The organism is Streptomyces sp. NPDC040545, from assembly GCF_055595065.1.
Genome location: NZ_JBVIWA010000008.1, coordinates 1 through 54,725, shown reverse-complemented (window position 1 = coordinate 54,725; position 54,725 = coordinate 1). Strand labels below are relative to the sequence as shown.

The following is a 54,725-nucleotide window of genomic DNA, read 5'->3' as shown; positions in this document are numbered from 1 at the left end:
AAGACCACGGTCGGTACGCCGGGCGCGCGGGCAGCGCGCGGGGCCGCGGGGGACAGGGGTGCGCGCATCGGGTCCTACGGCCCGTAATACCCTCGCTGCATGCTCGACGCCCTGACGGTCGCCATCGGCGTGCCCGCACTCGCCCTCGCCGCCTGGTGCGGCCACGCCGCATGGCGGGACCAGCCGACCAAGGACTGGCACTTCATCGGAATGGCCGTCGTGACCGTGCTGGTCCTGGCGCAGCTGGTGATCGGCGTGGTCAAGCTGGCCCAGGGCGAGAAGCCCGACGAGGGCACGGTGATCTTCGTGGCCTACCTGGTGGGCGCGTTCGCCGCGGTACCGGCGGCCGGGATGCTCTCGCTCACCGAGCGGACCAAATGGGGATCGATCACGGTGGCCGCCGGCGCCGTCGTGCTCGCCGTCCTCGAAGTACGGCTCTACGACATCTGGGGAACCACCGGTGCCTGACTCCGACACGACGAACGCCACCGGCGCGGCCCCCGCCACCGCCACTGCCGCCGCCGGGCACAAGCGGCTGGTCTCCGGGCCCGGTCTGCTGCTGGTGTGGCTGTACGGGGTGATGGTGGTGGGCGCGGTCTCCCGCTCGGCCTTCCAGATCTCCACCGAGTTCGACCGGGCGCCGCTGGCGTACTCGCTGTCCGCCGTGGCCGCGCTGGCCTACGCGTTCATCACGTACTCACTGGTGCGCGGCGGCGAGACGGCCCGCAAGGCGGCGCTGATCTGCTGCGCCGCCGAGCTGGCCGGTGTGCTGGCCGTGGGGACCTGGACGCTGGTGCGGCCCGAGTCCTTCCCCGACACGACCGTGTGGTCCCAGTTCGGGATGGGCTACCTGTTCATCCCGGTGATCCTGCCGATCACCGGGATGCTCTGGCTGCGCAGGAGCCGAGAGGCCGCTACGCGCTGACCGTGAAGTCGGTCGGGTCCTTGGCTTCCTTCTCCAGGATCACCAGCTGGATGCCGTCGGACGCGGTGCGGCCGCCGACCTTGACGTAGCCGGCCTTGCGGTAGAGGCGCAGGTTCGCCTCGCTCTTGTGCCCGGTGTGCAGGCGGAAGCGGGTGGTGCGGCCGGGGCTCGCCAGGGCCTCCTCGACCGCGCGCAGCAGGCGCGCCCCGAGACCGTGGCCCTGCAGGCGCGGGTGCACGCAGAGCTTGGCGATCTTGCCGGTGCCGTCCTCGTCGACGTTGCCGCGCACGGTCCCGACGATCTCGTCGCCGAGCCGGGCCACCAGGACGGTGTCCGTCGCCAGCTCCCCCTTGAGGGAGTCCAGGGACTGGGTGAGCGGCTGGATGAGGTAGTTGCCGTAGAGCTCGGCCTCCCGCTGGAAGGCCAGGTACTGCAGTTTGAAGATCTGCTCAGCGTCCTCGGCAGCCGCCGCCGAAATGGTCACGCTCATGCCCATGTGCGCATGCCTCCAGCTCACCTGGTAGCCCGTTGGTCTACCGCTCCTTTCCCCGCAGGCCAGGAGCCGCAACCTCTGCAGCCAGCATTCTGCGCAGACATCCCAGGCAACGGGAACGCACGGGCCCCAAACTTCCTTGTGAGATACCCAACTCTCCTGCGATTTCACGGTAAGTGAGGTCTCTGGGCGAAAGAAGTGCCTTCATCAGCTCGGGACAGCGTCCGGGCAACCGGGCGACCGCCGATCGGAGTGCGCGGTTCTCCTCGCCGTGCAGGAGAGCGTCTTCCGGCTCTGCCCCGGCGGCGGCGCCGGCCGGTGCGCTCCCGTCCACCGAGTGCTGGCGGTGGCCGTACGGGATCTCCCGGCGGGCCCGGCGCCGGGCGAGGCGGGCCTCCGCCCGGACCGCCCGGCGCAGCCACCGCGCCGGCTCCGCGGGTTCGGCGGGATCGGGGGCGTGGCGGCCGCCCTCCAGCAGCCTGACCCAGACGGCTTGTTCCAGGTCGGCCGCGTCCACTCCGGTGCCCGGGGCCTCCGCGGCCGCCTCGGCGGAGAGCAGCGGGCCCAGCTTGTCGAAGTAATCAGCCTTCAGCAGGTCCATGCCGGGCGGGACGAGCGGGCCGGGCCGGACGGTTTCCCCGCCGGGCCCGGCCCACTCGTACGGGAAGCGGCGCTCAGCGGTTGACGGGGCGTCGGCCCGGGCGGAAGGCCTCCGCCGCGAGCAGTCCGGTGTCCGGGTTGTCGGTGAAGATCCCGTCGATGCCCTGTTCGAAGTAGGTGCGGAAGGCACCGAGGGCGTCCCCGTACGCGGTGGGGTCGGTCCCCTTGCGGTACCCCGCGGGCAGGAAGGTGTTCTCGTTGCGTGCGGTGTAGGGGTGCAGCAGCAGCCCGCGGGCGTGGGCGTCCTTCACCAGGGTGGTCGGGGTGCCGAGCCCGCCGGCCGCGTCGCGCGGGAGGATCAGGTCCATGGTCGGGCCGATGCCCTGGGCGAAGCCGGCGATCCACTTCAGCCCCTCGGGCCTCACCAGGTCCGCGACCGTGCGCGGGTCCTTGGCCACCTCGAAGTCCCAGGGGCGGGTGCCCGCCGCGGAGAGCAGGACCACGCGGGGCGCGGAGACCAGCCGGGAGAGCCGCTGGATGCTGGAGGGCTCGAAGGACTGGAGGAAGACGGCGGCGCCCCGCCCGTCGCGCCCGTAGCGGCGCAGGAGCTTGGCGAGGGGCTCCTCCAGGCCGAGGCCCAGGCCCCGGAAGTAGGTGGGGTGCTTGGTCTCGACGTGCAGCCACACCCGCCTGCCGCGCCGCTTGCCCTCGCGGTCGGCCCAGCGGAGCACCTCTTCGAAGGTGGGTACGGCCCACTGGCCGTCGTAGAGCGTGTTGCGCTGGCGGACGGCGGGGATACGTTCCTTCGCGCGCAGGGTCCTCAGCTCGGCCAGGGTGAAGTCCTCGGTGAACCAGCCGGTGACCGCGACGCCGTCGACGGTCTTGGTGGTGCGCCGGGAGGCGAACTCGGGGTGATCGGCGACGTCGGTGGTCCCGCCGATCTCGTTCTCGTGGCGGCACACCAGATGGCCGTCCCGGGTCGGGACCAGGTCCTGCTCGATCACGTCGGCGCCCAGGTCCAGGGCGAGCTGGTAGGAGCCGATCGTGTGCTCCGGCCGGTAGCCGCTGGCTCCGCGATGGCCGATGACCGTCGGGTACGGAAGGTCCCGGAAGCCTCCGTCGCCGCGGCCGTCTGCGTACGCCTCGTCCTCGTCCGCGGCCGCGGCGGAACCCGCCGTGAGTCCGGTGATCCCGGTCCCCGCCGCCAGGACGGCCGCCCCCAGGACCGTGCGCCGCGCTGCCCCACCCTGTGTCATCAGTGCCACTCCTCGTCGTGAACGCCGTGTCGCGGCCCGCGATCGGCGTGCCGATGGTAGGCAAAGGGGGTGGCCGAGGAGGGTGCGGCCACGGCACATCCGGGGAACTTGGCGCGAACACGCGTCAACACTGCGTATCCGACACGTGAACCCGATGTGCGCGAGAAGCTGACCCGCGAGTATCGTCCTCACCTGCGCTACCGCCGTGTGGTGGGTGCGCGAACCGCTTTTCGATGCCGGAGGGCCCACGTTGTTCCGTACGAAGCTCATCAAAGCCACTGTCGGACCGGTCATGCGCATGATGTTCCGCACCCGCGTGGAGGGCATCGAGAACATCCCCGGCTCCGGGCCGGTGATTCTGGCGGGCAACCACCTCACCTTCATCGACTCCATGATCCTGCCACTGGTGTGCGACCGTACGGTCCACTTCATCGGCAAGGACGAGTACGTGACCGGCAAGGGGATCAAGGGCCGCGCCATGGCCTGGTTCTTCACCGGCTCCGGCATGATCCCCGTCGACCGTGACGGCGCCAACGGCGGCGTCGCGGCCCTGATGACCGGTCGCCGGATCCTCGAAGAGGGCAAGATCTTCGGCATCTACCCCGAGGGCACGCGCTCCCCCGACGGCCGCCTCTACCGCGGCCGCACCGGCATCGCCCGCCTGACCCTGATGACCGGCGCCCCCGTGGTGCCGTTCGCGGTGATCGGCACCGACAAGCTCCAGCCGGGCGGCGCCGGCATGCCGCGCCCGGGCCGGGTCACCGTCCGCTTCGGCGAGCCGATGGAGTTCTCCCGCTACGAGGGAATGGACCGCGACCGCTACGTGCTGCGCGCCGTCACCGACTCGGTGATGGCCGAGGTCATGCGGCTTTCGGGCCAGGAGTACGTCGACATGTACGCCACCAAGGCGAAGGCCGCGTAGGCTGCCTGTTTTCACTGCCGCTGGAGTGACCGGCTGACGCCCGCCGCCGTGGTGGTGGCGAGGATCCAGCCGGTCACGATCAGCAGGTACGACAGCCATTGGTGCCAGCCGCCCGGCGCGAAGGCCACCTCCTGGCCGAAACTGACGATCGGCACCATCAGGTCGATCGTGTAGAAGACCGCGTTGAAGTCCGGCGCCTCCCCCGCCTTCAGGGCGCGCGGCGGGTCGATCCCGTACGCGATCGACCCGGTCATCAGCAGGGCCACCAGCCAGCCCGCCGCACGCAGCGGCCGGAAGCCGTAGCCGACGGTGACGTCTTGGAGCAGGCCCCACGCCCGGGCGGCCCGGGGCAGGGTGTGGCGGTGCCTGCGCAGCTTCGCGAGCTGGACGGTCCGGGCGCCCGCCTCGTCGCCCGCCGTGCGGTAGGCCGCCGCGAGCTGTTCGTAGGCGTACGTGAGGTAGCCGGACTCCTCCCGCTCCAGGGCGGGCAGCCGCTGCTCGGCGGGGAGGTGCGGGGCCAGGGTGCGGTAGGTCAGGCCGTCGATGGCGATCCGCTCGGGCCAGGCCTCGGGGTCGATGTGGAGCAGGTCGACGGTGGACCGGCGCAGGTTCACATCGCCCCGGACCGTCTCGCAGCGGCGCAGCCACAGCTCGCCTATGGCGCAGCTGGAGGCGCGCAGGGCGGTCCCGTCCGGGTTGGCGAGGTCGGCACGGGTGAGGTTGGCCTGGCCGGGTATCCGGGAGCCGGTGAGGTTGACCATGCCGCGGGCCTGCATCCGGTGCGCGCGCAGGTCGGTGCCGACGGTCAGGTTCTCGGCGTGCAGGGCGATCCCGCCGGGGGCGAGCAGCCGGGCGCGGTCGAGCTGGATCTGGCCGCCGACGGTGGCCCCGTTGAGGCGGAGCTGGCCGTGCACGGTCAGGTCGTTCGCGATGATGTCGGTGTCGACCTCGATGTGGTTGAGCTGGAGCGGGGGCTCGTCCGCCTCCTCGCCCGCGGTGGGGCCGATCACGGCGCCCTGGAGGAAGAGGCCCCCGGAGATCTTGGAGCCCTGCAGCCGCACGGGCCCGGCGATCCGGCAGTGGGACAGGCGCAGGACCACGTCGACGCGCAGCGTGGAAGCGGTCAGGCCGGGCAGCGTGGAGTAGCCGAGGACCAGGGCGCGCAGCTGGGCCCCGTACAGCAGGGGCTTGCGCTCGAACCAGCAGTCGCGCAGCCGGATGGGGTGGTCGATGACGGCGTAGCGCATGTCGAGCTTGCCCACGATCTTCGCGCCCTTGACCTTGAGGCCGGGGACCCGGCCCTGCACGGCCGGGCAGGCGCCCAGCAGGATGGCCCGCAGCACCTCGGCGCGCAGGGTGCGGTCGGGGCCCCAGTCGGCTCCGTCGACGGAGCTGTCCTCGGGGGCGGCGCGGAAGTCGACGCCGTCGCCGCGCGGGAAGGCTTCCCAGACGCGGCGTTCCGCCGGGGTCAGATCGTTGATCTCCATCGCCGGGATGGTGTCCCGCAGTTCTACGACCTGTCAACTCCGGCCGGAACACCACCCCTTCGGCACATCGTCAGTGCTCGGCGCCCTCCTGGAGGCGCTGACCCTTCAGCAGGAACCAGGCCGCCACGGCGGTGGCCAGCAGCACGCCCGCACCGACGCCGGAGGCGAGCCGCAGACCGTCCACGAAGGCGTCCTGGGCGGCGCCCACCATCACCTGGGCGGTGTGCGGGTCGAGCGCCTTGGCGGCTTCGACGGCCCCGCCGAGGGATTCGTGCGCGGCGTCGGCGACCGGGCCCGCGACCGAGGCCGGGGCGGTGAAGCTCTGGTAGACGCCGGTGACGATGGAGCCGAGCAGGGCGATGCCGAGGGCGGCGCCGAGTTCGTACGCCGTCTCGGAGACGGCGGAGGCCGAACCGGCCTGCTCCTTGGGCACGCTGGAGAGGATCACGTCGGCGGTGACGGTGAAGGAGAAACCGGCACCGAGGCCGACGACGAGCAGAGCCGCGCCGAGCAGCGGGTAGCCGCTCTCCTTGTGGATCAGGGTGAGCACGGCGAGGGCCAGGCCGATGGCGCCGAGGCCGCCGGCCACGATGGTCCGTACCGAGTACCGGCGGGCGTACCGGCCCGCGATCAGGCCGGTGACCACCGCGCCGATGGCGGCGGGCAGTTCGGCGAGGCCGGCCTCCAGCGGGTCGCGGCCCTGGACGAGCTGCAGGAACTGGGAGAGGAAGAAGACCAGGCCGGAGAGGCCGAAGACGGTCAGCAGGTCGGCGAGGACCGCGCCGGAGAAGCCGCGGTGCTTGAAGAGCCGCATGTCGAGCAGCGGGGAGGGCAGGGCGAACTGGCGGCGTACGAAGGCGTACAGGGCGCCCGCGCCGAGTGCCGCGGTGCCCGCGACCTCCCAGGTCACGCCGTGGGTGGCGACTTCCTTGACGGCGTAGACCACGCTGATCACGCCGACGAGGGAGAGACCGACGCTGATGAGGTCCCAGGGGCCGGCGACCGGGTTCTTCGATTCGGGAAGCAGCTTGATTCCGACGACGACCAGGGCGATCATCACGGGGAGGTTGATCAGGAACACCGATCCCCACCAGAAGTGCTGGAGCAGGGCTCCGCCGACGACCGGGCCGACGGCCGCGCCGGCCGAGGCTGTGGCGCCCCAGATGCCGATCGCGAGGCTGCGCTCCTTGGGGTCGTGGAAGATGTTGCGGATCAGCGCGAGGGTGGACGGCATCAGGGTCGCACCGGCCACGCCCAGCAGGGCCCGGGCGGCGATCATCATCTCGGGGCTGGTCGCGTAGGCGTTGAGCACGGACACGGCACCGAACGCGGCCGCGCCGGTGAGCAGCAGCTTCTTGCGGCCGATGCGGTCGCCGAGGCTGCCCATGGAGACCAGGAGTCCGGCGATGACGAAGGAGTAGATGTCGCCGATCCACAGCAGCTGGGTGCCGGACGGCTTGAGGTCCTCGGAGAGTGCGGGCGTGGCGAGGCCGAGCACGGTCGCGTCGACGGCGACCAGCAGCACGGCGAGCACCAGCACGCCCAGGGCGAGCCAGCGGCCGCGGCTCCTGGTCTCCGTCCCGGTCGGGCTGGTCAGCTGCTGGATGCTGCTCATTTCTCCACGCTCCGTCTGGCGCCACCGAGCAACAGCTCGATGATCATGTACTGGAAGTCCTTGGCGGCGACCCGGCCGTCCATCACGGCCCAGGCGCAGGCGCCCACGAGGGCGTAGAGCGCCTCGGTGAGCCAGGCGGGGCTCAGGTCGATCCGGATGTCGCCCTCTTCCTGGCCGCGCCGGAAGAGGGCGCTGACGCGGGCGTCGAGCCGGGCCCATCCCGCGTTGACCTCGTCGCCCTCGAACAGCTGGTTCTCGGTGACGAGGAAGGCCAGCAGCTGGGCGTTGGGCTCGGCCTCGGCGACGAGGCGCCTGATCGCCTCCACCGCGGTGCCCTCGTCGAGGCGGGCGTTGTCGAACGCCACTTCGAACTCCCGGATGCCGAGATCTTCGAGGGCGCGTACGAGGGCGTCGCGTCCGGCGAAGTGCCGGTGGAGGGTCGCGCGCCCGATACCGGCGGCGCGGGCGACCTCGTCCATCGTGGCGGTCGACTTGCGGGAAAGCAGGGCGGCCGCGTCGCGGAGCACCTGGTCACGATCCATGGCCATGAGACAAGCATACCCCGAATGAGACGTCACTGTCTCATTCGGCCGAAAAATGAGCGGCCTGCGGCCCTTCGCCTGGATCGACGACGACATCACCGCGATGGACCGCGAGTACGTCGGCCAGCACCACCGGCGCGGGCTCTGCTGATGCGCATCCACGAGCGGGTCGGACCGGTCCGTGCGGACTTCGACACCCTGGCCGCGTGGGCCGCACCGCGATCGACTACTCCAGGCGGTCATCACCACCCGCGCTCACCGGAGCGATGCGGAATGTGATCATTTGGAGTGACCGCGCCCCCGGATCCTTCCCCCGCCGACCCCTGACCCGGAAGTCTGCTCACCAGTGAGCCCTTACCCGGGGCGGGTTCACCTGCACAGATTCCGTCTTCGGCAGGGAGAGAACCATGAACGCATCACGGAAGCTGGTCATCGGGGCCGCCGCACTGGCACTGACGGTCGGCGGCGTCGTCGCCGTGTCCTCGGCGTCGGCCGAGCCGAGGGAGGCCCGACAGGCCGCGGCGGTCACCACGGCCTGGGCCAAGGTCTCCGCGAACGGGCAGTTCCTGGGCGCGCAGGGCATCACCGGGACCGTCAACCACTTCGGCAACGGCCGCTACAACATCACCACGACGTCCAACCTCAACGGGTGCGCCCTCCTGGGCACCATCAACACCAACGGCGGCAGCGACCCCGGACCGGGCAGCTCGTCCATCCTGGTCGGCCAGGTGAACGCGAACACCCTCTTCGTCCGCACCGCGACCCCGTCCTCGGGCGGCAACGCCGCCGTCGACAGCGACCGGCCGTTCTCGATCAGCGTCATCTGCCTGTAACGCCGAAAGGGCGGGGGAGCCCATCCGCTCCCCCGCCCCCGGCCACGCTCGGGACTACTGCTTGTGGGTCGCCCAGGCGTGCTGGATGACCAGGTCGGCCTTCAGCTCGGTGAGCTGGGTGGCGACCGCCGACGGGGCGGTGCCGCCGCGGCCGTTACGCGAAGCCAGGGCGCCCTTGACGTTCAGGACGGTCCGGACCTCGGGGGTCAGGTGCTCCGAGATCTTCGCGAACTGGTCGTCCGTCAGCTGGTCGAGCTCGATGCCCTCGCCCTCGCAGACCTTGACGCACTCGCCGGCCACCTCGTGGGCCACCCGGAACGGCACGCCCTGCTTGACCAGCCACTCGGCGATGTCGGTGGCGAGCGAGAAGCCCGCCGGGGCCAGCTCCTCCATCCGCTCCCGGTTGACCGTGAGGGTCGCCATCATGCCGGTGAAGGCCGGCAGCAGGACCTCGAGGGTGTCGCAGGAGTCGAAGACGGGCTCCTTGTCCTCCTGGAGGTCCCGGTTGTACGCCAGGGGCAGCGCCTTGAGCGTGGCGAGCAGGCCCGTCAGATTGCCGATGAGGCGGCCCGACTTGCCGCGCGCCAGCTCCGCGATGTCCGGGTTCTTCTTCTGCGGCATGATCGACGACCCGGTCGAGAAGGCGTCGTGCAGCGTCACGAAGGAGAACTCCTTCGTGTTCCAGATGATGATCTCCTCCGCGATCCGGGAGAGGTTGATCCCGATCATCGCGGTGATGAAGGCGAACTCGGCGACGAAGTCGCGCGAGGCCGTGCCGTCGATCGAATTGCCGACCGAACCCCGCTCGAAACCCAGGTCGGCGGCGACCTGCTCCGGATCCAGCCCCAGCGAGGAGCCGGCCAGGGCGCCCGAGCCGTACGGGGAGACCGCGGTCCGGGTGTCCCACTGGCGCAGCCGCTCCGCGTCCCGGGACAGGGACTGCACGTGGGCCAGGACGTGGTGGGCGAAGAGCACCGGCTGTGCGTGCTGGAGGTGCGTCCGGCCCGGCATGGCCACGTCGTGATGCGTCTCGGCGAGGCCGACCAGCGCGTCCTGGAGGTCCGCGATCAGACCGCCGATGATCCGGCCGTGGTCGCGCAGGTACATCCGGAAGAGGGTGGCCACCTGGTCGTTGCGGGACCGGCCGGCGCGCAGCTTGCCGCCGAGCTCGGCGCCGAGGCGCTCCAGCAGGCCGCGCTCCAGCGCGGTGTGCACGTCCTCGTCGGCGATGGTGCCGGTGAAGGAACCGTCGGCCACGTCGGCTTCGAGCTGGTCGAGTCCGGCGATCATGCGGTCGAGCTCTTCGGCCGTGAGCAGGCCGGCCTTGTGGAGCACGCGGGCGTGGGCGCGGGAGCCCGCGATGTCGTACGGCGCGAGGCGCCAGTCGAAGTGGACCGACGCCGACAGCAGGGCCAGCGCCTCCGAAGGACCGTCGGCGAACCGGCCGCCCCAGAGCCGGACGTCACCCTTGTTGCTGCTCACAGCTACTGCTCCTCAAGACTGCATGGCTTTGACTGCTGGTAAGGCTCCGAGGGCCCGTAGGGCTCCGGATGTGCAACCGCCTCCCCGCCGCGGAGGTAACGGGGAGGCGGTCCGGACTGCTGGTCGGTCAGGCGAGGTCGCGGCGGGCCGCGATCTTCGAGGAGAGACCGAAGATCTCGATGAAGCCCTGGGCCTTGGACTGGTCGAAGGTGTCGCCCGAGTCGTAGGTCGCGAGGTTGAAGTCGTACAGCGACTCGTCCGACTTCCGGCCGGTGACGACGGCGCGGCCGCCGTGCAGCGTCATCCGGATGTCACCAGTGACGTGCTGGTTGGCCTCGTTGATGAAGCCGTCCAGCGCCCGCTTGAGCGGGGAGAACCACAGGCCGTCGTAGACCATCTCGCCCCAGCGCTGCTCGACCTGCCGCTTGTAGCGGGCCAGCTCGCGCTCGACGGTGACGTTCTCCAGCTCCTGGTGGGCCGTGATCAGCGCGATCGCACCCGGGGCCTCGTACACCTCACGGGACTTGATGCCCACGAGGCGGTCCTCGACGATGTCGATCCGGCCGACGCCCTGGGCTCCGGCCCGGTCGTTGAGCTGCTGGATGGCCTGCAGCACGGTGACGGGCTTGCCGTCGATGGCGACCGGGACGCCCTCCTTGAAGGAGATGACGACCTCGTCGGGCTCGCGCGGCAGGGCCGGGTTCGAGGTGTACTCGTAGATGTCCTCGATCGGGGCGTTCCAGATGTCCTCCAGGAAGCCCGTCTCGACGGCGCGCCCGAAGACGTTCTGGTCGATGGAGTACGGGGACTTCTTGGTGGTCGCGATCGGGAGCTGCTTCTCCTCGCAGAAGGCGATCGCCTTGTCCCGGGTCATCGCGTAGTCACGGACCGGGGCGATGCACTTGAGGTCCGGAGCGAGGGCGACGATGCCCGCCTCGAAGCGGACCTGGTCGTTGCCCTTGCCGGTGCAGCCGTGGGCGACGGTCGTGGCGCCGTGCTTCTTGGCGGCGGCGACCAGGTGCTTGACGATGGCCGGCCGGGAGAGCGCCGAGACCAGCGGGTACCGGTCCATGTAGAGGGCGTTCGCCTTGATCGCCGGGAGGCAGTACTCATTGGCGAACTCGTCGGAGGCGTCGGCGACCTCGGCCTCGACCGCACCGCAGTCGAGCGCGCGCTTGCGGATGACGTCCAGGTCCTCGCCGCCCTGGCCGACGTCCACGGCAACGGCGATGACCTCGGCGCCCGTCTCCTCGGCGATCCAGCCGATGGCGACGGAGGTGTCCAGGCCGCCCGAGTAGGCGAGTACGACGCGCTCGGTCACGGGTTTCTCCTTACGGTGCATTCAACGACAGGCATAACTATGCACTACTCCGTATGTTTCGTCAATCGACCCGTGCGGGGATCCCCGCACACGCCCCATCGGCCCGGCCTGACCTGCGGATATATGGGAGGCGCGGCGGCCGCGCCGTTGCCTACGATCAGCCCGAACAACCCCAGGGGAGGGCGTATGGACACGGACACGCAGGAACGGCTCCCGCCGCCGGGGAGCCCGGCGGCCGAGTGGATCGCCTTCGACCACACGGTCCGGCGGACCTCCTCCTGGTCGTACACGAGCCCCGTCGAAACACCGGACGCCGTGAAGCTGTGCCACCCGAACGGCCGGATCCGCGAAGCGGCGCTCCGGGCTGTGTCGCCGCTGCTCGTGGAGCTCGTCGCGATCCGGTGCGCGGACTGGGTGCCGGCCGTCCGGGAACAGGCCCGGCGGGCCCTGGCCGCGGCCCTCGCGGAGGACGCCACGGGCACCCTGCGCCGGCTGACCCCGATCGTCGTGCGGCTGGGCCGGCGCGAGCAGGGCGCGTGGGCGCTGGAACGCTTCGAGGCCGTGCTGGACGGCGACACCCACCTCCTCGGCGAGCTGCGCGGGAGCGCGGACCCGCAGACCCGCCGGTTCGCCGCCCGGCTGACCCTCCGTGCCGGGCTGCTGGACGTCCGGGAACGGGCCCGGCTGGCGGCCGGCGAGCCGGACCCGGTGACGGGCGGGCTGTGGACGGACGGGGCGCTGGCCGCCCTGGCCGCCGACGGGCCGGACGACGAGGCGGTCGACGCCCTGCTCGGCGCGCACCGCCCGATGGTCCGCTCCGCGCTTCGGCCGGCCTGCTGCCCGTCGACTGGCTGATGGCCCGTATCGCGCCCGGGCGGCCGCCGCACACCTGCCGGGCCGCCTACCGGCTGCTGTTCGCCCGGGGCGGGGTGGCCGGACTGCGGGCTTCCGTCGAGCTGCTGACGGACCGTGACCCGGCCCTGCGGACGATCGCCGGGCCTCGCGTGCAGAGCATGTGGTCCCCCTACCGGGCTCCGGACCTGCCGGCGCGGGACCCGGAGGCCGGCGCCCTCCTGGACCGGTGCACCCACCTGTTCAGCGGCCACGTCATGCGGCAGATGCGCGCGCAGCTCGGGCTTCCGGCCCGGCCGAACCCGTAGGACGGATACTGAGCCCATGGGAAAACTTCACGATCGAATAGACGGCCGGCTGCGCACGTTCATCGAGGAGCAGCCGATCTTCTTCACCGCGACCGCCCCGCTCACGGGTGACGGTCACGTCAACCTCTCCCCCAAGGGCCGCGCCGGAACGCTCGTCGTCATCGACGAGCAGACCCTGGCCTACCTGGACTTCGGGGGCAGCGGCGCCGAGACCATCGCCCACATCCGGGAGAACGGCCGGATCACCTTGATGTGGTGCGCGTTCTCCGGGCCGCCCAACATCGTGCGCATCCACGGCGAGGGCGAGGCGGTCTTCCGCGACGATCCGCGCTGGGGTGAACTGATCGCCCTGTTCGGCGCGGCCGACGGGCCGGCGGCGCGGGCGGTCGTCCTGGTGCACGCCCGCCGGATCGCCGATGTCTGCGGGTACGCCGTCCCCCTGATGGAGTACCAGGGCGAGCGGACCCTGCACGCCGAGTACTTCGGGCGCAAGACGGACGAGGAGTTCGCCGCGTACTGCGAGAAGAAGGAGTTCATCGGATCGAGCCTCGACGGCCTGCCTGCGCTGCCGCTGCCCCTTCCGCCCCGTACCGTCTGACATGTGCTGCGTACCGCTGTAGTCACCGTCTCACTGATCGTCACGACCCTGCTCCCGCAGGGCCCCGCGCCTCTGCCCGACCGTCTCGCCGACACCGGCGGCGGCAGTCAGCTGATCACTGCCGTCGCGCCCGCGCCCGGATCCACGACCGGCCAGGTGATCTGGTGGCAGCGGTGGGCGGGGCGCTGGCACCGCTCCGGGAGCGCGCCCGCCCGCTTCGGCGCGAACGGCCTCACCGAGGGGGCGACCCGGACCCAGGGCACCGACACGACGCCCACGGGCCTCTTCGAACTCCCTTACGCCTTCGGGATCCGGCGGGCACCGGCCGGCACGGACCACGTCTACCGGCGGGTGAGCCACGACTCCTGGTGGTGCCAGGACAACGCGTCCGCCCACTACAACCGCTGGGTCGAGCCGCTGCCCGCGGACTGCGCGCCGGGCGAGGCCGAGCACCTGGTGACGTACGAGAAGCAGTACGCGCACGCGCTGGTGATCGCCTTCAACTACGACCGGCCCGTACGCGGCCGGGGTGCCGGAATCTTCCTGCACGTCAACGGCAAGGGCGCGACGGCCGGTTGTGTGTCCGTGCCCGAGCGGGCCATGCGGGCGATCCTGCGCTGGGCGGACCCGCGCCGCCGTCCGCACATCGCGATCGGCACGGAGGAGGGGCCGCTCGCCGTCACCCGCTACTAGAACGTCCAGGGGCCCCGGGCTCATCCTCGTCGGCGGCCCGGTACTCGTACGCGTCCTCCCACCAGACCTTGTCGTCCAGCCACTCGTCGTCCTCGTCGGCGTCCTCGTCCTCGTCCTCGTCCTCGTCCTCGTCGACGATCCGGTCGGCGCCGCGCCACCTGTCGCGGTCTTCGATGCTCCGCAGGACGTGGGACCGCTGCTGTTCGTCCAGCGCCGCGAAGGCCGGGTGCGGCTCGGCGCGGATCAGGTCGCCGAGCGGGTCGCCGCACTCCGTACGCTCCCGGACCACCCTGCCGGCCTTCTCGGCCAGCAGCAGCGCCGAGAGACCGAGAGCGGCCACCATGGCGCAGGCCCATTCCCGCAGACCATGCGGGCGACCGGTCACCAGCAGCGCGCTCGCGAGGAGCCAGAACAACATCACCAGGGCGATGCCCACACACGTGCAGCAGGTCAGGAACATGTTCCCCCGGCCGTCGGGCATCCGCGGGAGCTCGGGCAGCAGGGCCTCCCGTTCGCTCCGGTACGCGCTGCGGCGCTGCAGGTACTCCTCGTCGCTCCAGTCGATCCAGCCGGCCGACACGGGCTCGGGGTCGTGCCGGCGTACGGCATCCAACAGGGCGGCGGGCAGCGGGTGGGCGGGGGCCCGGGACGGGTCGCGGCCCTGCTCGGTCAGGAACGCGGCGCCTTCTTCGTCGATCCGGAGGTACCCGGCGAGGACGAGTTCGGCGGCGGCCGCCTCGGTCGTCTCCTGCCGCAACAGGGCCATGTGGTACGGCTCCAGCTCGACGGCGGCGACGAGCCGGAGCGTCCGGCTGCGGACCCGCGCGCGGCGCCACCACAGCAGGGCGATGGGCCCGTAGACGGCGGCGGTCACGGCGGACACCAGTATGGCGAGGGCGAGTTGGCGCACGCCTGAGGCTATGTCGGCGAACGCCGACGCGGCACCGGGATTTCCGGCGCCCCGGACCTTCCCCGCCGACCCGTCCCGCTCAGCTCTCCTTCTGCGCCAGCCGCAGCAGGTGGTCGGCCAGGGCCTGGCCGCCCGCCGGGTCCCGGCTGATCAGCATCAGGGTGTCGTCGCCCGCGATCGTGCCGAGGATCGCGCGGAGTTCGGCCTGGTCGATCGCCGATGCGAGGAACTGCGCGGCACCCGGCGGGGTGCGCAGGACCACGAGGTTCGCGGAGGCCTCCGCCGAGATCAGCAGTTCCCCGGAGAGGCGCCGCATGCGCTCCTCCTTCGCGGACTCGCCGAGCGGGGCCTGCGGGGTGCGGAAGCCGCCCTCGCTGGGTACCGCGTAGATCAGCTCGCCGCCGGTGTTGCGGATCTTCACCGCGCCCAGCTCGTCGAGGTCGCGCGAGAGCGTCGCCTGGGTGACGCTCAGCCCGTCGTCGGCGAGCAGCTTGGCCAGCTGGCTCTGGGAGCGGACCGGCTGCCGGTTGAGGATGTCCACGATCCGGCGGTGACGCGCGGTGCGGGTCTGCGGGACGGCCTGGCCGCCTTGCTCGTTGTCCTGCGCCTGACTCATCGTCGTCTCATTCTCCGGATCCGTCCCCGTCGGCTGCGTCGAGGATGCCGGGCAGGGCCCGGACGAACGCGTCCGCCTCGGCCTCGGTGAGTACGTACGGGGGCATGAGCCGTACGACGTCGGGGGCGGGCGCGTTGACCAGGAAGCCGGCATCCTGAGCCGCCTGCTGCACCCGGGCGGCGAGCGGCTCGGTCAGCACGATACCCAGCAGCAGACCGGAGCCGCGGACGTGGGAGACCAGGGCGTGGCCCGTGCCCTCGATCCCCGAGCGCAGCCGCTCGCCCCGGGCCTTGACCTGGTCGAGCAGCCCGCCCGTGGCGATCGTGTCGATGACGGCGAGGCCGGCCGCGCAGGCGACCGGGTTCCCGCCGAATGTGGTGCCGTGCTGGCCCGGCTGGAGCAGATCGGCGACGGGGCCGAAGGCGACCACCGCGCCGATGGGCAGACCGCCGCCCAGCCCCTTGGCGAGCGTGACGATGTCGGGCTCGACGTCCTCGTGGGCCTGGTGCTCGAACCACTGGCCGCACCGGCCGATGCCGGTCTGGACCTCGTCGAGGACGAGCAGGGTGCCGGTGGCGCGGGTGATCTCGCGGGCGGCCGTCAGGTATCCGGCGGGGGGTACGACGACGCCGTTCTCGCCCTGGATGGGCTCGATGACGACGAGCGCGGTCTCCTCGGTGACGGCGGCCCGCAGGGCCTCGACGTCACCGAACGGGACGTGCGTGACATCGCCCGGCAGGGGCCGGAAGGGCTCCTGCTTCTTCGGCTGGCCGGTGAGCGCGAGGGCGCCCATGGTGCGGCCGTGGAAGCCGCCGTCGGTGGCGACCATGTGGGTCCGCCCGGTCAGCCGGCCGATCTTGAAGGCGGCCTCGATGGACTCGGCGCCCGAGTTGCAGAAGAAGACCTTGCCGGGGCGGCCGAAGAGCTGCAGCAGCCGCTCGCCGAGAGCGACGACCGGCTCGGAGATGAAGAGGTTGGAGACGTGGCCGAGCGTGGAGATCTGCCCGGTCACGGCGGCCACGATCGCCGGGTGGGCATGCCCGAGGGCGTTGACCGCGATACCGCCGACGAAGTCGGTGTACTGCTTTCCGTCGGCGTCCCAGACCTGGGCGCCCTCGCCGCGTACGAGCGCGACCGCGGGGGTGCCGTAATTGTTGGCCAGCGCTCCCCGCCAGCGAGCGCCGTACTCCTGGTTGCCGGTGCCCTTCGTCATTCCGTTCCCCCTGACTGGTGGTCGGGCACGACCATCGTGCCGATGCCGGAGTCCGTGAAGATCTCCAGCAGGATCGAGTGCTGGACCCGCCCGTCGAGCACGCGGGCGGTGTTCACGCCGTTGCGCACGGCGTGCAGGCAGCCCTCCATCTTGGGCACCATGCCGCTGGACAGCTCGGGCAGCAGCTTCTCCAGCTCGCTGACGGTGAGCTTGCTGATGACCTCGTCGCTGTGCGGCCAGTCCGCGTAGAGGCCTTCCACGTCGGTGAGGACCATCAGCGTCTCGGCGCCCAGGGCGGCGGCGAGCGCCGCGGCCGCCGTGTCGGCGTTGACGTTGTAGACGTGGTGGTCGTCGGCGCTGCCCGCGATGGAGGAGATGACCGGGATCCGGCCGTCCGCCAGCAGGGCCTCGATGGCACCGGTGTCGATGGAGGTGATCTCCCCGACCCGGCCGATGTCGATGACCTCGCCGCCGATCTCCGGGCTGTGCTTGGTCGCGGTGATCGTGCGGGCGTCCTCACCGGTCATGCCGACGGCGAGCGGCCCGTGCTGGTTGAGCAGTCCGACCAGCTCGCGCTGGACCTGGCCCGCGAGGACCATCCGTACGACGTCCATGGCCTCCGGGGTCGTGACGCGAAGCCCCGCCTTGAACTCGCTGACCAGGCCCTGCTTGTCGAGCTGGGCGTTGATCTGGGGGCCGCCGCCGTGCACGACGACCGGCTTCAGGCCGGCCTGGCGCAGGAAGACCACGTCCTGGGCGAAGGCGGCCTTGAGGTCCTCGTCGATCATGGCGTTGCCGCCGAACTTGATGACGACGACCTTGCCGTTGTGGCGGGTGAGCCATGGCAGGGCCTCGATGAGGATCTGCGCCTTGGGCAGGGCGGTGTGCTTGCGGGCGGTGCCGCCGGAGGTGCCGGGCTGGCCGGCCTTCTCGTCGCTCATGAGGAGTAGGCGCTGTTCTCGTGGACGTACTCGGCGGTCAGGTCGTTGCCCCAGATCACGGCGGACTCGCTGCCGTTCGCCAGGTCGGCGGTGATGCGGACCTCGCGGCCCTTCATGGAGACCAGGTCCCGGTCGTCGCCGACCGATCCGTTCCGGCATACCCAGACGTCGTTGATGGCGACATTGAGGCGGTCCGGGTCGAAGGCGGCCTTGGTGGTGCCGATCGCGGAGAGCACCCGGCCCCAGTTCGGGTCCTCGCCGTGGATGGCGCACTTGAGCAGGTTGTTCCGGGCGATGGACCGGCCGACCTCGACCGCGTCGTCCTCGGTGAGCGCACCGATGACCTCGATGCGGATGTCCTTGCTGGCGCCCTCGGCGTCGCCGATGAGCTGGCGGGCCAGGTCGTCGCAGACCTTGCGCACGGCCTCCGCGAACTCCTCGTACGCCGGCACCTGGCCGGAGGCGCCGGAGGCGAGCAGCAGCACCGTGTCGTTGGTGGACATGCAGCCGTCGGAGTCGACCCGGTCGAAGGTGGTGCGGGTGGCGGCGCGCAGCGCCTTGTCGAGGGTGGCGCTGTCCAGGTCGGCGTCGGTGGTGAGGACGACGAGCATGGTGGCCAGGCCCGGGGCGAGCATGCCCGCGCCCTTGGCCATGCCTCCGACGGTCCAGCCGCCCTGCGAGACGGTGGCCGTCTTGTGCACGGTGTCGGTGGTCTTGATGGCGATGGCGGCGGCCTCGCCGCCGTCCTCGGACAGGGCCGCGGCCGCCGTCTCGATGCCGGGGAGCAGCTTGTCCATGGGGAGCAGGACGCCGATCAGGCCGGTGGAGGCCACCGCGATCTCGCCGGCGTTGAAGTCCCCGCCGAGCACCTGCGCGACCTTCTCCGCGGTGGCGTGGGTGTCCTGGAAGCCCTTGGGACCGGTGCAGGCGTTGGCGCCGCCGGAGTTCAGGACGACCGCGCTGACGGCGGCGCCCCGCAGGACCTGCTCGGACCAGTGCACCGGCGCGGCCTTGACGCGGTTGGAGGTGAAGACGCCCGCGGCGGCCAGACTCGGCCCGTTGTTGACCACGAGGGCCAGGTCGGGGTTGCCGTTGGCCTTGATCCCGGCGGCGATGCCCGCTGCCGTGAATCCCTGTGCTGCCGTGACGCTCACGGTGCGACTCCGATCGTCGAAAGGCCCAGGCTCTCGTGAAGCCCCAGGGCGATGTTCATGCTCTGCACCGCGCCGCCGGCGGTGCCCTTGGTCAGGTTGTCGATGGCGCTGACGGCGATGATCCGCTGAGCGGACTCGTCGTAGGCGACCTGGACGTGGACGGCGTTGGAACCGTGGACGGATTTGGTGGACGGCATCCGGCCCTCGGGCAGCAGGTGGACGAAGGGCTCGTCGGCGTACGCCTTCTCGTACGCGGCGCGCAGCGATTCGGCGGTGGTGCCGGGGAGTGCCTTGGCCGAGCACGTGGCGAGGATGCCGCGCGCCATGGGCACGAGGGTCGGCGTGAAGGAGACGGAGACCCGCTGACCCGCGAGCGGGCTCAGGTTCTGCACCATCTCGGGCGTGTGGCGGTGTCCGCCGCCCACGCCGTACGGGGTCACCGAGCCCATCACCTCGGCGCCGAGCAGGTGCGGCTTGAGGGCCTTGCCCGCGCCGGAGGTTCCGGTGGCGGCGACGATCACGGCCTCCGGCTCGGCGAACTTCCCCTGGTAGGCGGGGAAGAGCGCGAGGGAGACGGCGGTGGGGAAGCAGCCGGGGACCGCGATGCGCCTGGTCCCCGCCAGCGCCTCGCGGGCGCCGGGCAGTTCGGGGAGTCCGTAGGGCCAGGTACCGGCGTGCGGGGCGCCGTAGAAGGCGTCCCAGTCGGCGGAGTCCTTGAGCCGGTGGTCGGCGCCCATGTCGACGACGAGGACGTCCTCGCCGAGCTGGGCGGCGACGGCGGCGGACTGGCCGTGCGGGAGGGCGAGGAAGACGACATCGTGGTCGGCGAGGACCTCGGAGGTGGTCGCCTCCAGGGTGCGTCCCGCGAGCGGCACGAGGTGCGGTTGCAGGGAGCCGAGGAGCTGTCCGGCGTTGGAGTTGCCGGTGAGGGCACCGATCTCCACCTCGGGGTGCGAGAGCAGGAGGCGCAGGACTTCTCCGCCCGCGTACCCGCTCGCTCCGGCCACCGCTACACGTACCACCATCGGACCCTCCTCATCGATGGCATGACTATACGTACTTCTGCACGTTTATGCAATGCCTTCGATCTCGGAGGGAGGGCCGCTCCACAGGCTCCGGCACACGGCGCCTCCAGGATGATGTCTAGCAGGAAAGGCCCGGCCGCGGCGGTGATTCCGCCGGTCGCGTCGGGCGCGAGCCCGGCCCGATCGGCAGGACACCCCTAAGGCCTGGCGGATGCCGTCCCGTCGGCGAGACGGTGCCTGACCCATACGTTCGGCTCCACATAGACCGCATAGCCCTGCTCCGGCTCGCACCGCACGGGCGTCAGGGCACCCGGTACGCGCACGGGTCCGGCGACGTCGAAGGGCAGCCCGGTCCACTCCCGCCACTGGGCCAGCGAGCCGGTGATCGTCATCGACAGCGGCGCCACCGAGTCGATGACCCCGCCCGCGCGGACGTGGACGCGCAGCCACGGGTCGTACGGGAGGCCGTCTTCGCGGGTCCGGTACGCGTACTCGTGGATCGGGGTGTCCGGCTCGGCCGGTTTTCCGCTGGGCCGGACCGGCGCCACGACCTCGGCGAAGCCGCGGGCCCGGGCGTTGTCCCGCATCGCGGCCAGCATGAGCCCGGAGAGCCCCTCGCCCTGCCGGTCGCCGGCCACGGTGATCTCGATGGCGCTCACCGTGTCGGGCCGCACCCCGCGGCGCAGGTCGGAGAAGGCCCACATGAGCACGCGGTCCCAGCCCTGCGCGGGCAGCACCCCGTCGCGGCCGGCCTCGTGCAGGGCGAAGGGCACGCTGTACCCGCGGGCGACCACCGCGTCCCCGTCCGTGGCGACCAGGACGTAGTCCGCCAGCTCGGCCGTCATCCGCGGGTACAGCAGCCAGGCGAGGGAGTCGTGGGTGGCGAACTCGGGCCACGGGTCGTCCATGTCTGCGAGCCGGTCCGCCAGTTCGGGGCGCTCGGCGAGCGTGGTGATGCGTATCGCGGTCATTCCCGCAGGCTAAGGGCTCTCCACGCACCCCTCAACCGATCTACGCCGGGGCCTGCAGACACAGGTGCCACTGGCCGGACCAGCCCGTGAGGGTCATCGTGGACAGCGGCCGGACGTCCACGTTCCAGTAGGTCAGCGGGGGCGCCTTCAGCGCGTACACCAGGGCCGCCCGGACCACCGAGGGCTCGGCCACCGCCACGATCGCGCCCCCGTCGTCGGCCGGCCGGGTGTCGAGCCAGCCGCCGATGCGGGAGATGAAGGCGAGCAGGGACTCGCCCCCGTGCGGGGCGGCCCGCGGATCGCTGAGCCACAGTTCCACCGCCCCGGGCTCGTGGGCCGCCACCTCGGCCAGGGTCAGCCCCCGCCAGCGGCCCATGTCGCACTCGCGCAGCGCGGGCTGGGCGAGGGGGGCGTACCCGAGGGCCTCGCCCGTGGCGCGGCTGCGCGGGGTCGGCGAGCAGTAGCGCAGCTCGGCCGAGCCCAGGGGTACGAGGCCCTGCGCGGCGGACTCCACCGACCGCCAGCCGGGTCCGTCCAGCGGGCGGTCGTCGTCGAAGCGCTCGGCGAGCAGCGAGGAACTGCGGGCTGCGGCGACAAGCGAAACCCGAACATGCATGCGGTGATGGTGGGCCGCATACCGCAGCGGGTCAAGCGTCCGGACCGAGGCCGTCCGCCAGGCCGCTGCGCAGCCGCTGGACCGCCTCGACCAGTTCGCCGGGGCCCGAGACCCCGGCGAAGCTCAGCCGGACGTGCGGGCCCGGCGGCTCCGCGCAGAAGTACGGGCGGCCCGGAGCCACCGCCACCCCGGCGCGCAGCGCGGCCGCGGCGAAGGCCGCGTCGTCGCCGTATCCGGCCGGTCGGACCCACAACTGGTATCCGCCGTACGGCAGATGCGGCAGCTCCAGCGCGGGCAGCTCCCGGCGCAGGGCACCCGCGAGCACATCCCGCCGGTGGCGCAGCTCGGCGGCCACCGTCCGCAGGTGACGCGGCCAGGCGGGTGTGCCGACCAGTTCCAGGGCGGCCTCCTGGAGCGGCCGTGGCACGAAGAAGGAGTCCACGATCTGGATGGCGCGCAGCCGGTCGACCACCGGCCCCCGGGCGGCCAGTGCGCCGACCCGCAGGCTGGGCGAGGTGACCTTGGTCAGCGACCGGACGTGCACCACGACCCCGTCCGCGTCCTCGGCGGCCAGGGTCGGGGGCAGCGGTCCCGCGCCCTCGTGGGCCAGGGCCCGGGCGTAGTCGTCCTCGACCACGAAGGCCCCGGCGGCCCGCGCGATGCGCAGCACCTCGGCCCGCCGCCCCGGAGCCAGTACCGCTCCGGTCGGGTTCTGGAACAGCGGCTGGCATACGAACACCCGCGCGCCGGTCGCTTCGAAGGCGGCGGCCAGCAGCTCCGGCCGGACCCCGTCGGCATCCACCGGGACGGGCACCGGCCGGCACCCGGAGGCCCGGGCGATGGCCAGCAGGCCGGGGTAGGTCGGGGATTCGACCAGGATCGGCGCCCCGGGCGGGGCGAGCGCTCGCAGGGCGGTGGCCAGCGCGCTCTGGCCGCCCGCGGTGACCAGTACATCGGCGGCGGCGACCGCGCCCCCGATCTCCCGGGCGAACCAGTCGCGCAGCTCGGGCAGCCCCTCCAGGGGCGGCCGCCCCCAGGCTCCGGGCCGCCGCCCGGCGCGGGCCAGAGCGGCCGCCATGGCCCGCTCGGGCTGGAGGGAGCGGTGCAGGTAGCCGCTGTTGAGCTCGATCACCCCGGACGGCGGCGCGGCCAGCGAGCCCAGTACTCCGGTGGCGTCGACGGAGCGCGGGACGATCTCCCCGCCCCCCTCGGCGCTGAGGGCGACCTCCTGCCAGGAGGTGTCCCCGGGCGCGCGGGCCTCCGTACGCGGTGCGGCGCGGAAGACCCCCGCACCGGGCCGGGTGACGACCAGGCCCTCGGCGGCGAGCTGCGCGAGGGCCCGGGAGACGGTGACCGGGCTGACCCGGTAGCGCTCGACCAAGGCCCGGCTCGGCGGGAGCTTTCCACCCACCGAGTAGCGGTTGAGTTCGGACCGCAGGGATTCGGTCAGTTCCGCCACACTGCTACGCTCGTACATGACAGCACAGAATAGCGCTACTCTCCCGGCCACGGTAGCGGTCAAGAACCCGGTACGCCGGGGTACCGCCCTCGCCCTGCTCGGCGTCGTCGCCTTCTCCCTGACCTTCCCCGCCACCGCCTGGGGACTGGAGAGCTTCGGCCCGTGGTCGCTGGTCGCGCTGCGCAGTGTCCTCGCCGCCGCGATCGCCGGGGCCTTCCTGCTGGCCCGGCGGGTCCCGCTGCCCGCTCGTGAGCACTGGGCCGGGCTCGCCGTCGTCGCCGGCGGAGTGGTCGTCGGCTTCCCGATGCTCACCACCCTCGCGCTGACGACCTCCACGACCTCGCACGCCGCAGTGGTCGTCGGCCTCCTGCCGCTCACCACCGCCGCGCTGTCCGCGCTGCGCACCGGCACCCGCCCCTCGCGCGCCTTCTGGGCCGCTGCCCTCGCGGGGGCGGCGGTCGTGATCGCATTCGTTGTATGTGACGGCACGCTCGCGCAGAGCGGCGGCGCCCTCTCGGCGGGCGACGCGTACCTGTTCGGCGCCCTGCTGGTGTGCGCCGCCGGGTACACCGAGGGCGGCCGCCTCGCCCGGATGCTGCCCGGCTGGCAGGTGATCGGCTGGGCGCTGGTCCTGTGCCTGCCGCTCAGCCTGGCGGGCTCCGCGGCCGGGCTCGCGTACGAGCCGGTGCACCTCAGCGGCCACGGGCTCGCCGGACTGGTCTGGGTGGCGGCCGGCTCCACGTTCCTCGGCCTCTACGTCTGGTACCGGGGCATGGCGGAGATCGGCGCGCCGCGGGCCAGCCAGCTCCAGCTCGCCCAGCCGCTGCTGACCCTCGTCTGGTCGGTGGCCCTGCTCGGCGAGCACCTCTCCCCCGCCGCACCGGCCGCCGCCTGCGCGGTCCTCGTCTGCATCGCGGTCACCCAACGGGTCAAATAGCCGCATGACGACCTAAACTGCAATCACCGGATCGGACCGCCACCGAGGAGGTCAGTTATGCGCGCGACCGAGGGCGACCAGCTGGTGCAGCACGGCAGGATCGTCGGACAGCACGACAAGGTGGGCGAGATCACCCAGGTCCTGGGCGAGAACGGAACCCCCCCGTACCGGGTCCGCTTCCAGGACGGACACGAGGCCCTGATGGCTCCCGGACCCGACTGCACGGTCCGCCACCCCGAAGACCACGCTCACTGAATCAGCGCCGGGACTCCGCCGGGCCGTAGTGGTCGGCGACCACCCGGGCCATCGCTCCGTTGGGGTCCGCGGCCACCTGCTTCGCCGAGAAGTAGACGTGGCCGCGGACCTCCGGGAAGCCGCCGGCGAACGTCAGGTGCTTCGACAGCTCCGCGGGGTCGCGCCAGGCCTCGGTGGGGCTGTCCGCGTCGCAGCGGTACAGGGCCTCCCCCACGTACAGGTCCACCTTCGTGCCGGCGACGGCCCGCGCCCACCAGGGCACGAGGTCGGCGTAGTCGGCGGTCGGGTGCCCGATGTGCCAGTAGGCCTGCGGCACGATGTAGTCGATCCAGCCCTCCCTGACCCACTTGCGGGTGTCCGCGTAGAGGTCGTCGTACGTCCCGAGGCCCGCGCGGGTCGGTGAACCGGCCGGGTCCCGGTCGGAGTTGCGCCAGACGCCGAACGGGCTGATCCCGAACCGCGGCGCCGGCCGCAGCGCCCGCAGCCGCGCGGACATCTCGCGGACCAGGGTGTCGGTGTTGGCGCGGCGCCAGGCGGCGCGCGAGCCGAAGCCCGCTCCGTACTCCTCGAAGGCCTCGTCGTCGTCGAAGTACTCCCCCTCCACCGGATAGGGGTAGAAGTAGTCGTCCCAGTGCACGGCGTCGACGGGGTAGCGGGAGACGGCGTCGAACATGGCGTCCTGGACGAAGCGCCGCACCTCGGGCAGACCGGGGTTGTAGTAGAGCTTGCCGCCGTACTCCACCGTCCAGCCGGGATTGCCCCGCGCCGGATGCGTGGACGCCAGCCGGTCGAGGTCGGTGTGGTTCGCCACCCGGTACGGGTTGAACCACGCGTGCAGCTCCAGCCCCCGGGCGTGCGCCTCCTCGACGGCCGTGCCCAGCGGGTCCCAGCCCGGATCCACCCCCTGCTCCCCGGTCAGCCACTGCGACCAGGGCTCCAGCTTCGAGGGCCAGAACGCGTCCGCCGCCGGCCGGACCTGGAGGACCACCGCGCCCAGGCGCCGTTCGACCGCGGTGTCGAGGAGGTCGAGCAGCTCCGCGCGCTGCCGGGCCGCGGAGAGGCCGCTCTCGGAGGGCCAGTCCACGTTCGCCACGGAGGCGATCCACATGCCCCGGAAGCCGGCGGCGCCGGCCCGCCCCCCGGAAACCTTCGCGGAAGGCCGCGGCGCCGCGGCCGCCGGCCCGGACGTGGCGGCGGCGATCACCCCCACGGCTCCGGCCAGCAGTGCCCGTCGGCCGATGTACGTCATGTGACATCTCCGTTTCGCTGAGTGACATTGCACGGTGCCCGCTCAGCATGCCCGCCCCGGCCCGCCGCCCGGCGCAAGGTCCGGAGTAACGTCGGGGGGCGTGGCGGGCGCCGGAATCGTACGGGGGACCCGCCGACGGATGAGCTGCGAAAGGCACGAAGTGACTGACCTCCCTTCCGACATCACACGGGTCGGCGTAGTGGGCTGCGGCCAGATGGGTGCGGGTATCGCCGAGGTGTGCGCCCGCAGTGGCCTTGAGGTCAAGGTCGCCGAGACCACCGGCGAAGCCCTGGAGATCGGCCGGACCCGGCTGCACAACTCGCTGACCAAGGCCGCCGAACGCGGCAAGATCAGCGAGGAGGAGCGGGACGCCACCCTGGCCCGCCTCACCTTCACCACCGACCTCGGCGAGTTCGCCGACCGCGACCTCGTCATCGAGGCCGTCGTCGAGAACGAGCAGGTCAAGACGGAGATCTTCCAGATCCTCGACCAGGTGATCACCCGCCCGGACGCGATCCTGGCCTCCAACACCTCCTCGATCCCGCTGGTCAAGCTGGCCGTCGCGACCTCGCGGCCGGACCAGGTCATCGGCATCCACTTCTTCAACCCGGCCCCGGTGCAGAAGCTCGTCGAGCTGATCCCGGCGCTGACCACGGGCGAGGAGACGGTCAAGCGGGCCGAGGCCCTGGTGCGGGACGTGCTGGGCAAGCACGCGGTCCGCGCCCAGGACCGGTCCGGGTTCGTCGTCAACGCGCTCCTCGTCCCGTACCTGCTGTCCGCGATCCGGATGTTCGAGTCGGGCATCGCCAGCCGCGAGGACATCGACAACGGCATGGAGCTGGGCTGCGCCCACCCGATGGGCCCGCTCAAGCTGTCCGACCTGATCGGCCTGGACACCATCGCGTCGATCGCCGACTCGATGTACGCGGAGTACAAGGAGCCGCTCTACGCCGCTCCCCCGCTGCTCCAGCGCATGGTCGACGCCGGCCGCCTGGGCCGCAAGACGGGCGCGGGCTTCTACCCGTACGGCTGATCCGTCCGGCCGGCCCTACGGCCGGCCGCCGAGCCGCAGGTGATGCAGCAGGAGCAGCCCGGCCGCCATGTTGGCGGCCGGGATCTCCCCGCGGGCGATCATGTCCGGCACGAGCTTGAGCGGGACCCACTCCCGGCGCGAGGACTCGAAATCGTCCTCGGGATGCCCGATGTGGGTGGCCCCGTCCGCCCAGTAGAGGTGGTGCCGGGCATCGGTCAGTCCGTTGGACGGCTCGACGGTCATCAGGTGGTGGAGCGGGCCGGGACGCCAGCCCGACTCCTCCTCCATCTCGCGGGCCGCCGCGGCCGCGATGTCCTCGCCGTCCTCGACCACCCCGGCGGGCAGTTCCCAGCCCCAGCTGTCGGTGATGAAACGGTGCCGCCAGAGCAGCAGCACCTCGTCTGCCTCGTTGACGGCCGTGGCGACGGCGACCGGACGCAGCCGGATCACGAAGTGGTCCAGGTGCCGGCCGTCGGGAAGTTCCACATCGGCGAGATTCACGTCGAACCAACGGTTCTTGTACACGGTCCGCTCGCTCAGGTTCGTCCACTGCACGGTTGTGCCACCTTCCGTTCGAGTAGGTGGCAACATGGCAGCACCTCGGCCCGTCACAACGGAACGCGCAGCGCCCCGTCGATGAGCCGCGCGGTCTCCTCCGCGCCCGTACAACCGCTGGTCAGAAGCTGTTCGCGGACCGCCCGCAGCCGGTCGCGCAGCCGCAGCGACTCCATGCCCTTGGCCCGCTCGGCCATCTCGGCCGCGGACGCCGCGGCCCGGTCCGCCTCCCCCTGGCGCAGCTGGATCTCGCACAGCATCGCCAGCCGGTGCACCCGGCCGCGGTCGTGCGCCGGGGTGCCGACGGCGGCGGTCGCCTGGACCCGCGCGGCCTCCAGATCACCCAGGCTGAGCAGCGCCTCGGCGACCTGGACGTTGACGAGCCCCGGCTGTACGTAACCGGTCTCGTCCGGTTCACTGCCCGGGCGGATCCGCTCGGCGGCCGCCTCCGCCTTGCGGATGCAGGCCAGTGCGGCCCCGGTGTCGCCGAGTTGGGCGTACGCCTTGGCCTGCATCGCGTACAGGTCGGCGGCCAGCGCCGGGGTGGTGTGCCGCCCGGCGGCCCGCAGCGCGGCCTCGGCGAAGGCGACGGCCTGCCGGTACTCCCGCAGGTGCAGGGACTGGTTGACGATCAGCGCGATGACGTACGCGCCGAGCCCCCGGTCCCCGCTCGCCTTGGCCAGGCGCAGGGCCTGGTGGAAGTAGCGCTGGGCCAGGCCGTGGGCGTCGGAGTCGTACGCGCAGATCCCCGCCACCGCCACCAGGGACCCCGTGGCCCGGTGGAGCCGGCGGCCGAGGTCGTCGGAGTAGCTCCCGCGCAGCATCGGCGCGGTCTCATTACCCAGGAAGCGGACGATCCGGTCCCGTGTGGCGAGCCCGCCGGCCCGGCGGTACATCAGCTCGTAGTGGGCGCGGGCGGACTTCAGGATCTCGATGTGCTCGGGACCGATCGGATGCGCGCCCTCACGGGAGACGTCGGCGTCCTCGGGCGGATTCTCCCATTCCCACACCGGGATGACGGCGGGCGTCCCGGTGACCGCCTCGGCGGCCAGCAGCTGGGGCCGGGCCTGGACGTCGGAGCGCCACAGGGCGGCGGCCCGGTCCACGAACCCGCTGAGCGGCGAGGCGTGCAGCGGAACGGGCTGGTCGGCGGCGCCGAGCCCGATGTCGTCCAGCCCGAGGGGACGCCGCAGCCGCCCGCCGAGCACCTCGCAGATCAGGTCGGGGACCTGGCCCCGGGGCCGCTGACCCTTCAACCACCGTGTCACGGCGGTGTGTTCGTAGCGCAGGGCGAGTCCGCGGGTGCGGCCTGCCTGGTTCACGTACGCGGCGAGTCCGGCGTGGGACATGCCCGCCTCGGCGAGGAGGGCGTCGAGCAGGACATTGGGCTGCATGGGCCGCTCCAAGGGCTCGTCGGTCTCAGGCTAGTGGGTGCGCGGTTCACACGGGGTGTGAACCGTGTACGCGCATAAATGCGATGCGCACTCTGCCGCACGGACCCCTGGAGGCGCTTCACTGAAGAGCCTCGCCAAGAGGTAGCCCGGGTCGTCGGCTCCCCCTCGTACAGTGCGACGACCCGTCACCGCGCCGCCCGTTCTGCTGTCTGCCCGACACTCCATGGCAGGCGGGCGGCGCGTTCCGGCCCCGCCGGCGCCCGGTTGGTCGCCGCGCCCCGGCAGGGGCCGGGTCGAGAGCGCGCGCCGGGCTCATCCACCGGGCCCGGCGCGCGTGTCCCGGGCCGGTGGTCAGGACCGGTCGTTGCGGAGCACCAGCAGGGCGACGTCGTCGGCGAGCCGCCCGCCGGTGTGCCGCAGCAGGGCGGCGTGCACGCCCGCCACCAGCCGCGTGGGCGTGGCCGCCGCCTCCTGTGCGAGGACGCCCGCCAGATCGAAGAACCGGCCGGCCCGGTCGCGGGCGTCCTCGGCCCCGTCGGTGTACAGGAACAGCGTCTCCCCGGGCCCGAGTTCCCCGCAGGCGCGCGGCCACACGTCCGCGGGCACGGGCACCACCCCGAGCGGCGGTAAGGTCTCACCCCCGGCCAGCGGCAGTACCTGCGTGGCCCGTTGCGCTCGATGATCCAGCCCCGCCCGGGGGCCCCTCCCAGCGGTGGCCGGGGGAGTTCGAGGCGCGGGGTCCGGGGCGGAGCCCCGGCTGCGCGCAGCGCAGTGTTCCGGAACCGGAGCCGGACGGAGCAGGTAGGGCCAGGGATGGCCGCAGTTCAGGGCCAGCAAGGTGCCGTCCCCAGCGATCTGGAGGAGCAGGACCGTCACGAACTCCTCCGCCGCCGCGGAATCCGGCTCGGCCCGCGCCCGGTCACGGACATGGCGGCCCAGCGCCCGCTCCATCCGCCGCAGCACACCGTCCAGCGAGGGCTCGTCGTACGCCCCCTCGCGGAAGGCCCCGCGCTCGGGACCAGCCGCCCCGGCGTGGTCAGCTCCCAGGACACCGCGGCGCCGGCCCAGGCCAGGACGCACACCCGGCGCACCAGGGGCGTCTCCCCGCCCGTGATCATCCGTAGGACTCCCCCTCCGGCCGGATCGATTGTGTCGACCGACCGGCACCCCGGACACGGGCCACCGGGGTTCTCACCCGAACGAGTGAGGGGCACGTCCGGTGGTCCGGACGTGCCCCTCACGCGTGTACGAAGCGGCTACGCGCCCCGGAGCACCGCCCCGGTCCGCTCGCCCGCCAGGGCCACCGCCGCGTCGCGCGCGGCCGTGGACTCCTCGGCGGTCAGCGTCCGGTCGGCCGCGCGGAAGCGCAGCGCGTAGGCCAGGGACTTCTTGCCCTCGCCGACCTGCTCACCGGTGAACACGTCGAACAGCCGCAGCGATTCGAGGAGTTCGCCCGCGCCCTTGCGCAGCGCGGCCTCCACCGAGGACGCCGGGACCGACGCGTCGACGATCAGCGCCACGTCCTGGGTCGCCACCGGGAAGGAGGAGATCCGCGGGGCCCGGAGGGCCTCGCCGCCGGCCGCCGCGAGGCGGTCCAGGTCGAGCTCCATGGCGCTGGTGCGGGCCGGCAGGCCCATCGCCTTGACCACGCGCGGGTGCAGCTCACCGGCGTGGCCGATGACCTGCTCGACCCCGCCGAGGGTGACGACCAGCTCGGCGCAGCGGCCCGGGTGCCAGGGGCCGTACTGGCCCTGGCGGACCACCAGCTCGGCGCCGGCCTCGACGGCCAGCGCGCGGGCGGCCTGGACCGCGTCCGCCCAGTCGGCCGGACGGCCCTTGCCCCACCAGCCGGCCTGCTCGCGCGCACCGGCCAGCACGACCGCGGCGTACCGCGGCTGCGCCGGCAGGGCCGCGTTCAGGGTGGCGATCTCCTCGTCCGTGGGACGCCGGTCGACGGGCAGCCGTACGGCGACACCCGGCTGGGCGGCGGCCCGGAAGACCGAACCGGTCTCGAAGAGCGCGAGGTCGTGGCTGCCCCGGCTGTCGTTGCGGCGCAGCGCGCCGAGCAGACCCGGCAGCAGCGTGGTGCGCAGCGCCGGCTCCTCGTCGGAGATCGGGTTGACCAGCTTGACGACCTGGCGGGCGACGTCGTGCGCGGGGAGCTGGAGCTGGTCGAAGACGCCCTCACCGATGAACGGGTAGCTGAGCGCCTCGACGTAGCCCGCGCCGGCCAGCGCGCGGCCGACCCGGCGGTGCAGCTGCTGCCGGGCGGTCAGACCGCGGCCGGAGGGCACCTGCGGGAGGGTCGACGGGAGGTTCCCGTAGCCCTCCAGCCGGATGACCTCTTCGGCGAGGTCGTTGGGCGCGGCGAGGTCGGGCCGCCACGAGGGGACGGTGACGACGAGCTCGTCCTGGCCGTAGACGTCGCAGCCGATCTCCTGGAGGCGGCGCACGACGGTCTCGCGGCCGTACTCCATGCCCGCCACCCGGTCCGGGTGGTCCGCGGGCATGGCGATGGTGCGCGGCGCGCCCGGGGCGACGACCTCGGTGACGCCCGCCTCGGCGGTGCCGCCCGCGAGGAGCACGAGCAGGTCGACGGTCCGCTGTGCGGCCGCGGCGGCGGCCTGCGGGTCGACGCCCCGCTCGAAGCGCTTGGAGGCCTCGGAGGACAGCTTCAGACGGCGGGCGGTGCGCGAGATCGACACGGAGTCGAAGTGCGCGGCCTCGATGACGACGTCCGTGGTCCCCGTGACCTGGCCGGTCGAGCCAGAGGGATCAAAAGGTGTGGTGACGGAGTCGGCGATCTCGGTGTTGGCACCGCCCATGACGCCGGCGAGGCCGATCGGCCCGCTGTTGTCGGTGATCACCAGGTCCTCGGCGTCAAGCTTGCGCTTGACCCCGTCGAGGGTGATCAGCTCTTCACCCTGCTCAGCCCGACGCACACCGATCGGCCCCTCGACGGACGAGCGGTCGTAGGCGTGCAGCGGCTGACCGAGCTCCAGCATCACGTAGTTGGTGATGTCCACGGCGAGCGAGATCGGGCGCATGCCCGCCTTCTGCAGGCGGCGGGTCAGCCAGATCGGGGAACGCGCGTCGGGGTCGAGACCGGTCACCGTGCGGGCGGTGAAGCGGTCGCAGCCGGCCGGGTCGTCGACCTTGACCGGGTAGCCGTACGAGTTCGGCGCGGGCACGTCGAGCAGCGCCGGGTCGCGCAGCGGCAGGCCGTAGGCGGTGGCCGCCTCACGGGCGACACCGCGCATGGACATGCAGTAGCCGCGGTCCGGGGTGATGTCGATGTCGAGGACCTCGTCGACGAGCTGGAGCAGCTCGATCGCGTCGGTGCCGACCTCGTGCTCGGGCGGCAGCACGATGATGCCGTGCGTGCCGTCGTCGCCCATGCCCAGCTCGTCGCCGGAGCAGATCATGCCGTGCGAGGTGCGGCCGTAGGTCTTGCGCGAGGCGATCGCGAAGTCCCCGGGCAGGACCGCGCCGGGCAGCACCACGACGACCTTGTCGCCGACGGCGAAGTTCCGGGCGCCGCAGACGATCTCCTGCGGCTCGCCGGTGCCGTTGGCCTGACCGACGTCGACCGTGCAGAAGCGGATCGGCTTGCGGAAGCCCTCCAGCTCCTCGATGGTCAGCACCTGACCGACGACGAGCGGGCCCTTGAGGCCGCCGCCGAGCTGCTCGACTGTCTCGACCTCGAGGCCGGCGTCGACCAGCTTGGCCGCCACGTCACGGCCGGTTTCACCCGCGGGGAGATCGACGTACTCCCGCAGCCAGGAAAGCGGGACGCGCATCAGATCTCACTCCCGAACGGCCGGGTGAAGCGAACGTCACCCTCGACCATGTCTCGCATGTCTTCGACGTTGTGGCGGAACATCAGCATCCGTTCGATGCCGAACCCGAAGGCGAACCCGCTGTACTTCTCGGGGTCCACACCGCAGGCGACGAGCACCTTGGGGTTGACCATGCCGCAGCCGCCGAGCTCGATCCAGCCCTCGCTGGAGCAGGTACGGCACGGGCGGTCGGGGTTGCCCACCGACTCACCGCGGCACACGTAGCACTGCATGTCCATCTCGGCGGACGGCTCGGTGAAGGGGAAGAAGTGCGGGCGCAGGCGCGTGGTGGTGCCCTCCCCGAAGAGCTCCTGGACCATGTGGTCCATGGTGCCCTTGAGGTCCGCCATGGTCAGGCCCTCGTCCACGGCGAGCAGCTCGACCTGGTGGAAGACCGGGGTGTGCGTCGCGTCGAGCTCGTCGGTGCGGTACACCCGGCCCGGGCAGACGATGTAGACGGGGGGCTTGCGCTCCAGCAGCGAGCGCGCCTGCACCGGGGAGGTGTGGGTGCGCAGCACGACGCCGGACTCGTCGCCCTGGGTGCCCTCGGGCCCCTGGACGAAGAAGGTGTCCTGCATCTGGCGCGCCGGGTGGTCGGGCGTGAAGTTGAGGGCGTCGAAGTTGAACCACTCGGCCTCCACCTCCGGCCCCTCGGCGACCTCGTACCCCATGGCCACGAAGATGTCCGCGATGCGGTCCATCAGCGTGGTCAGGGGGTGCCGGGCGCCGGCGGGGACGCGGTCGTAGGGCAGCGTGACGTCCACGGCCTCCTCGACCAGCACCCGCTCGTCGCGCTCCGCCTCGAGCGCGACCGTGCGGGCCCCGAAGGCCTTGTTCACGGCGCCGCGGGCCTGGCCCACGCGCTTGCCCGCCTCGGCCTTGGCCTGCGGGGGCAGCGCGCCGATCTCGCGGTTGGCGAGCGCCAGGGGCGAGCGGTCGCCCATGTGCGCGGTCTTCGCCTCACGCAGCGCGTCGAGGTCGCCGGCGGACGCGAAGGCGGCGAGCGCCTCGTCCCGCATGCGCTCGATCTCTTCCGGTTTCAGTGCCTCGACCTCGACAGGGTCGTACGACTTGTTCGGTGCCGACATCTCTTCCCGTACTTCCGATGGCTGGCTGGATGGGTCCCCCGCGCGACGCGCAGGACGCGCTCGGCACAAGGACACAAAGGTGCCAAAGGACGAGTCTAAAGGCCGCTGGGGGTGGAGGAGCCCGTGGGCCGCCTGCCGAGACTCTCCGCAGGGCTACTGCGTGAGGTACGCGGGCGCGCTCACGGGCAGGATAAATCGGAACTCGGCGCCGCCGCCGGGGCCGCGGCCGACCGTGATGGTCCCGCCGTGGGCCTCCACGATGCCCTTGACGATGTACAGGCCCAGGCCGGTGCCGCCGCGCTTGCTCCCCCGCCAGAAGCGGGTGAAGACGCGGCCCATCGACTCCTCGGGGATCCCGGGGCCTTCGTCGGTCACGGTGACGGCGGTTCCCTTCTCATGCGGCGATACACCGATGGTGACCGTTCCCTCTCCGTGGCGCACCGCATTTTCCAGGAGGTTGCCGAGGATCTGGTCGATCTTGTCCGGATCGGCCCACAGATCGGGGAGCGGGCGGCTGACGCTCACGAGGAACCGCTCGGGGTCCTGCCCGTTCGCGGTGAGCGCCTGCACGTGGCGGCCGACGGCGGTGGCGATGTCCACCGGCTGGCGGCGCACCTCCAGTCGGCCGGAGTCGATGCGGGAGATGTCGAGCAGCTCGGCGATGAGGCGGGTGACCCGGTTGGCGTCGGCGTCGACCGTCTCCAGCATCAGCCGCTTCTGGTCGTCGGTGAACCGTTCCCACTTGGCGAGCAGGGTGGCCGTGAACCCCTTGACCGAGGTCAGCGGGGAGCGCAGCTCGTGGGCGACGGTGGCGATGAGCTCGGCGTGGCTGCGCTCGGTGCGCCGGCGGGCCTCGGTACCGCGCAGGGTGACCACCAGGCGGCGCAGCGGGCCGGTGGGGTGCGTACGGACGTAGCTGGCGGAGACCAGCACCTCGCGCCCGCCCGGGAGCAGCAGGTTCCGCTCGGGCTGCCCGCGGCGGGTGGCGAGGCCCCCGTACGGGTCGGTCAGCGCCCACCAGCGGCGGCCTTCGAGGTCCTCGAGCGGGAGCGCCCGCTCGATGCGCGTGCCGAGCGCCTGGGCGGGGTCGGTCGCGGTCATCCGGGCCGCGGCCCGGTTGAAGCAGATCACGTGCCCGGTGGCGTCGGCGACGACGAGCCCGTCGGGCAGGCAGTCGGGGTCGATCCCGAAGGCGAGCCCCTCACCGGGGGCCCCGCCGCCCAGGACCGCCCCGCGGGCCGCGCCCTGCGGCGGTACGCCGCGCAGCGCGTCGGAGGCGCGTGCGGGGGGCACGGCATCGACGGGCCCGCCCGTACGGGCGCAGAGGCCGGCCGGCAACGGCGGACCGGCCGACGTGTCGGCCTCCGGCGAGCTGTTCGTACCGACGATCATGTCCCCGTACCCCACATCTCCGAGTAGCGCAGTGGGCCCCCCGGGCCGCCACATTACTAGCTGGGGGTCACAGAGCGGCACCCTCCGGGCGCCCGCTGTGCACGCGCGGACGCGTAGAGGCACACGGCGGCGGCCGTCGCCAGGTTCAGGCTCTCCGCCTTCCCGTGGATCGGGACCCGTACGACGGCGTCCGCCAGGGCCCTGGTCTCCTCCGGCAGACCCCAGGCCTCGTTGCCGAAGACCCAGGCGGAGGGCCCGCCCATGGTGCCCGCGTCCAGCTCGGCGTCGAGGTCGTCGTCACCGGCGCCGTCGGCCGCCAGGATGCGTACCCCGGCCGCCCGGAGCCCCTCTACGGCCTGCTCGACCGGAACGCCGACCGCGACCGGAAGGTGGAAGAGGGAGCCCACGGAGGCCCGTACCGACTTGGGGTTGTAGAGGTCCACGGAGGCGTCGGTCAGCACCACCGCGTCGGCGCCCGCGGCGTCCGCGCAGCGCAGCACCGTACCGGCGTTGCCGGGGTCGCGGACGTGCGCGAGGACGGCGACGAGCTTGGGCCGGGCCTTCAGGATCTCCTCGAACGGGGAGTCCAGGAAGTGGCAGACACCGACCAGGCCCTGCGGGGTGACGGTCTGGGAGACCTCGGCGAGCACCTCGTCGGAGGCGTAGTGCACGCGGGCACCCGCGTCCAGGGCGGCCTCGATGATCCCGGAGTAGCGCTCGGCGGCCTCGACGGTGGCGAACAGCTCGATCAGGGTCGACGCGCCCGTGGGACCGCGGTGCTCGACGGCCTCGCGGACGGCCTGCGGGCCCTCGGCGATGAAGCGGCGCTCCTTGGTGCGGAAGTTGCGCCGCGCCAGGCGCCTGGCGGCGGCCACCCGCGGGGACCGGGGGGAGATCAGCTCGTCGGGGTGACCCATGGTGTGTGCGGTTCTCTTTCGGGGTTCCGGGCGGGACGGGGGCTGGACGGGGCGGCGCGGGGCCGCGCGGCGCGGAAAGCACACGGACCCGCAGGCGAATGCCTGCGGGTCCGTGGGGGCCGGCCCTGGGTGAGCTGGGCCGGCTAGCCCTTAGGCAGCGGCCTTGGGGGCGTTGACGTCGGCCGGAAGCGCCTTCTGCGCGACCTCGACGAGCGCGGCGAACGCGTTGGCGTCGTTGACGGCCAGCTCCGCGAGGATCTTGCGGTCCACCTCGATGTTGGCGGCCTTCAGACCCTGGATGAGGCGGTTGTACGTCATGCCGTTCTGGCGGGCAGCGGCGTTGATGCGCTGGATCCACAGCTGACGGAAGTCGCCCTTGCGCTTCTTGCGGTCGTTGAAGTTGTAGACCAGCGAGTGGGTGACCTGCTCCTTGGCCTTGCGGTACAGGCGCGAACGCTGACCGCGGTAGCCGGAGGCCGCCTCGAGGATCGCCCGGCGCTTCTTGTGGGCGTTTACTGCCCGCTTGACGCGTGCCACTTTTTAACTCCTTGTAGCGGGGCCGTGGGTGTCTTCACACGGCCCGAAATTCGATGGGGTCCCGGTCTCGACGTGCGTCCGCTCCCGGCAGGGGGAGCGGAGACGTCAGATGCCGAGAAGCTTCTTGATCTTCGCGGCGTCGCCGGGGGCCATCTCCGCGGTGCCGGTGAGGCGGCGGGTGACACGGGACGACTTGTGCTCGAGCAGGTGGCGCTTGCCGGCGCGCTCGCGGAGCACCTTGCCGGAGCCGGTGACCTTGAAGCGCTTCTTGGTACCGCTGTGCGTCTTGTTCTTCGGCATGGCGCCGTTATCTCCTCGTCGGTGGCGCTCCCACCGGTCCGGTACGGGACCGGCTTACGGGAGCGTCATGTTGTGTCGGGTGATCCCGGGACGGGCTGTCCAGGAATCAGGCCTCGGCGTTCGCCTCGTCGGCCGGAGCCTCTTCGGCAGCGGCCTCGGTGGCCTCGGCGGAGGCGACCTCGGTGGTGTCATCGACCTCGACGGCGGCGTCCTCGGAAGGAGCCTCGTCATCGGTGTGGGCGACACCCTGGCGCTCCGCCTTGCGGGCGGCCTGCGCCTCGCGGGCTTCGGCCATCGCCTCGGTCTTCTTCTTGTGCGGACCGAGGACCATGATCATGTTTCGGCCGTCCTGCTTCGGGTTCGACTCGATGAACCCGAGGTCCTCGACGTCCGAGGCGAGACGCTGCAGCAGTCGGTAACCGAGTTCCGGCCGGGACTGCTCGCGACCACGGAACATGATCGTGATCTTGACCTTGTCGCCCTGCTTGAGGAACCGAACGACGTGACCCTTCTTGGTGTCATAGTCGTGCGGGTCGATCTTCGGCCGGAGCTTCATTTCCTTGATGACCGTGTGCGCCTGGTTCTTGCGCGCCTCACGGGCCTTCATGGCCGACTCGTACTTGAACTTGCCGTAGTCCATGAGCTTGCAGACCGGCGGGCGTGCGGACGCCGCGACCTCGACCAGGTCGAGGTCGTACTCCTGCGCGAGCTCAAGCGCCTTGGCAAGCGGCACGATGCCGACCTGCTCGCCGCTGGGACCGACAAGCCGTACCTCGGGAACGCGAATCCGGTCGTTGATGCGGGGCTCGGTGCTGATGGATCCTCCTCGGTAGCACCACACGGCTGCCTGGCAGACAGCCGCTGACGTGTATTTCCGTCAGACCGACCGCAGCGGGGAGAATGAAAAAAGCCCCGCCGGGCACAGGCAGGGGCTCCAAAACAACCGGAACACCGTCGCGTGCGAACCGCGGGGCGTAAACTCGGGCAGCTTTCCATCGTCCGTACGGAACGATGGATGCCGCCTGACCGGTGACCCGCCGCCCCGGAGGGCAGTCAGGTGGGAGAACGGAGCCTCCACTTGTGGGCCGGGCACAGAAGTGTCCGGCCGGTCGAAGTACATACTAGCACCCGCGCCGCAAGCCCGCCGCACGGCATATCGTGGGGCGCATGACTGACGCGACACCCCCCACCGAACCCGCTGCCGACGGCGCCCCCGACTACGACACCATGACCCGCGACATCGCGGACGTGCCCGCCGTCGAGGTGATCACCACGGTGGCCGTGCACCTGCTGAGCGCCGCGGCGGTCAACCTGGGCCTGGACAAGCCGGACTCCGAGCACAAGGACCTCGACGAGGCCCGCAAGCTGATCACGGCCCTGGCCGGCCTGGTCACCGCGAGCGCCACCGAGATCAGCTCCTTCCACGCCGCCCCGCTGCGCGACGGCCTGAAGTCGCTCCAGCTGGCCTTCCGCGAGGCCTCGATCGTGCCGGACGAGCCGGGCCAGGGGCCGGGCGAGAAGTTCACGGGTCCCGTCTTCGGCTGAGCCCGTACCGGAAGGACACCATGACGACGGCCGGTGCACCCCGCGTGGGGTGCACCGGCCGTCGTCATGTCCGGGGGATGTCCGGGGGCCGCGCGGCCGCGGCCCGCGGTCAGCGGGTGAACAGGGGCTCGCCGGGCGGAGCCGGAGCGTCCGACGGGAGCAGCGCCAGGTCCAGCCCGCGGACCAGCCGGGCCCGCAGGGTGGTGTCCGCCGCCAGCGCCTCGGCGACGCGCCGGGCCGCGGCGGGCGCCTGCGCGCCCTCGGCCAGCACGATCGCCAGGGTCCCGTCGGAGTCCGCGCCGCCCGGGCCGAGGTGGGCGCGCAGCACGGCCGGCTCCGCAGACACGGCGGCCCGTACGGCCTCCCGTACGGCGGGGTCGGCCAGCGGGCCCGCGTCGGTGCGGCCCTCGGCGAGCGCGAGCAGTGCGGAACCGGTCAGCTGGTAGGTGACGGGGCCGGCCAGGTCCAGGACCACGGTGTCGGCCTTCTCGTGCGCGGCGGCCGCCAGCGCCTGGTGCAGCGGGACGGCCACCGGCCGGGCCGCGGGGTCCCAGAGCGCGAGCGAGGCGATGGAGGTGAAGGCGGGGAGCGCCCGCCGGTCGCCCGCCCGCAGGGTCGGGACGGCCATGTCGCTGGTCTTCTCGCGCCTCAGGCCCGTCTCCGGGTCGGTCTCGACCTCACCGAGGACGGCGACCACCGGGACCAGCAGGCGGGCGCCCTTCAGCGCGGCCAGCACCTCCGGCTCCTTCGCCCGGTCCTCGGACCAGGCGGCCAGGGCCGCGGTCAGCCGGGGATCGGCGGAGCCGTCGTCGTCGGAGAATCCCGGGTCGGGAATGTTCTTGTTCGCCATGTTCGCCACAGTTACCCGACCCTACTGTGCCGCGTACGGGTCCTCGCCACGCCCCCGGCCGCCCCGGCGCGGGCGCCGCGCGAGTACGGCGGCCAGGACGAGCAGCACCGCCCCGGCGACCGCGGCCGCCGGGGCTCCCAGCCGGGCGCCCCGCTCGGGCGGGCGGACCGGCTCGGGGCCGGGGCCGAAGTACGTGCGCCCGGCCGCGGCGGGCACGGGCGCGGGAGCGTCCGGGCGCATCCCCTCGGCGGCCTGGAGGGCGGCGACGGGATCGACCAGCCCGTGACCGCGGGCGTCGTCTCGGCCGCCGGCCGGGGAGTCGGTGGCGGTCGCCTCCAGCAGCTTCTTCACCTGAGCCGGCGTCAGGTCGGGGTGCGCGGCCAGGACGAGGGCCACGGCGCCGGAGACGAAGGCCGCCGCGGCGCTGGTGCCCCAGCCCTCGTAGTACGAGCGGTCGGGGTCGGCGATGACGACGTCGACGCCGGGGGCGCTGACGGTGGCGTACCAGTTGCGGGTGGAGAACTTGGCCTTCTTGCCGCGGCGGTCGACGGCGGTGACGGCGATGACCCCCGGATAGGCGGCCGGGTAGGAGACGCGGTCGCCCGCCTCGCCGCCGTTGCCCGCGGAGGCCACGACGACCACGCCCTTGGCGAGGGCGTACTGGACGGCCTCGTCCTCCCCCGCCTCGTGGTGGGCGGAGTCGCTGTCGTCGCCGAGGGACAGGTTGATCACGTCGGCGCCGTGGTCCGCGGCCCAGCGGATGCCCTCGGCGAGGGATCCGCCCTTGCTGTCGCGGGCCTTGGCGCGGCCCGGGTCGCCCTCTTCGAGGATCACCCGGACGGGCAGGATCCGTGCCTGCGGGGCCATGCCGAGGACGCCCTGGCCGCGGCTGGGGCCGTGGCCGTGCCCGGCGATGATGCTCGCCATGGCGGTGCCGTGGCGGGCCCAGGCGCGGTCGCCGGGGCCGGCCCCCATGCCGATGAGGTCGGTGCCGGCGAGGACCTGACCGGAGAGGTCGGGGTGGGACTCGTCGACGCCGGTGTCGAGGACGGCGACGGTCACTCCGGCGCCGCGGGTGGTGCCCCAGGCCTCCTCGGCGCGCAGGGCCAGCAGGCCCCACTGGCGGTCGCGGATGTCGTCGGCGGTGGCGGGGGTCGCGGTGGCGGACACGAGGAGGGTCGCGGCGAGCAGGGCGGCGGCAGCCTGCCCGGAGGCCCTGCGGATCATCGGGTGGGCTCCGGGGTGCGTGCTGCGGGCGTGGCGGGCGGTGCGGGTGGTGCGGCGAGGAAGGCGAGGCCGTGGCCGACGCGGTCGGCGAGCGCCTGGGCCTCGTGGCCGAGGCCGGCCTGGGCGGCGGCGCCCGTGGCGTCCTTCTTCATCAGGTCCGCGGCGGGGTGGGGTGCGTCCAGGGCGCGGCCGTCGGCGAAGGCGGAGACGGTGTAGACGACGACGGGTGCCTCGGTGAGTACGGAGGTGGCCCAAGCGGCGCGCTGCGCGTCGGTGAACCCGTACGCGGGCGGGGCGGGGATCCGGCCCTGGAGGGCGGTCATCGCGGGGGCGTCGGCGGGGGTGAAGACCATGCCGACGGTGATCAGCGAGCTGCGAGTGGCGTCGGTGTAGGTGGCGCGCAGTACGCGGGTGCAGCCGGTGGCGGCCAGCAGGGCCTGCCAGTCGGCGGCGAGGGCGGCCGGGCAGTCGGCGTCGGGGGCGAGCGCGATCCGGGTCCAGGTGCGGTCGGAGCCGCCGGGGCCGGCGGAGGGGCCGGTCAGGACGGGCGGGAGCAGGCTGTCGACGGGGGCGGCCCGCCACAGCGATCCGGCCTTGCGGTAGGCGGCGTCGGCGGGGAGGGGGCGGGCCGCGGCGCGGTGTTCGGCCCAGGTGGTGAGGGCGGCCCCGCCGACGAGGCCGCTGCCGAGGAGCACGCTGAGCGTGGCGGCGAGGACCCGTACGGGGTGGCGGCGCGTGTTCGCGTGCGCGGGCTCAGGTTGGGGCGGGGTCGGCTCTGGCTCGCCCAGGATCGCGGTCCGCGGTGTCGTCGTGGTCATCCGGCGGCTCCGCCCCCCGTTCCGTACGGCTGCCTGCCCGTACTCTACGACGTCACCACCACAGGGTGGATCCCGGTACCACCGATCCAGCCCCGCCGGCGTTCGAGGCGCGGGGTTCGGGGCGGAGCCCCGGTCCCTGAGGCGCGCCCGAGCAGCCGGCCGCACCACCCCGGCCCCGTCGGCGACCGCGTCGCAGGGCTCCGGGGCGGAGCCCCGGCCGATCCAGCCCCGCCGGCGTTCGAGGCGCGGGGTTCGGGGCGGAGCCCCGGTCATTGAGGCGCGCCCTGGCAACCGGCCGCACCACCCCCGGCCCGTCGGCGCCCGAGGCGCGGGGCACTACCCACCGGTAGAGACCTCTGGCAAGCTGCCGCCCATGAACTCCCCCGCCACCGACCGCGCCCGGTACGACCGGGCGACCGCGCACCTGGACGCGCCGCTGGCCATCGTGGATCTCGACGCCTTCGACGCCAACGCCGACGACCTCGTCCGCCGTGCCGCCGGCAAGCCGGTCCGGGTCGCGAGCAAGTCGGTCCGGTGCCGCGCGCTGCTGGAGCGGGTCCTCGCCCGCCCCGGGTTCGCCGGGATCATGTCGTACACCCTCGCCGAATCGCTCTGGCTGGCCCGGTCCGGGTTCGAGGACGTGCTCCTCGCCTATCCCTCCGCCGACCGGGCCGGCCTCGGCGAGCTGGCGAACGACGCCAAGCTGGCCGGCGCCGTCACGGTGATGGTGGACGACCTCGCGCAGCTGGACCTGATCGACGCCGCCCGGGACGGCGGTGCCGAGGAGGTCCGGGTCTGCCTGGAGCTGGACACGTCCCTGCAGCTGCTCGGCGGCCGGGTACGGATCGGGGCCCGCCGCTCCCCGCTGCGCGAGCCCGCGCAGCTGGCCGGGCTGGCCCGGGCGGTGGCCGACCGTCCCGGGTTCCGGGTCGTAGGGCTGATGGCGTACGAGGGTCATGTCGCCGGGGTCGGGGACTCGCTGGCGGGTCGCCCGCTGCGGTCCCGGACGATCCGGCTGATGCAGGGCGCGGCCCGCAGGGAACTGGCGGCGCGGCGGGCCGAGGTGGTGCGGGCCGTGCGGGCCGTCGTACCGGACCTGGAGTTCGTCAACGGCGGCGGTACCGGCAGCGTGCAGCAGACGGCCACCGAGGACGCGGTGACCGAGATAGCCGCGGGTTCGGGCCTGTACATGCCCCGGCTGTTCGACAACTACACGTCGTTCAGCGGGCGTCCGGCGGCCCTGTTCGCCCAGCCCGTGGTGCGCAGGCCCGGGGTGGGGGTGGTGACGGTGCTCGGGGGCGGTTATCCGGCTTCCGGTGCGGCCGGGGCGGACCGGCTGCCGGTGCCGTACCTGCCCCGGGGGCTGCGCTACGACCCGCAGGAGGGCGCGGGCGAGGTGCAGACCCCGCTGCTGGGGAGCCCGGCCGACGATCTGCTGATCGGCGACCGGGTCTGGTTCCGGCACGCGAAGGCGGGCGAACTGTGCGAGCGGTTCGACACCTTGCACCTGATCGAGGGCGATCGGGTGACCGACAGCGTGCCGACCTACCGGGGTGAGGGGCGGACCTTCCTCTAGATACGGGCCAGTGCTGTGACCGGCAAGGGTCACCGGGCCACAGCACTAGATGCGGGTGACGGGCTTGTGGACGAAGCCGGTCAGCGGTGCGAGGACCTTCCAGTCGAGCGTTTCGTACAGCGCCCGGCCCTGGGCGGTCGCGCCCAGGATGCCGGTGGCCGCACCGTTCTCGACGGCCGCGCCGGTGAGTGCGCCCATCACCACCGTCCCGAGGCCGCGGCGCTCGTGGGCCTGACAGCCATCGCCCGCCGAGCCTCGTGGGCCCGCTCGCCGGTCGTCTGGTACACGGAGTCCGTCTGGTCGGGGACGACGCTCCGGTCGTCCCGCAGGACCGGTCCCTTGGTGCCGTCGTGGTCGACGTAGCCGGTCGTCGCGCACGGGTAGGGGTCGGCCTTGCGCTTCTTGGGCTCGATGAACATGGGGTTGACGATCCAGCGGCCGTCGCTGTTGTCGTACGCCCGGCACATCAGCTCGTTCTTGTTGCGGTTCACGACGAGGCGCAGGGCGGTGGCGTCGCGCAGGAACGAAATGTCGGTGTCGGAGTCGCCGGCGGCGAACACCTGGCGGCGGCCGGCGGGCTGGACCTTTTCGGCGGCCGCGCCCCGTACGCCGAAGATCTCCTTGTTGATCCAGCAGCGCTTGCCGTCGATGTAGGTGATCATCGTGTCGGCGCCGTCCCGGACGGTTCCGCAGCCCTGGAGGTGGGCGGTGAACTTTCCGCCGTGCGTGGTGGTGTTGCGGATGCCTATGACGTGGCCGGCCTCGATGCCGGCGCTCTGGGCCCAGACCTCGACCACGGGCTGCGGCGAGGCGGAGCTGATCCACACGTCGAAGCCGGCCTTCTGCAGACCCTTGATGAGGTCCTTCTGCTGGTCGTAGTAGCGGACCCAGCCGGTGGCGGTGGTCGTGGTGCCGACCCGCTGCGTGGCGCCGACGGGCGCGGCGAGGTTCTCTGCGCGGGCGGCGGCGGCGAAGCCGCGGATCTCGCGCGCGGTCCAGCCCTGCATCAGCTGGGGGAGCCAGGCGTACGAGGGTTCGGTGGTGCGGCGGTCCCAGCCGGCGAAGGCGGGGGCGCCGGCGCGGGTCGCGGCGGTGCCGTAGACGGCGTTGATCTCGTCGGCGCAGGCGGCTCCGGCCGGGGTTCCGGTGGGCAGCGGGGCGCCGGGGCGGGCGAGGGCGGCGCAGGCGTCGGCCAGGGCCTCGGTGGCGGCGGGGGTGAGGTGGCGGCTGGTGGTGGACCAGTCGCCGGCGGCGGGCTGGCGGATCCGGCCGTTGCGCAGGAGCCAGAACATGGTGGCGTCGCCGACGTCGTTCTTGACGACGGTGTTGTCCCAGTCGAAGACGGCGACGGGCTTGGTGCGGCTGGTCCGGTACGGGTCGCAGCTGCCGTACCGGTCGATGAGCTGCTGGAGGCGGGCCTGGTTGTCCCCGTACCAGCCGGAGCCGACGGTGACCCGGGGACAGGGGGTGTGCGCGGCCTGGGCCGGCGGTGCCGCGAGGAGGCCGGATCCGGTGACCGCGGCGAGGGCGAGGGGGGCTGCCCATTTTCTCTGCATGCTGCTCCTTCGAGGGTCGGACAGCCCTGAAGGACCGGCCGGGCACCTGGTGGTGCCCGGCCGGCCGGGGTGCGGTGCTGCGCGGTGCCGGTGTGGCTACAGCGGGGTCACGTACGCGCCGGAGATACCGCCGTCGACGAGGAAGTCGGTGGCGTTGATGAAGGAGGAGTCGTCGCTGGCGAGGAAGGCGACGGCGGCGGCGATCTCGGTGGGCTCGGCGAAGCGGCCCAGCGGGATGTGGACGAGGCGGCGGGCGGCGCGCTCGGGGTCCTTGGCGAACAGTTCCTGCAGCAGGGGGGTGTTCACGGGCCCCGGGCACAGGGCGTTGACACGGATGCCCTCGCGGGCGAACTGCACGCCGAGCTCGCGGGACATGGCCAGGACCCCGCCCTTGGAGGCGGTGTAGGAGATCTGGGAGGTGGCGGCGCCCATGATGGCGACGAAGGAGGCGGTGTTGATGATGGAGCCGCGGCCCTGGCGCTGCATGTAGGGCAGGGCGGCCTTGCAGCACAGGTAGACGGAGGTGAGGTTGACGTCCTGGACGCGCTTCCAGGCCTCCAGGCCGGTGGTCAGGATGGAGTCGTCGTCCGGGGGCGAGATGCCCGCGTTGTTGAAGGCGATGTCCACGGAGCCGTAGGTGTCGAAGGCGGTCTTGAAGAGCGCCTCGACCTCCTCGGGGCTGGTGACGTCGACCTTGACGAACAGACCGCCGACCTCCTCGGCGGCGGCCTTGCCGGCCGTCTCGTCGATGTCCGCGCAGACCACGCTGGCGCCTTCGGAGGCCAGGCGGCGGGCGGTGGCGAGGCCGATGCCGCTGCCGGCTCCGGTGATGACGGCGGTGCGGCCGACCAGGCGGCGGCAGATGATCTCTTCGTTGGACATGTGCTTCAGGCCTCCGTGCTGATGAAGACGTTCTTGGTCTCGGTGAATGCGGTGAGGGCGTCGGGTCCGAGCTCGCGGCCGAGGCCGGACTGCTTGTAGCCGCCGAAGGGGGTCCAGTAGCGGACGCTGCTGTGGGAGTTGACGGACAGGTTGCCGGCGGCGACGGCGCGCGAGACGCGCAGCGCGCGCCCGATGTCGCGGGTCCAGAGGGAGCCGGAGAGGCCGTACTCGGTCGCGTTGGCCAGGCGTACGGCGTCCTCCTCGTCCTCGAAGGGCAGGACGACGGCGACCGGTCCGAAGACCTCCTCGGCGGCCACGGGCGCGGTGGGGGCGACGTCCGTGACGAGGGTGGGCGGGTACCAGAAGCCGGGGCCTTCGGGGGCGGTGCCGCGGATGGCGGTGAGGTCGTCGGTGACGAAGGACCGTACGCGGTCCAGCTGGGCCCGGGAGATCAGCGGGCCCATCTGGGTCTTCTCGTCGAGCGGGTCGCCCACGGTCACGGCCGCGATGCCGGGGGCGACGAGCTCCAGGAAGCGGTCGTAGGCGGAGCGCTGTACGAGGATGCGGGTGCGGGCGCAGCAGTCCTGGCCGGTGTTGTCGAGGAAGGCCATGGGGGCGGCGGCCGCCGCTGCTTCCAGGTCGGCGTCGGCGAAGACGATGTTGGGGCTCTTGCCGCCGAGTTCGAGGGTGACGCGCTTCACCCGGTCGGCGCACTTGGCCATGATCTGCTTGCCGACGCGGGTGGACCCGGTGAAGACGATCTTCGCGACGCCGGGGTGTTCGACGAGTGCGTCGCCGGCGACGTCCCCGCGGCCGGGGAGCACCTGGAAGAGGTGCTCGGGGATCCCGGCTTCGAGGGCGAGTTCGGCGAGGCGCAGGGCGGTCAGCGGGGTGGTCTCCGCGGGCTTGAGGATGACGGCGTTGCCGGCGGCGAGGGCCGGGGCCAGGCCCCAGGCGGCGATCGGCATGGGGAAGTTCCACGGGGCGATCACGCCGATGACGCCGAGGGGTTCGAGGAAGGTGATGTCGATGCCGCCGGCGACGGGGATCTGGCGGCCGGAGAGCCGTTCGACTCCCCCGGCGGCGAAGTCGAGGAGGTCGCGTACGTTGCCCGCTTCCCAGCGGGCGTTGCCGATGGTGTGGCCGGCTTCGCGGACCTCCAGCTGGGCCAGTTCCTCGATGTGGCCGTCGACGACCGCGGCGAAGCGGCGCAGCAGCCGGGCCCGGTCGGCGGGGGCGGCCGCCGCCCAGGCGCGCTGGGCCGCGGCGGCCCGGGTGACGGCGGCGTCGACGTCGTCCCGTGTGGCGGCCGGGACGACGGCGACGGTTTCCTCGGTGGCCGGATTCAACACTTCCAGCGCATCGGACACGTGGTGCCTCACAGTTTCGTTCGGTGGCGTGCGGTGGCTACAGGCGTTCGAAGGAGCGGCGCAGCTCCCAGTCGGTCACCGCGGAGTCGTAGGCGTCGAGTTCCACGCGGGCCATGTTCCGGTAGTGCGCGACCACTTCGGGGCCGAATGCGGCCTTGGCGATCTCGCTGTTCTCCCAGAGCTCGGCGGCCTCGCGCAGGGTGGCGGGGACGTGTGCGTAGTCGGCGGTGTAGGCGTTCCCGCCGCAGGCCTCGGGGAGCTCCAGGCGGTGCTCGATGCCGTAGAGCCCGGCCGCGACCAGGCCGGCGACGGCGAGGTACGGGTTGACGTCGCCGCCGGGGAGGCGGTTCTCGAAGCGCATGGAGCGGCCGTGGCCGACGACCCGGAGTGCGCAGGTCCGGTTGTCCACGCCCCAGGCGACGGCGGTCGGCGCGAAGGATCCTGGCCGGAAACGCTTGTACGAGTTGATGTTCGGGGCGTAGAGAAGGGAGAAGTCGCGCAGCGCGGCCAGCTGGCCGGCCAGGAAGTGCCGCATCACCGGTGACATTCCGCCTGGGCCGTCCCCGGCCATCGCGTTGCGTCCGTCGGCGTCGGCCAGCGAGAGGTGGATGTGACAGGAGTTGCCCTCGCGCTCGTCGAACTTGGCCATGAAGGTGAGCGAGACACCTTCCTGGGAGGCGATCTCCTTGGCTCCGGTCTTGTAGACGGAGTGCTGGTCGCAGGTGGTGAGCGCCTCGTCGTAGCGGAAGGCGATCTCGTGCTGGCCGAGGTTGCACTCCCCCTTGGCCGACTCGACGATCAGGCCCGCGGCCTGCATCTCGTTGCGGATCCGGCGCAGCAGGGGTTCGATGCGGCCGGTCCCGAGGACGGAGTAGTCGATGTTGTACTGGTTGGCCGGGGTCAGGCCGCGGTAGCCCGAGTTCCAGGCCTGCTCGTAGGTGTCCTGGAAGACCATGAACTCCAGCTCGGTGCCGACCATCGCGGTGTAGCCGGCCTCGGCGAGGCGCTCCAGCTGGCGGCGCAGGATCTGCCGGGGTGCGGCGACGACGGGCGAGCCGTCGTTCCAGGCGAGGTCGGCGAGCAGGAATGCGCTGCCGGGGTTCCACGGGATGCGGCGCAGGGTGGCGAGGTCGGGGTGCATGGCGAAGTCGCCGTAGCCCCGGTCCCAGGAGGACATCTCGTAACCGTCGACGGTGTTCATGTCGGTATCGACGGCGAGGAGGTAGTTGCAGCCCTCGGTACCGTGCTCGAGGACCTCGTCGAGGAAGAACTGTGCGGCGAACCGCTTGCCCTGGAGCCGCCCCTGCATGTCGGGGAAGGCCAGGACGACTGTGTCGATCTCACCGCTGGCGACGAGGGAGCGGAGCTCCTCGGGTGCGAGCGGCGGCTTGCGGTCTACCACTGGAATCTCTCCTTCGGTGAGCCGAGGAGGCCTAAGGTATTGAATAGAACCATTGCTTGGGAAGGGGAGGAGCCGAGATGACCGATACGGCCAGCGAAGGCGGCGCCACCGCACGGCTGAATCCCGTGCTGCGGCAGGTGCGGGCGGGCAACGGTTTCGAGGAGGCGCTGGAGCAGATCCTCCAGGTGGTCCGGCTGGGTCTGGTACCGGGCGGCGAACGGCTGCCGCCCGAGCGCGAGCTGGCGGAGCGCATGGGGATCAGCCGGGTGACCCTGCGCGAGGTGCTGAAGGTGCTGCAGGACCAGGGGCTCGTGGAGGCCCGGCGCGGGCGGTACGGCGGAACGTTCGTGCTGCCCCGGCCCGACACCCCGGCCGGCGGCGCCGAGGAGGAGCTGCGCCGGCGCGTCGCGGGGGTGGACATCGAGGACGTCCTGCGGTTCCGCGAGGTCCTGGAGGTGGGGGCGGCCGGGCTGTGCGCCTCCCAGGGTCTGACCGAGGAGGGCACCGAACGGCTGCTCGGCGCCCTGGCCGCCACCCATGACGCCCCGCTCGCCGACTATCGCCGCCAGGACACGCTCTTCCACCTCACCCTGTGCGAACTGGCCGGGTCCGCCACCCTGACGGCCCAGTACGCCGCCGTCCGGGCCACCGTGAACGACCTGCTGGACTGCATCCCGCTGCTCGTGCGCAACCTGGAGCACTCCCAGCAGCAGCACAGCACGCTGGTGGAGGCGGTGCTGGAGGGCGACGCCGCCGGGGCCCGGGAGACCATGCGCGAGCACTGCTGCGGCACGGCCGCGCTGCTGCGGGGCTTCCTGACCTGAGCGGCGCCGGGGGGGCGGCCCGAGAGGCTTTCGTAACTTCTGTTTAACGCAGAGGTCTTGCGCACTCCGCCCCTCTAAGGCAAAGGTACGCCCCACAACCATTGCCCTGAGGCAGGAGCGCACGATGGCCGACGACATCGAGGCACGGCTCACCGCCGTACCCGCACCCACCACGTCCCCCGACGGCGGGGACAGCCCCGACGAATACCTCGCGCGCCGGACGCTGCGCCGCGGCAGCGCCGGCTGGCTGCTCCTCACCGGTCTCGGCGTCGCCTATGTCGTCTCCGGGGACTTCTCCGGCTGGAACGTCGGCCTCGACAAGGGCGGCTTCGGCGGCCTCGCCATCGCCACCGTCCTCATGGGCGCGATGTACGCCTGTCTGGTCTTCTCGCTCGCCGAGCTGTCCACCATCCTGCCGACCGCGGGCGGCGGCTACGGCTTCGCCCGCCGCGCGCTCGGCCCGTGGGGCGGATTCCTCACCGGCACCGCCATCCTCATCGAGTACATCCTGGCCCCGGCCGCGATCGTCATCTTCATCGGCGACTACGTCGAATCCCTCGGCCTCTTCGGACTCACCTCCAGCTGGCCCGTCTACCTCGGCTGCTTCGTCATCTTCATCGGCGTCCACCTCTGGGGCGTCGGCGAGGCGCTCCGCTTCAGCCTCGTCGTGACCGCGATCGCCGTCGCCGCGCTGCTGATCTTCGCGGTGGGGGCCTTCACCGAGTTCGACCCCTCCGGCCTGAACGACATCCCCGTCGACGCGGACGCCTTCGGCTCGAACTCCTGGCTGCCGCTGGGCGTCCTGGGCATCTGGGCCGCGTTCCCCTTCGGCATGTGGTTCTTCCTCGGCGTGGAAGGCGTACCGCTGGCGGCCGAGGAGGCCAAGGACCCGGTCCGCTCGATGCCGAAGGCCCTCTCCATCTCCATGGGCATCCTCGCCCTGCTCGCCCTGATCACCTTCTTCGCCGCGACCGGCGCCCAGGGCGCCGACGCCGTCAAGGCCGCCGGCAACCCGCTGGTCGTGGCCCTGGAAGGCGACGGCGGCCCGACCGCGCTCAGCCGCTTCGTGAACTACGCGGGCCTGGCCGGCCTGGTGGCCTCCTTCTTCTCCCTCATCTACGCGGGCTCGCGCCAGCTCTTCGCCCTCTCCCGGGCCGGCTACCTGCCCCGCTTCCTCTCGCTCACCTCGAAGCGCAAGGCCCCGTACCTGGGCCTGATCATCCCCGGCGCGATCGGTTTCGCCCTCGCCGCGGCCACCGGCGACGGAGCCCGCATGCTCAACATCGCGGTGTTCGGCGCCACCATCTCCTACGCCCTGATGGCCCTCTCGCACATCGTGCTGCGCCGCCGGGAGCCGGACCTGGAGCGCCCGTACCGCACCCCGGGCGGGATCCTGACCTCCTCGGTCGCCTTCGCACTCGCCCTGTCGGCCCTGGTCGCCACCTTCCTGGTGGACAAGGACGCCGCGTTCATCGCCCTGGCCGTGTACGCCGTCGCCCTCGCCTACTTCGCGATCTACAGTCGGCACCACCTGGTGGCCTCGGCCCCGGAGGAGGAGTTCGCGGCTCTCGCGGAAGCCGAGGCGGAACTGTCCCGCGACTGAAACCCTGTTCCTGCCCTGCTCTGCCCCTGCTGGAGGTAACGAACGTGCCCAGGCCGCTCATCGGCATCACCACCTACGTCGAGGATTCCACCCGCTACGGCGTGTGGGACCTCCCGACATCCCTCGTACCGACCGGGTACTACGAACTCGTCCAGGCGGCGGGCGGCGCGGCCGTGCTGCTCCCGCCGGACGAACCCGGGTCGGCGGCGGAGGTGCTGAGCCGGGTGGACGGCCTGGTCGTCGCGGGCGGCCCGGACCTGGACCCGGTGCACTACGGAGCCGCGCGCGACTCCCGTACGGGCGCCCCCGCCACGGTCCGCGACCACTGGGAGCTGGCCCTGATCGCCGCCGCGCTGGACGCGGACCTTCCCCTGCTCGGCATCTGCCGGGGCATGCAGGCCCTGAACGTGGCCCTGGGCGGCACGCTGATCCAGCACATCGACGGCCACTTCGAGACCCCGGGGGCCATCTCCTGGCACCCGGTCCGCCCGGTCCCCGGCACCCGGTACGCGGACCTGGTCCCGGAGGAGGCGCAGGTCCCGACCTACCACCACCAGGCCGTCGACCGGCTGGGCCGCGGTCTGGTCGTCTCGGCCCACGCGGTCGACGGCACGGTGGAGGCGATCGAACTGCCCGACCCGCAGCGGTGGGTGCTGGGCGTCCAGTGGCACCCGGAGCGGGACAAGGACACGCGGGTGATGTCCGCCCTGGTCGAGGCGGCCTCCGTCCGCACCGCGGTACCGGTGGGCTGACGCCCGCACCCCCTCCGCCCCTCCCCTCACGCCCGATGGCGCGGGCTGGGGGGGCCGAGGTGCGTGGCCGCCCGCCCCGATTGGCCGGTCGCCCGGCGGCCGCGCAGGCTGGAAGGGTGCGGACCGAGGCAAAGGGCACGGCATCCGGCCCGGTGTCCGGGTTCCTGGAGAACCCGGTCATCGGAATGGCCCCGTGGATCGTCTTCTCACTGCTGGTCGGCCCGGGGCGGTTCGAGCTCGCGGTCGGACTGGCGCTGGCCACGGCCGTCGCGCTCATCGCGGCGAGCCACCTGATCAACCGCGGCAGCAGCTGGAAACTCCTCGAACTGGCCGACGTGGTGTTCTTCGCCTCGATGGCCGTCGTCGGAGCCCTGGCGAGCGAGGGGACCCTGCGCTGGCTGGAGACGTACGCGGGCGAGGTCGCGAACATCACCCTGGCCGTGATCGCCTTCGGCTCGATGGCGGTGGGAATGCCCTTCACCCTCCAGTACGCCCGTGAACAGGTCGATCCGTCGCACTGGCGCGCTCCCGGCTTCATCCGCGCCAACTACGTGATCACGGGCGTGTGGGGTGCGGCCTTCGTGGTGGCGGCCCTCGCGGGCGCCTACGGGGACCTGGTCCTGCACAACCCGAACAACATCTGGACCGGCTGGATCATCCAGATCCTGGCCATCGTCGCCGCGCTGAAGTTCACCGTCTGGTACCCGGACGTGGTCCGCGCCCGCGCGGTCCGCGAAGCCACCGGCAAGGGCCCCGAACCACCCGGCCCGGCGGGACTGCTGCTGCCGCTGGCGGGCCTGCTGGTGCCGATCGGGATCGCCGTCCTGATCTTCGACAACATGTGGTGGCTGGGCGTCGCCCTGATCGTCGTGGGCTCGCTGCTGACGAAGCGGCTCAGCTCGGAGAGCTGAGCCGCCCCGCGCGGCCGCGGACTGTTCAGGTGTTCCTCACTCGGGCCGGACGAAGACCACAGACCGCAGTTCGAGGCGCTCCGTGCCGTAGCCCGTGCGCGGCCGCAGCGCGAACTCCCGGCCCGTGCAGTCCGGCTCCGTGAACACGAGCGCCACCTCGTCGGTCCGGTTGCGGGGCGAGTGCGCCGGGGAACTGGCCGCGGGGTCGGCCACCTCGGGCAGCGTGATGCACTCCCCGCTCGGCGGGTTCTCCAGTACGACCCTCAGCGGCCTGCCGTCGAGACCGGCGACCGTGTACTGGAACTGTCCCTCCGCGGCCGAAGCCGACGTCGGGATCGTGAGCAGCAGGGTGACGGCGCCGAAGGCGGCGACGGCGGCATGGCGAAGACGCATCTGGGTTCCCCTCGGGAGAGCGACAAACGTGCAGGAGCCACCTTTCCGGCCTCGCACACCCCGGTCACCGTCCGCACCGCGCCGAATCGATCCCTCTTCCCCCGAACGGCCCAGACGGCCCGGACGGCGGCCCGGGCGGCCCAGACCCCCCTAGGCCGTCTCTTCCGGATCTTGTCGAGCCCGGCCCGCCCGGCACGGCACCTCGCCGCGTTGTCGGGGCGCCCGAGTACGTCCAGTACACGGGCGCCCCTCCGCCTTGCGATGTACCGCACCGGACGACCCGGGCTCACCCGACAAGATCCGAAAGAGACGGCCTAGATCCGGCGGTGGGTCAGGGACAGCAGGTCACGGGCCGGGCCCGCCGGGCGGGAGCCCGTCGGCCAGACCGCCCGCAGGGCCCGGTCGAGCGGCGCGCCCGACACCGGGACCTCCACCAGCCGCCGCGCGCCCAGTTCGTCCCCGACCGCCAGCTCCGACAGCACGCACGGCCCCGCACCGCTCAGCGCCGCCGCCTTCACCGCCGTGGTCGACGCCAGTTCCAGCAGCGGCTCGGCCAGCCCGCCGGCCGAGGCCAGCGCGGCGTCCAGGACCTGTCGCGTGCCGGAGCCCCGCTCGCGCAGGATCAGCGGGGTGGAGGCCAGTTCCGCCGCCGCCACCCCCTTGGCCCGGCGCGCCCACGGGTGGCCCGGGGCCACGGCCACGACCAGGCGGTCCTGGGCGATCACCGCCGAGTCCAGTCCCTCGGGCACGGTCAGCCCCTCCACGAAGCCGAGGTCGGCCTCGTGCGCGAGGACCCGTTCGGCGACGACCGCCGAGTTCCCGGCGTGCAGGGACACCGCCGTGTCCGGGCGCTGCCCGCGCAGGGCGATCAGCCAGCCCGGCAGCAGGTACTCCGCGATGGTCATGCTGGCGGCCACCCGCAGCCGCGAGTCCCGCCGCCCGCGCAGCGCCTGCGCCCCCGCGTCGAAGGCCTCCGCCGCCTCCACCACCCGCCGGGCCCAGTCCGTGACGAGCGCCCCCTCGGCCGTCAGCGTCGACCCCCGCGGCGAGCGGTCGACCAGGGCCACGCCGAGCCGGGTCTCCATCGCCCGGATCCGGCTGCTCGCCGCGGGCTGGGTGATGCCCAGCCGCCGGGCCGCGCCGCTCAGGCTGCCGATCCGTGCGACCGCGAGCAGCAGTTCCAGCGCGCCCAGGTCCGGTACCCGGTGCGCCAGCGGAACCCACTCCTCATTACCCATAACATCAGTTTATGGCCTCATAGGGAGATGACCTCTGCCGCCCCGTCCGCCCGGGCACGAGGCTGGAGCCATGGCCACCACCCTCGTGCGACCCCGCACTCACACCACTCCCGCGGTCCGGGCCCACAAGGCCCCGGCACTGCGGCACCTCGGGCCCAACTGGTACGCCTGCGTCATGGGCACGGCGATCCTCGCCAACGCCGGGGCGACCCTCCCCTACCAGCTCCCCGGCCAGCGCGTGGCCTGCCAGCTCGTCTGGGCGCTGTCCGCCGCCGTCCTCGCCGTGCTGCTCACGGCCCGCGCCGGGCACTGGCTCCACCACCGCGACCAGGCCCGCGCCCATCTCCTCGACCCGGCCGTCGCCCCCTTCTACGGCTGCCTCGCGATGGCCCTGCTGGCCGTCGGCGGCGGCACCCTCATCGTCGGCAAGGACCTCATCGGGACCGGCGCCGCCGTCGCCGTGGACGCCGTGCTCTTCACCGCCGGTACCGCGATCGGCCTGGTCATGGCCGTGGCCGTGCCCTACCTGATGGTCGTACGGCACAAGGTCGAGCCCGGACAGGCCACCCCCGTCTGGCTGCTGCCCCTGGTCTCCCCCATGGTCTCCGCCGCCCTCGGCCCGCTGCTGATACCCCACCTGCCCGCCGGCCAGCCCCGCGAGACCCTGCTGCTCGCCTGCTACGCCATGTTCGGGATCAGCCTGCTCGCCACCCTGCTGATGCTCCCCCTGATCTTCGGCCGGCTGATCGTGGGCGGCCCCCTCCCCCTGGCCCTGACCCCGACCCTGTTCCTGGTCCTCGGCCCCCTCGGCCAGTCCACCACCGCCGTCAACCAGCTCGCCGATGTCGCCCCCCACTCGATCGACGGCGCCTACGCGGGCGCGCTGGGCGCCTTCGCCGTGGTCTACGGGGTCCCTGTGATGGGCTTCGCCCTGCTGTGGCTGGCCCTGGCCGCGGCCATGCTGGTCCGGGCGGCCCGGGGAGGCATGGGCTTCGCGATGACCTGGTGGGCCCTGACCTTCCCCGTCGGCACCTGCGTCACGGGTGCCGCCGGCCTGGCCCACCACACCGGCCTGACCGCCTTCGCCTGGCTCGCCGCCGCCCTCTTCCTCGGCCTGCTGACCGCCTGGCTCCTGGCCGCCGCCCACACCCTCCGCGGCCTGCTCTCCGGCCGCCTGCTGGCCAGCTAGCCCGGATCTCCCCGGCCCGCGGGGCCGGGCAGGGGTGTCTCCTCGGCTCGGCGCGTGCGGGCATGTCTCGGCCGTACCGGCGGTCGCGGACCGGGATCCGGGCGCGGTGTGGGCCGGTGCGCGGGGCCGGGGAGGGGTGTCTCCTCGGCTCGGCGCATGCGGGCAATCTCGGCCGTACCCGGTGGTCGCGCGCTCGTCCTGCGGGGACACCCCTCCCCGTCCCCGCTCCCCACGCGCCGGGGCGGCTTCGGGGCACTGCCG

Annotated in this window: 56 protein-coding genes; 18 read left to right on the top strand and 38 right to left on the bottom strand. The window is 72.6% G+C overall.

The window, feature by feature from the left end:
- Nucleotides 1-99: 99 nt before the first annotated feature.
- Both ACZ573_RS17595 and ACZ573_RS17590 read left to right on the top strand, forming a co-directional pair.
- Complete coding sequence (locus tag ACZ573_RS17595; RefSeq protein ID WP_471304775.1) at nt 100-468, top strand: hypothetical protein; 369 nt, start codon at nt 100-102, stop codon at nt 466-468.
- Nucleotides 461-925, top strand: coding sequence for a hypothetical protein (locus ACZ573_RS17590; protein ID WP_471304772.1), 465 nt, complete (start codon nt 461-463; stop codon nt 923-925). Before ACZ573_RS17595 ends, ACZ573_RS17590 begins: the two co-directional genes overlap by 8 nt.
- On the opposite strand, the gene ACZ573_RS17585 is transcribed toward ACZ573_RS17590, so the two are convergent.
- The 3 genes from ACZ573_RS17585 to ACZ573_RS17575 form a co-directional block, all read right to left on the bottom strand.
- Nucleotides 915-1,421, bottom strand: coding sequence for a GNAT family N-acetyltransferase (locus ACZ573_RS17585; protein ID WP_301372298.1), 507 nt, complete (start codon nt 1,419-1,421; stop codon nt 915-917). The two genes, ACZ573_RS17590 and ACZ573_RS17585, sit on opposite strands and share 11 nt — an antisense overlap.
- Before the next feature lie 37 nt (nt 1,422-1,458).
- The gene (locus ACZ573_RS17580; protein WP_471304769.1) at nt 1,459-2,019 is read right to left on the bottom strand and encodes a sigma-70 family RNA polymerase sigma factor; all 561 of its coding nucleotides are present in this window, start codon (nt 2,017-2,019) and stop codon (nt 1,459-1,461) included.
- A gap of 73 nt (nt 2,020-2,092) precedes the next feature.
- Entirely contained in the window at nt 2,093-3,274 is a 1,182-nt protein-coding gene (locus ACZ573_RS17575; protein WP_471304768.1) for a glycerophosphodiester phosphodiesterase, read from the bottom strand.
- Between the two features lie 292 nt (nt 3,275-3,566).
- Between ACZ573_RS17575 and ACZ573_RS17570 the strand changes: the two genes are divergently transcribed.
- Nucleotides 3,567-4,196 (top strand): lysophospholipid acyltransferase family protein, encoded by a 630-nt coding sequence (locus tag ACZ573_RS17570; protein ID WP_327734623.1) that lies wholly within the window; start codon nt 3,567-3,569, stop codon nt 4,194-4,196.
- A gap of 11 nt (nt 4,197-4,207) precedes the next feature.
- On the opposite strand, the gene ACZ573_RS17565 is transcribed toward ACZ573_RS17570, so the two are convergent.
- The 3 genes from ACZ573_RS17565 to ACZ573_RS17555 form a co-directional block, all read right to left on the bottom strand.
- Nucleotides 4,208-5,683 (bottom strand): membrane-associated oxidoreductase, encoded by a 1,476-nt coding sequence (locus ACZ573_RS17565; RefSeq protein WP_471304765.1) that lies wholly within the window; start codon nt 5,681-5,683, stop codon nt 4,208-4,210.
- A gap of 70 nt (nt 5,684-5,753) precedes the next feature.
- A complete protein-coding gene (locus tag ACZ573_RS17560) occupies nt 5,754-7,298 on the bottom strand; it encodes an MFS transporter (protein ID WP_471304762.1) in 1,545 nt (514 codons plus the stop codon).
- On the bottom strand, nt 7,295-7,846 hold the full coding sequence (locus ACZ573_RS17555) for a TetR/AcrR family transcriptional regulator (protein WP_471304760.1): 552 nt from the start codon (nt 7,844-7,846) through the stop codon (nt 7,295-7,297). The genes ACZ573_RS17560 and ACZ573_RS17555 overlap by 4 nt, the downstream gene beginning before the upstream one ends.
- Before the next feature lie 401 nt (nt 7,847-8,247).
- On the opposite strand from ACZ573_RS17555, the gene ACZ573_RS17550 reads away from it, so the two are divergent.
- Nucleotides 8,248-8,673, top strand: coding sequence for a hypothetical protein (locus ACZ573_RS17550; RefSeq protein WP_471304758.1), 426 nt, complete (start codon nt 8,248-8,250; stop codon nt 8,671-8,673).
- Between the two features lie 54 nt (nt 8,674-8,727).
- Here ACZ573_RS17550 and argH read toward each other — a convergent pair whose 3' ends face one another.
- Both argH and ACZ573_RS17540 read right to left on the bottom strand, forming a co-directional pair.
- Nucleotides 8,728-10,155 (bottom strand): argininosuccinate lyase, encoded by a 1,428-nt coding sequence (argH, locus tag ACZ573_RS17545; protein WP_301372289.1) that lies wholly within the window; start codon nt 10,153-10,155, stop codon nt 8,728-8,730.
- 127 nt (nt 10,156-10,282) lie between these two features.
- Nucleotides 10,283-11,476 (bottom strand): argininosuccinate synthase, encoded by a 1,194-nt coding sequence (locus ACZ573_RS17540; RefSeq protein WP_471304756.1) that lies wholly within the window; start codon nt 11,474-11,476, stop codon nt 10,283-10,285.
- A 186-nt stretch (nt 11,477-11,662) separates the two neighbouring features.
- Here ACZ573_RS17540 and ACZ573_RS17535 point away from each other — a divergent pair, with 186 nt between their 5' ends.
- Genes ACZ573_RS17535 through ACZ573_RS17520 form a run of 4 tightly spaced genes read left to right on the top strand, consistent with a single transcriptional unit; the run spans nt 11,663 to nt 13,927 of the window.
- On the top strand, nt 11,663-12,331 hold the full coding sequence (locus ACZ573_RS17535) for a hypothetical protein (RefSeq protein ID WP_471304754.1): 669 nt from the start codon (nt 11,663-11,665) through the stop codon (nt 12,329-12,331).
- Nucleotides 12,331-12,636: a hypothetical protein gene (locus ACZ573_RS17530; protein ID WP_471304752.1), complete on the top strand. Its 306-nt coding sequence runs from the start codon at nt 12,331-12,333 to the stop codon at nt 12,634-12,636. The genes ACZ573_RS17535 and ACZ573_RS17530 overlap by 1 nt, the downstream gene beginning before the upstream one ends.
- 16 nt (nt 12,637-12,652) lie before the next feature.
- Complete coding sequence (locus ACZ573_RS17525; protein WP_471304749.1) at nt 12,653-13,234, top strand: pyridoxamine 5'-phosphate oxidase family protein; 582 nt, start codon at nt 12,653-12,655, stop codon at nt 13,232-13,234.
- A 6-nt stretch (nt 13,235-13,240) separates the two neighbouring features.
- A complete protein-coding gene (locus tag ACZ573_RS17520) occupies nt 13,241-13,927 on the top strand; it encodes a L,D-transpeptidase family protein (RefSeq protein WP_471305135.1) in 687 nt (228 codons plus the stop codon).
- Here the strand turns inward: ACZ573_RS17520 and ACZ573_RS17515 are convergent.
- The 9 genes from ACZ573_RS17515 to ACZ573_RS17475 form a co-directional block, all read right to left on the bottom strand.
- Nucleotides 13,914-14,837 (bottom strand): hypothetical protein, encoded by a 924-nt coding sequence (locus tag ACZ573_RS17515; RefSeq protein WP_471304748.1) that lies wholly within the window; start codon nt 14,835-14,837, stop codon nt 13,914-13,916. The genes ACZ573_RS17520 and ACZ573_RS17515 overlap by 14 nt on opposite strands.
- A gap of 79 nt (nt 14,838-14,916) precedes the next feature.
- Nucleotides 14,917-15,453 carry an arginine repressor gene (locus tag ACZ573_RS17510; RefSeq protein ID WP_030010023.1) on the bottom strand — a complete coding sequence of 179 codons (537 nt, stop codon included), beginning with the start codon at nt 15,451-15,453 and terminating at the stop codon, nt 14,917-14,919.
- Between the two features lie 7 nt (nt 15,454-15,460).
- The gene (locus tag ACZ573_RS17505) at nt 15,461-16,666 is read right to left on the bottom strand and encodes an acetylornithine transaminase (protein WP_471304746.1); all 1,206 of its coding nucleotides are present in this window, start codon (nt 16,664-16,666) and stop codon (nt 15,461-15,463) included.
- Complete coding sequence (argB, locus tag ACZ573_RS17500; protein ID WP_351159116.1) at nt 16,663-17,607, bottom strand: acetylglutamate kinase; 945 nt, start codon at nt 17,605-17,607, stop codon at nt 16,663-16,665. The genes ACZ573_RS17505 and argB overlap by 4 nt, the downstream gene beginning before the upstream one ends.
- Entirely contained in the window at nt 17,604-18,761 is a 1,158-nt protein-coding gene (argJ, locus tag ACZ573_RS17495) for a bifunctional glutamate N-acetyltransferase/amino-acid acetyltransferase ArgJ (protein ID WP_301372283.1), read from the bottom strand. The genes argB and argJ overlap by 4 nt, the downstream gene beginning before the upstream one ends.
- Complete coding sequence (argC, locus tag ACZ573_RS17490) at nt 18,758-19,786, bottom strand: N-acetyl-gamma-glutamyl-phosphate reductase (protein WP_471304743.1); 1,029 nt, start codon at nt 19,784-19,786, stop codon at nt 18,758-18,760. The genes argJ and argC overlap by 4 nt, the downstream gene beginning before the upstream one ends.
- A 197-nt stretch (nt 19,787-19,983) precedes the next feature.
- Entirely contained in the window at nt 19,984-20,757 is a 774-nt protein-coding gene (locus tag ACZ573_RS17485; protein WP_471304740.1) for an N-acetyltransferase, read from the bottom strand.
- 40 nt (nt 20,758-20,797) lie between these two features.
- Complete coding sequence (locus ACZ573_RS17480) at nt 20,798-21,373, bottom strand: histidine phosphatase family protein (protein ID WP_471304738.1); 576 nt, start codon at nt 21,371-21,373, stop codon at nt 20,798-20,800.
- A gap of 31 nt (nt 21,374-21,404) precedes the next feature.
- The gene (locus ACZ573_RS17475) at nt 21,405-22,850 is read right to left on the bottom strand and encodes an aminotransferase-like domain-containing protein (protein ID WP_471304735.1); all 1,446 of its coding nucleotides are present in this window, start codon (nt 22,848-22,850) and stop codon (nt 21,405-21,407) included.
- On the opposite strand from ACZ573_RS17475, the gene ACZ573_RS17470 reads away from it, so the two are divergent.
- Both ACZ573_RS17470 and ACZ573_RS17465 read left to right on the top strand, forming a co-directional pair.
- Nucleotides 22,849-23,769, top strand: coding sequence for a DMT family transporter (locus ACZ573_RS17470; protein WP_471304733.1), 921 nt, complete (start codon nt 22,849-22,851; stop codon nt 23,767-23,769). The two genes, ACZ573_RS17475 and ACZ573_RS17470, sit on opposite strands and share 2 nt — an antisense overlap.
- Before the next feature lie 57 nt (nt 23,770-23,826).
- Nucleotides 23,827-24,024: a DUF1918 domain-containing protein gene (locus tag ACZ573_RS17465; RefSeq protein WP_471304731.1), complete on the top strand. Its 198-nt coding sequence runs from the start codon at nt 23,827-23,829 to the stop codon at nt 24,022-24,024.
- A gap of 1 nt (nt 24,025) precedes the next feature.
- On the opposite strand, the gene ACZ573_RS17460 is transcribed toward ACZ573_RS17465, so the two are convergent.
- Entirely contained in the window at nt 24,026-25,273 is a 1,248-nt protein-coding gene (locus ACZ573_RS17460) for a glycoside hydrolase family 10-like protein (protein WP_471304729.1), read from the bottom strand.
- A gap of 139 nt (nt 25,274-25,412) precedes the next feature.
- Between ACZ573_RS17460 and ACZ573_RS17455 the strand changes: the two genes are divergently transcribed.
- The gene (locus ACZ573_RS17455; protein ID WP_373043712.1) at nt 25,413-26,306 is read left to right on the top strand and encodes a 3-hydroxybutyryl-CoA dehydrogenase; all 894 of its coding nucleotides are present in this window, start codon (nt 25,413-25,415) and stop codon (nt 26,304-26,306) included.
- 15 nt (nt 26,307-26,321) lie between these two features.
- Here ACZ573_RS17455 and ACZ573_RS17450 read toward each other — a convergent pair whose 3' ends face one another.
- The 10 genes from ACZ573_RS17450 to infC form a co-directional block, all read right to left on the bottom strand.
- Complete coding sequence (locus tag ACZ573_RS17450; protein WP_471304725.1) at nt 26,322-26,861, bottom strand: NUDIX hydrolase; 540 nt, start codon at nt 26,859-26,861, stop codon at nt 26,322-26,324.
- A 53-nt stretch (nt 26,862-26,914) separates the two neighbouring features.
- A complete protein-coding gene (locus tag ACZ573_RS17445) occupies nt 26,915-28,255 on the bottom strand; it encodes a transcriptional regulator (protein WP_471304723.1) in 1,341 nt (446 codons plus the stop codon).
- Nucleotides 28,256-28,606: 351 nt separating this feature from the next.
- Nucleotides 28,607-29,335 carry a PP2C family protein-serine/threonine phosphatase gene (locus ACZ573_RS17440; protein WP_471304720.1) on the bottom strand — a complete coding sequence of 243 codons (729 nt, stop codon included), beginning with the start codon at nt 29,333-29,335 and terminating at the stop codon, nt 28,607-28,609.
- 176 nt (nt 29,336-29,511) lie between these two features.
- A complete protein-coding gene (pheT, locus tag ACZ573_RS17435) occupies nt 29,512-32,055 on the bottom strand; it encodes a phenylalanine--tRNA ligase subunit beta (protein WP_471304718.1) in 2,544 nt (847 codons plus the stop codon).
- On the bottom strand, nt 32,055-33,182 hold the full coding sequence (gene pheS, locus ACZ573_RS17430; protein WP_030012061.1) for a phenylalanine--tRNA ligase subunit alpha: 1,128 nt from the start codon (nt 33,180-33,182) through the stop codon (nt 32,055-32,057). The genes pheT and pheS overlap by 1 nt, the downstream gene beginning before the upstream one ends.
- Before the next feature lie 153 nt (nt 33,183-33,335).
- Nucleotides 33,336-34,574 carry a sensor histidine kinase gene (locus ACZ573_RS17425; RefSeq protein ID WP_471304715.1) on the bottom strand — a complete coding sequence of 413 codons (1,239 nt, stop codon included), beginning with the start codon at nt 34,572-34,574 and terminating at the stop codon, nt 33,336-33,338.
- Between the two features lie 56 nt (nt 34,575-34,630).
- Nucleotides 34,631-35,491: a TrmH family RNA methyltransferase gene (locus ACZ573_RS17420; protein WP_393782212.1), complete on the bottom strand. Its 861-nt coding sequence runs from the start codon at nt 35,489-35,491 to the stop codon at nt 34,631-34,633.
- Nucleotides 35,492-35,641: 150 nt separating this feature from the next.
- Nucleotides 35,642-36,028, bottom strand: coding sequence for a 50S ribosomal protein L20 (gene rplT / locus ACZ573_RS17415; protein WP_007263143.1), 387 nt, complete (start codon nt 36,026-36,028; stop codon nt 35,642-35,644).
- A gap of 105 nt (nt 36,029-36,133) precedes the next feature.
- A complete protein-coding gene (gene rpmI / locus ACZ573_RS17410) occupies nt 36,134-36,328 on the bottom strand; it encodes a 50S ribosomal protein L35 (protein ID WP_266598480.1) in 195 nt (64 codons plus the stop codon).
- A 106-nt stretch (nt 36,329-36,434) separates the two neighbouring features.
- Nucleotides 36,435-37,169 carry a translation initiation factor IF-3 gene (gene infC / locus ACZ573_RS17405; RefSeq protein ID WP_471304712.1) on the bottom strand — a complete coding sequence of 245 codons (735 nt, stop codon included), beginning with the start codon at nt 37,167-37,169 and terminating at the stop codon, nt 36,435-36,437.
- Between the two features lie 326 nt (nt 37,170-37,495).
- Between infC and ACZ573_RS17400 the strand changes: the two genes are divergently transcribed.
- On the top strand, nt 37,496-37,873 hold the full coding sequence (locus tag ACZ573_RS17400; protein ID WP_030723460.1) for a DUF1844 domain-containing protein: 378 nt from the start codon (nt 37,496-37,498) through the stop codon (nt 37,871-37,873).
- A gap of 109 nt (nt 37,874-37,982) precedes the next feature.
- Here ACZ573_RS17400 and ACZ573_RS17395 read toward each other — a convergent pair whose 3' ends face one another.
- From ACZ573_RS17395 to ACZ573_RS17385, 3 genes are read right to left on the bottom strand one after another with little or no spacing between them, the layout of a single operon-like run.
- Entirely contained in the window at nt 37,983-38,723 is a 741-nt protein-coding gene (locus tag ACZ573_RS17395) for an SseB family protein (protein ID WP_471304709.1), read from the bottom strand.
- 21 nt (nt 38,724-38,744) lie between these two features.
- Nucleotides 38,745-39,950, bottom strand: a complete 1,206-nt coding sequence (gene mycP, locus ACZ573_RS17390) for a type VII secretion-associated serine protease mycosin (RefSeq protein WP_471304707.1) — start codon at nt 39,948-39,950, stop codon at nt 38,745-38,747.
- A complete protein-coding gene (locus tag ACZ573_RS17385; protein ID WP_471304704.1) occupies nt 39,947-40,768 on the bottom strand; it encodes a hypothetical protein in 822 nt (273 codons plus the stop codon). The genes mycP and ACZ573_RS17385 overlap by 4 nt, the downstream gene beginning before the upstream one ends.
- Before the next feature lie 373 nt (nt 40,769-41,141).
- Here ACZ573_RS17385 and ACZ573_RS17380 point away from each other — a divergent pair, with 373 nt between their 5' ends.
- Nucleotides 41,142-42,344: an amino acid deaminase/aldolase gene (locus ACZ573_RS17380; protein ID WP_471304702.1), complete on the top strand. Its 1,203-nt coding sequence runs from the start codon at nt 41,142-41,144 to the stop codon at nt 42,342-42,344.
- 45 nt (nt 42,345-42,389) lie between these two features.
- On the opposite strand, the gene ACZ573_RS17375 is transcribed toward ACZ573_RS17380, so the two are convergent.
- The 5 genes from ACZ573_RS17375 to ACZ573_RS17355 all read right to left on the bottom strand — a co-directional run bounded on the left by ACZ573_RS17375 (nt 42,390) and on the right by ACZ573_RS17355 (nt 47,554).
- Nucleotides 42,390-42,542: a hypothetical protein gene (locus ACZ573_RS17375; RefSeq protein WP_471304699.1), complete on the bottom strand. Its 153-nt coding sequence runs from the start codon at nt 42,540-42,542 to the stop codon at nt 42,390-42,392.
- The gene (locus ACZ573_RS17370) at nt 42,542-43,900 is read right to left on the bottom strand and encodes a haloacid dehalogenase-like hydrolase (protein WP_471304697.1); all 1,359 of its coding nucleotides are present in this window, start codon (nt 43,898-43,900) and stop codon (nt 42,542-42,544) included. Before ACZ573_RS17370 ends, ACZ573_RS17375 begins: the two co-directional genes overlap by 1 nt.
- A 96-nt stretch (nt 43,901-43,996) precedes the next feature.
- Entirely contained in the window at nt 43,997-44,782 is a 786-nt protein-coding gene (locus ACZ573_RS17365) for a 3-oxoacyl-ACP reductase (protein WP_471304694.1), read from the bottom strand.
- A gap of 5 nt (nt 44,783-44,787) precedes the next feature.
- Complete coding sequence (locus tag ACZ573_RS17360; protein ID WP_471304692.1) at nt 44,788-46,152, bottom strand: aldehyde dehydrogenase family protein; 1,365 nt, start codon at nt 46,150-46,152, stop codon at nt 44,788-44,790.
- Nucleotides 46,153-46,189: 37 nt separating this feature from the next.
- Nucleotides 46,190-47,554 (bottom strand): glutamine synthetase family protein, encoded by a 1,365-nt coding sequence (locus tag ACZ573_RS17355; RefSeq protein ID WP_314249475.1) that lies wholly within the window; start codon nt 47,552-47,554, stop codon nt 46,190-46,192.
- Nucleotides 47,555-47,631: 77 nt separating this feature from the next.
- Here ACZ573_RS17355 and ACZ573_RS17350 point away from each other — a divergent pair, with 77 nt between their 5' ends.
- The 4 genes from ACZ573_RS17350 to ACZ573_RS17335 all read left to right on the top strand — a co-directional run bounded on the left by ACZ573_RS17350 (nt 47,632) and on the right by ACZ573_RS17335 (nt 51,644).
- Nucleotides 47,632-48,378, top strand: coding sequence for a FadR/GntR family transcriptional regulator (locus tag ACZ573_RS17350; RefSeq protein ID WP_382550406.1), 747 nt, complete (start codon nt 47,632-47,634; stop codon nt 48,376-48,378).
- 124 nt (nt 48,379-48,502) lie between these two features.
- Complete coding sequence (gene eat, locus ACZ573_RS17345) at nt 48,503-49,981, top strand: ethanolamine permease (protein WP_471304689.1); 1,479 nt, start codon at nt 48,503-48,505, stop codon at nt 49,979-49,981.
- Nucleotides 49,982-50,025: 44 nt separating this feature from the next.
- Nucleotides 50,026-50,733, top strand: a complete 708-nt coding sequence (locus ACZ573_RS17340) for a gamma-glutamyl-gamma-aminobutyrate hydrolase family protein (protein ID WP_471304687.1) — start codon at nt 50,026-50,028, stop codon at nt 50,731-50,733.
- A gap of 116 nt (nt 50,734-50,849) precedes the next feature.
- Complete coding sequence (locus ACZ573_RS17335) at nt 50,850-51,644, top strand: hypothetical protein (RefSeq protein ID WP_471304684.1); 795 nt, start codon at nt 50,850-50,852, stop codon at nt 51,642-51,644.
- A 36-nt stretch (nt 51,645-51,680) separates the two neighbouring features.
- Here the strand turns inward: ACZ573_RS17335 and ACZ573_RS17330 are convergent, their stop codons facing one another.
- Together ACZ573_RS17330 and ACZ573_RS17325 are read right to left on the bottom strand one after the other, a co-directional pair.
- The gene (locus ACZ573_RS17330; RefSeq protein ID WP_471304682.1) at nt 51,681-52,037 is read right to left on the bottom strand and encodes a hypothetical protein; all 357 of its coding nucleotides are present in this window, start codon (nt 52,035-52,037) and stop codon (nt 51,681-51,683) included.
- Between the two features lie 314 nt (nt 52,038-52,351).
- Nucleotides 52,352-53,275: a LysR family transcriptional regulator gene (locus ACZ573_RS17325; protein ID WP_471304680.1), complete on the bottom strand. Its 924-nt coding sequence runs from the start codon at nt 53,273-53,275 to the stop codon at nt 52,352-52,354.
- Between the two features lie 70 nt (nt 53,276-53,345).
- Between ACZ573_RS17325 and ACZ573_RS17320 the strand changes: the two genes are divergently transcribed.
- Nucleotides 53,346-54,464 (top strand): TDT family transporter, encoded by a 1,119-nt coding sequence (locus ACZ573_RS17320; protein ID WP_471304677.1) that lies wholly within the window; start codon nt 53,346-53,348, stop codon nt 54,462-54,464.
- Nucleotides 54,465-54,725: the final 261 nt, after the last annotated feature.

Excerpts from the sequence above, each read along its gene's own strand:
- ACZ573_RS17595 (WP_471304775.1), top strand. The coding sequence starts at position 100 with ATGCTCGACGCCCTGACGGTCGCCATCGGCGTGCCCGCACTCGCCCTC.
- ACZ573_RS17585 (WP_301372298.1), bottom strand. The coding sequence starts at position 1,421 with ATGGGCATGAGCGTGACCATTTCGGCGGCGGCTGCCGAGGACGCTGAG.
- ACZ573_RS17580 (WP_471304769.1), bottom strand. The coding sequence starts at position 2,019 with ATGGACCTGCTGAAGGCTGATTACTTCGACAAGCTGGGCCCGCTGCTC.
- ACZ573_RS17575 (WP_471304768.1), bottom strand. The coding sequence starts at position 3,274 with ATGACACAGGGTGGGGCAGCGCGGCGCACGGTCCTGGGGGCGGCCGTC.
- ACZ573_RS17570 (WP_327734623.1), top strand. The coding sequence starts at position 3,567 with ATGCGCATGATGTTCCGCACCCGCGTGGAGGGCATCGAGAACATCCCC.
- ACZ573_RS17565 (WP_471304765.1), bottom strand. The coding sequence starts at position 5,683 with ATGGAGATCAACGATCTGACCCCGGCGGAACGCCGCGTCTGGGAAGCC.
- ACZ573_RS17560 (WP_471304762.1), bottom strand. The coding sequence starts at position 7,298 with ATGAGCAGCATCCAGCAGCTGACCAGCCCGACCGGGACGGAGACCAGG.
- ACZ573_RS17555 (WP_471304760.1), bottom strand. The coding sequence starts at position 7,846 with ATGGCCATGGATCGTGACCAGGTGCTCCGCGACGCGGCCGCCCTGCTT.
- ACZ573_RS17550 (WP_471304758.1), top strand. The coding sequence starts at position 8,248 with ATGAACGCATCACGGAAGCTGGTCATCGGGGCCGCCGCACTGGCACTG.
- ACZ573_RS17535 (WP_471304754.1), top strand. The coding sequence starts at position 11,663 with ATGGACACGGACACGCAGGAACGGCTCCCGCCGCCGGGGAGCCCGGCG.
- ACZ573_RS17530 (WP_471304752.1), top strand. The coding sequence starts at position 12,331 with ATGGCCCGTATCGCGCCCGGGCGGCCGCCGCACACCTGCCGGGCCGCC.
- ACZ573_RS17525 (WP_471304749.1), top strand. The coding sequence starts at position 12,653 with ATGGGAAAACTTCACGATCGAATAGACGGCCGGCTGCGCACGTTCATC.
- ACZ573_RS17510 (WP_030010023.1), bottom strand. The coding sequence starts at position 15,453 with ATGAGTCAGGCGCAGGACAACGAGCAAGGCGGCCAGGCCGTCCCGCAG.
- ACZ573_RS17505 (WP_471304746.1), bottom strand. The coding sequence starts at position 16,666 with ATGACGAAGGGCACCGGCAACCAGGAGTACGGCGCTCGCTGGCGGGGA.
- argB (WP_351159116.1), bottom strand. The coding sequence starts at position 17,607 with ATGAGCGACGAGAAGGCCGGCCAGCCCGGCACCTCCGGCGGCACCGCC.
- argC (WP_471304743.1), bottom strand. The coding sequence starts at position 19,786 with ATGGTGGTACGTGTAGCGGTGGCCGGAGCGAGCGGGTACGCGGGCGGA.
- ACZ573_RS17485 (WP_471304740.1), bottom strand. The coding sequence starts at position 20,757 with ATGACCGCGATACGCATCACCACGCTCGCCGAGCGCCCCGAACTGGCG.
- ACZ573_RS17480 (WP_471304738.1), bottom strand. The coding sequence starts at position 21,373 with ATGCATGTTCGGGTTTCGCTTGTCGCCGCAGCCCGCAGTTCCTCGCTG.
- ACZ573_RS17470 (WP_471304733.1), top strand. The coding sequence starts at position 22,849 with ATGACAGCACAGAATAGCGCTACTCTCCCGGCCACGGTAGCGGTCAAG.
- ACZ573_RS17475 (WP_471304735.1), bottom strand. The coding sequence starts at position 22,850 with ATGTACGAGCGTAGCAGTGTGGCGGAACTGACCGAATCCCTGCGGTCC.
- ACZ573_RS17465 (WP_471304731.1), top strand. The coding sequence starts at position 23,827 with ATGCGCGCGACCGAGGGCGACCAGCTGGTGCAGCACGGCAGGATCGTC.
- ACZ573_RS17460 (WP_471304729.1), bottom strand. The coding sequence starts at position 25,273 with ATGACGTACATCGGCCGACGGGCACTGCTGGCCGGAGCCGTGGGGGTG.
- ACZ573_RS17455 (WP_373043712.1), top strand. The coding sequence starts at position 25,413 with ATGAGCTGCGAAAGGCACGAAGTGACTGACCTCCCTTCCGACATCACA.
- ACZ573_RS17445 (WP_471304723.1), bottom strand. The coding sequence starts at position 28,255 with ATGCAGCCCAATGTCCTGCTCGACGCCCTCCTCGCCGAGGCGGGCATG.
- pheT (WP_471304718.1), bottom strand. The coding sequence starts at position 32,055 with ATGCGCGTCCCGCTTTCCTGGCTGCGGGAGTACGTCGATCTCCCCGCG.
- pheS (WP_030012061.1), bottom strand. The coding sequence starts at position 33,182 with ATGTCGGCACCGAACAAGTCGTACGACCCTGTCGAGGTCGAGGCACTG.
- ACZ573_RS17425 (WP_471304715.1), bottom strand. The coding sequence starts at position 34,574 with ATGATCGTCGGTACGAACAGCTCGCCGGAGGCCGACACGTCGGCCGGT.
- ACZ573_RS17420 (WP_393782212.1), bottom strand. The coding sequence starts at position 35,491 with ATGGGTCACCCCGACGAGCTGATCTCCCCCCGGTCCCCGCGGGTGGCC.
- rpmI (WP_266598480.1), bottom strand. The coding sequence starts at position 36,328 with ATGCCGAAGAACAAGACGCACAGCGGTACCAAGAAGCGCTTCAAGGTC.
- ACZ573_RS17400 (WP_030723460.1), top strand. The coding sequence starts at position 37,496 with ATGACTGACGCGACACCCCCCACCGAACCCGCTGCCGACGGCGCCCCC.
- ACZ573_RS17395 (WP_471304709.1), bottom strand. The coding sequence starts at position 38,723 with ATGGCGAACAAGAACATTCCCGACCCGGGATTCTCCGACGACGACGGC.
- mycP (WP_471304707.1), bottom strand. The coding sequence starts at position 39,950 with ATGATCCGCAGGGCCTCCGGGCAGGCTGCCGCCGCCCTGCTCGCCGCG.
- ACZ573_RS17385 (WP_471304704.1), bottom strand. The coding sequence starts at position 40,768 with ATGACCACGACGACACCGCGGACCGCGATCCTGGGCGAGCCAGAGCCG.
- ACZ573_RS17380 (WP_471304702.1), top strand. The coding sequence starts at position 41,142 with ATGAACTCCCCCGCCACCGACCGCGCCCGGTACGACCGGGCGACCGCG.
- ACZ573_RS17375 (WP_471304699.1), bottom strand. The coding sequence starts at position 42,542 with ATGGGCGCACTCACCGGCGCGGCCGTCGAGAACGGTGCGGCCACCGGC.
- ACZ573_RS17370 (WP_471304697.1), bottom strand. The coding sequence starts at position 43,900 with ATGCAGAGAAAATGGGCAGCCCCCCTCGCCCTCGCCGCGGTCACCGGA.
- ACZ573_RS17365 (WP_471304694.1), bottom strand. The coding sequence starts at position 44,782 with ATGTCCAACGAAGAGATCATCTGCCGCCGCCTGGTCGGCCGCACCGCC.
- ACZ573_RS17350 (WP_382550406.1), top strand. The coding sequence starts at position 47,632 with ATGACCGATACGGCCAGCGAAGGCGGCGCCACCGCACGGCTGAATCCC.
- eat (WP_471304689.1), top strand. The coding sequence starts at position 48,503 with ATGGCCGACGACATCGAGGCACGGCTCACCGCCGTACCCGCACCCACC.
- ACZ573_RS17330 (WP_471304682.1), bottom strand. The coding sequence starts at position 52,037 with ATGCGTCTTCGCCATGCCGCCGTCGCCGCCTTCGGCGCCGTCACCCTG.
- ACZ573_RS17325 (WP_471304680.1), bottom strand. The coding sequence starts at position 53,275 with ATGGGTAATGAGGAGTGGGTTCCGCTGGCGCACCGGGTACCGGACCTG.
- ACZ573_RS17320 (WP_471304677.1), top strand. The coding sequence starts at position 53,346 with ATGGCCACCACCCTCGTGCGACCCCGCACTCACACCACTCCCGCGGTC.